This window comes from Neotamlana sargassicola, from assembly GCF_020523965.1.
Classification (GTDB): Bacteria; Bacteroidota; Bacteroidia; order Flavobacteriales; family Flavobacteriaceae; genus Neotamlana; species Neotamlana sargassicola.
On record NZ_JAJAPX010000006.1, the window covers coordinates 115,343 to 173,013 of the forward strand.

Annotated in this window: 55 protein-coding genes and 2 tRNA genes (2 of these 57 running past the window's edge); 35 read left to right on the plus strand and 22 right to left on the minus strand. The window is 33.3% G+C overall.

All coding sequences use genetic code 11. The features are described 5' to 3' along the window. From LG651_RS13960 to LG651_RS14005, 10 genes are all read left to right on the plus strand, one after another. Positions 1 to 226 carry the 3' portion of a BlaI/MecI/CopY family transcriptional regulator gene (locus LG651_RS13960; protein WP_226696731.1) on the plus strand. 134 nt of this gene lie to the left of the window's left edge, so only the last 226 of its 360 coding nucleotides appear in the window; its start codon lies beyond the left edge, outside the window; its stop codon occupies positions 224 to 226. A gap of 1 nt (position 227) precedes the next feature. After that, positions 228 to 1,910: a M56 family metallopeptidase gene (locus LG651_RS13965; protein ID WP_226696732.1), complete on the plus strand. Its 1,683-nt coding sequence runs from the start codon at positions 228 to 230 to the stop codon at positions 1,908 to 1,910. A gap of 230 nt (positions 1,911 to 2,140) precedes the next feature. Then, positions 2,141 to 2,770 (plus strand): Crp/Fnr family transcriptional regulator, encoded by a 630-nt coding sequence (locus LG651_RS13970; protein ID WP_226696733.1) that lies wholly within the window; start codon positions 2,141 to 2,143, stop codon positions 2,768 to 2,770. Positions 2,771 to 2,961: 191 nt separating this feature from the next. Further along, on the plus strand, positions 2,962 to 3,771 hold the full coding sequence (locus LG651_RS13975) for a sulfite exporter TauE/SafE family protein (protein WP_226696734.1): 810 nt from the start codon (positions 2,962 to 2,964) through the stop codon (positions 3,769 to 3,771). A gap of 74 nt (positions 3,772 to 3,845) precedes the next feature. Beyond that, positions 3,846 to 5,258: an MBL fold metallo-hydrolase gene (locus tag LG651_RS13980; protein ID WP_226696735.1), complete on the plus strand. Its 1,413-nt coding sequence runs from the start codon at positions 3,846 to 3,848 to the stop codon at positions 5,256 to 5,258. Between the two features lie 9 nt (positions 5,259 to 5,267). Then, on the plus strand, positions 5,268 to 5,633 hold the full coding sequence (locus LG651_RS13985) for a rhodanese-like domain-containing protein (RefSeq protein ID WP_226696736.1): 366 nt from the start codon (positions 5,268 to 5,270) through the stop codon (positions 5,631 to 5,633). Positions 5,634 to 5,767: 134 nt separating this feature from the next. Continuing rightward, positions 5,768 to 7,069, plus strand: coding sequence for a cytochrome ubiquinol oxidase subunit I (locus tag LG651_RS13990; protein WP_226696737.1), 1,302 nt, complete (start codon positions 5,768 to 5,770; stop codon positions 7,067 to 7,069). A gap of 2 nt (positions 7,070 to 7,071) precedes the next feature. After that, positions 7,072 to 8,091 (plus strand): cytochrome d ubiquinol oxidase subunit II, encoded by a 1,020-nt coding sequence (locus LG651_RS13995; RefSeq protein ID WP_226696738.1) that lies wholly within the window; start codon positions 7,072 to 7,074, stop codon positions 8,089 to 8,091. A gap of 74 nt (positions 8,092 to 8,165) precedes the next feature. Further along, a complete protein-coding gene (locus LG651_RS14000) occupies positions 8,166 to 8,723 on the plus strand; it encodes a YeeE/YedE family protein (protein ID WP_226696739.1) in 558 nt (185 codons plus the stop codon). A gap of 2 nt (positions 8,724 to 8,725) precedes the next feature. Continuing rightward, on the plus strand, positions 8,726 to 9,142 hold the full coding sequence (locus LG651_RS14005; protein WP_226696740.1) for a YeeE/YedE family protein: 417 nt from the start codon (positions 8,726 to 8,728) through the stop codon (positions 9,140 to 9,142). 175 nt (positions 9,143 to 9,317) lie between these two features. Here LG651_RS14005 and LG651_RS14010 read toward each other — a convergent pair. The 3 genes from LG651_RS14010 to LG651_RS14020 form a co-directional block, all read right to left on the minus strand. Continuing rightward, a tRNA-Pro gene (locus LG651_RS14010) sits at positions 9,318 to 9,392 on the minus strand. A gap of 77 nt (positions 9,393 to 9,469) precedes the next feature. After that, a tRNA-Ser gene (locus LG651_RS14015) sits at positions 9,470 to 9,553 on the minus strand. Between the two features lie 92 nt (positions 9,554 to 9,645). Beyond that, entirely contained in the window at positions 9,646 to 11,694 is a 2,049-nt protein-coding gene (locus LG651_RS14020; protein ID WP_226696741.1) for an HD family phosphohydrolase, read from the minus strand. Positions 11,695 to 11,821: 127 nt separating this feature from the next. On the opposite strand from LG651_RS14020, the gene LG651_RS14025 reads away from it, so the two are divergent. Both LG651_RS14025 and LG651_RS14030 read left to right on the plus strand, forming a co-directional pair. Then, the gene (locus LG651_RS14025) at positions 11,822 to 13,000 is read left to right on the plus strand and encodes an acetyl-CoA C-acyltransferase (RefSeq protein WP_226696742.1); all 1,179 of its coding nucleotides are present in this window, start codon (positions 11,822 to 11,824) and stop codon (positions 12,998 to 13,000) included. A 5-nt stretch (positions 13,001 to 13,005) separates the two neighbouring features. After that, complete coding sequence (locus tag LG651_RS14030) at positions 13,006 to 13,755, plus strand: C40 family peptidase (RefSeq protein WP_226696743.1); 750 nt, start codon at positions 13,006 to 13,008, stop codon at positions 13,753 to 13,755. 4 nt (positions 13,756 to 13,759) lie between these two features. Here the strand turns inward: LG651_RS14030 and LG651_RS14035 are convergent, their stop codons facing one another. The 4 genes from LG651_RS14035 to LG651_RS14050 all read right to left on the minus strand — a co-directional run bounded on the left by LG651_RS14035 (position 13,760) and on the right by LG651_RS14050 (position 16,590). After that, a complete protein-coding gene (locus LG651_RS14035; protein ID WP_226696744.1) occupies positions 13,760 to 14,257 on the minus strand; it encodes a hypothetical protein in 498 nt (165 codons plus the stop codon). Between the two features lie 56 nt (positions 14,258 to 14,313). Next, the gene (locus tag LG651_RS14040; RefSeq protein WP_226696745.1) at positions 14,314 to 14,997 is read right to left on the minus strand and encodes a hypothetical protein; all 684 of its coding nucleotides are present in this window, start codon (positions 14,995 to 14,997) and stop codon (positions 14,314 to 14,316) included. Between the two features lie 11 nt (positions 14,998 to 15,008). Next, a complete protein-coding gene (locus LG651_RS14045) occupies positions 15,009 to 15,959 on the minus strand; it encodes a DUF2589 domain-containing protein (RefSeq protein WP_226696746.1) in 951 nt (316 codons plus the stop codon). A gap of 220 nt (positions 15,960 to 16,179) precedes the next feature. Continuing rightward, positions 16,180 to 16,590, minus strand: coding sequence for a DUF4293 domain-containing protein (locus tag LG651_RS14050; RefSeq protein ID WP_226696747.1), 411 nt, complete (start codon positions 16,588 to 16,590; stop codon positions 16,180 to 16,182). A 184-nt stretch (positions 16,591 to 16,774) separates the two neighbouring features. On the opposite strand from LG651_RS14050, the gene rho reads away from it, so the two are divergent. Further along, positions 16,775 to 18,391: a transcription termination factor Rho gene (gene rho / locus LG651_RS14055; protein WP_226696748.1), complete on the plus strand. Its 1,617-nt coding sequence runs from the start codon at positions 16,775 to 16,777 to the stop codon at positions 18,389 to 18,391. 148 nt (positions 18,392 to 18,539) lie between these two features. Here rho and lpdA read toward each other — a convergent pair whose 3' ends face one another. Both lpdA and LG651_RS14065 read right to left on the minus strand, forming a co-directional pair. Then, positions 18,540 to 19,940, minus strand: coding sequence for a dihydrolipoyl dehydrogenase (gene lpdA / locus LG651_RS14060; protein WP_226696749.1), 1,401 nt, complete (start codon positions 19,938 to 19,940; stop codon positions 18,540 to 18,542). Between the two features lie 126 nt (positions 19,941 to 20,066). After that, positions 20,067 to 21,650: a S41 family peptidase gene (locus LG651_RS14065; RefSeq protein WP_226696750.1), complete on the minus strand. Its 1,584-nt coding sequence runs from the start codon at positions 21,648 to 21,650 to the stop codon at positions 20,067 to 20,069. A gap of 84 nt (positions 21,651 to 21,734) precedes the next feature. On the opposite strand from LG651_RS14065, the gene smpB reads away from it, so the two are divergent. From smpB to LG651_RS14090, 5 genes are all read left to right on the plus strand, one after another. Further along, a complete protein-coding gene (gene smpB, locus LG651_RS14070; protein WP_226696751.1) occupies positions 21,735 to 22,193 on the plus strand; it encodes an SsrA-binding protein SmpB in 459 nt (152 codons plus the stop codon). Positions 22,194 to 22,320: 127 nt separating this feature from the next. Then, positions 22,321 to 22,854: a hypothetical protein gene (locus tag LG651_RS14075; protein ID WP_226696752.1), complete on the plus strand. Its 534-nt coding sequence runs from the start codon at positions 22,321 to 22,323 to the stop codon at positions 22,852 to 22,854. A 12-nt stretch (positions 22,855 to 22,866) separates the two neighbouring features. Continuing rightward, the gene (locus LG651_RS14080; protein WP_226696753.1) at positions 22,867 to 24,696 is read left to right on the plus strand and encodes a Xaa-Pro dipeptidyl-peptidase; all 1,830 of its coding nucleotides are present in this window, start codon (positions 22,867 to 22,869) and stop codon (positions 24,694 to 24,696) included. 6 nt (positions 24,697 to 24,702) lie between these two features. Next, complete coding sequence (locus LG651_RS14085; protein ID WP_226696754.1) at positions 24,703 to 25,245, plus strand: pyridoxamine 5'-phosphate oxidase family protein; 543 nt, start codon at positions 24,703 to 24,705, stop codon at positions 25,243 to 25,245. Between the two features lie 82 nt (positions 25,246 to 25,327). Then, positions 25,328 to 26,590, plus strand: coding sequence for a MutS-related protein (locus tag LG651_RS14090; protein WP_226696755.1), 1,263 nt, complete (start codon positions 25,328 to 25,330; stop codon positions 26,588 to 26,590). A gap of 6 nt (positions 26,591 to 26,596) precedes the next feature. Here LG651_RS14090 and LG651_RS14095 read toward each other — a convergent pair whose 3' ends face one another. Beyond that, on the minus strand, positions 26,597 to 27,238 hold the full coding sequence (locus LG651_RS14095) for a protein-L-isoaspartate(D-aspartate) O-methyltransferase (protein ID WP_226544653.1): 642 nt from the start codon (positions 27,236 to 27,238) through the stop codon (positions 26,597 to 26,599). A 160-nt stretch (positions 27,239 to 27,398) separates the two neighbouring features. On the opposite strand from LG651_RS14095, the gene LG651_RS14100 reads away from it, so the two are divergent. From LG651_RS14100 to LG651_RS14135, 8 genes are all read left to right on the plus strand, one after another. After that, the gene (locus tag LG651_RS14100) at positions 27,399 to 28,358 is read left to right on the plus strand and encodes a Gfo/Idh/MocA family protein (RefSeq protein ID WP_226696756.1); all 960 of its coding nucleotides are present in this window, start codon (positions 27,399 to 27,401) and stop codon (positions 28,356 to 28,358) included. Positions 28,359 to 28,361: 3 nt separating this feature from the next. Next, a complete protein-coding gene (locus tag LG651_RS14105) occupies positions 28,362 to 29,249 on the plus strand; it encodes a 3-hydroxyacyl-CoA dehydrogenase family protein (RefSeq protein ID WP_226696757.1) in 888 nt (295 codons plus the stop codon). Next, positions 29,249 to 29,917 carry a YggS family pyridoxal phosphate-dependent enzyme gene (locus LG651_RS14110; protein WP_226696758.1) on the plus strand — a complete coding sequence of 223 codons (669 nt, stop codon included), beginning with the start codon at positions 29,249 to 29,251 and terminating at the stop codon, positions 29,915 to 29,917. The genes LG651_RS14105 and LG651_RS14110 overlap by 1 nt, the downstream gene beginning before the upstream one ends. 121 nt (positions 29,918 to 30,038) lie before the next feature. After that, complete coding sequence (locus LG651_RS14115; protein WP_226696920.1) at positions 30,039 to 31,400, plus strand: exonuclease domain-containing protein; 1,362 nt, start codon at positions 30,039 to 30,041, stop codon at positions 31,398 to 31,400. 9 nt (positions 31,401 to 31,409) lie between these two features. Beyond that, positions 31,410 to 33,371 carry a DUF3858 domain-containing protein gene (locus LG651_RS14120; RefSeq protein ID WP_226696759.1) on the plus strand — a complete coding sequence of 654 codons (1,962 nt, stop codon included), beginning with the start codon at positions 31,410 to 31,412 and terminating at the stop codon, positions 33,369 to 33,371. Positions 33,372 to 33,400: 29 nt separating this feature from the next. Continuing rightward, complete coding sequence (locus tag LG651_RS14125) at positions 33,401 to 34,246, plus strand: ion transporter (RefSeq protein WP_226696760.1); 846 nt, start codon at positions 33,401 to 33,403, stop codon at positions 34,244 to 34,246. Between the two features lie 170 nt (positions 34,247 to 34,416). Further along, entirely contained in the window at positions 34,417 to 35,331 is a 915-nt protein-coding gene (gene miaA / locus LG651_RS14130; RefSeq protein WP_226696921.1) for a tRNA (adenosine(37)-N6)-dimethylallyltransferase MiaA, read from the plus strand. 2 nt (positions 35,332 to 35,333) lie between these two features. Further along, the gene (locus tag LG651_RS14135) at positions 35,334 to 35,612 is read left to right on the plus strand and encodes a pyrimidine/purine nucleoside phosphorylase (RefSeq protein ID WP_226696761.1); all 279 of its coding nucleotides are present in this window, start codon (positions 35,334 to 35,336) and stop codon (positions 35,610 to 35,612) included. Between the two features lie 11 nt (positions 35,613 to 35,623). Here the strand turns inward: LG651_RS14135 and LG651_RS14140 are convergent, their stop codons facing one another. The 3 genes from LG651_RS14140 to LG651_RS14150 are packed head-to-tail and all read right to left on the minus strand — an operon-like array spanning position 35,624 to position 38,291. Then, positions 35,624 to 37,165 (minus strand): hypothetical protein, encoded by a 1,542-nt coding sequence (locus LG651_RS14140; protein ID WP_226696762.1) that lies wholly within the window; start codon positions 37,163 to 37,165, stop codon positions 35,624 to 35,626. Between the two features lie 12 nt (positions 37,166 to 37,177). Then, entirely contained in the window at positions 37,178 to 37,756 is a 579-nt protein-coding gene (locus LG651_RS14145) for a hypothetical protein (RefSeq protein ID WP_226696763.1), read from the minus strand. Further along, positions 37,740 to 38,291, minus strand: a complete 552-nt coding sequence (locus LG651_RS14150; protein WP_226696922.1) for an RNA polymerase sigma factor — start codon at positions 38,289 to 38,291, stop codon at positions 37,740 to 37,742. Before LG651_RS14150 ends, LG651_RS14145 begins: the two co-directional genes overlap by 17 nt. Before the next feature lie 172 nt (positions 38,292 to 38,463). Between LG651_RS14150 and LG651_RS14155 the strand changes: the two genes are divergently transcribed. The 4 genes from LG651_RS14155 to LG651_RS14170 all read left to right on the plus strand — a co-directional run bounded on the left by LG651_RS14155 (position 38,464) and on the right by LG651_RS14170 (position 41,658). Then, positions 38,464 to 39,018, plus strand: a complete 555-nt coding sequence (locus LG651_RS14155; protein WP_226696764.1) for a DUF2911 domain-containing protein — start codon at positions 38,464 to 38,466, stop codon at positions 39,016 to 39,018. Positions 39,019 to 39,085: 67 nt separating this feature from the next. Next, entirely contained in the window at positions 39,086 to 39,730 is a 645-nt protein-coding gene (locus tag LG651_RS14160; protein WP_226696765.1) for a hypothetical protein, read from the plus strand. A gap of 464 nt (positions 39,731 to 40,194) precedes the next feature. Continuing rightward, on the plus strand, positions 40,195 to 41,247 hold the full coding sequence (meaB, locus tag LG651_RS14165; RefSeq protein WP_226696766.1) for a methylmalonyl Co-A mutase-associated GTPase MeaB: 1,053 nt from the start codon (positions 40,195 to 40,197) through the stop codon (positions 41,245 to 41,247). A gap of 3 nt (positions 41,248 to 41,250) precedes the next feature. Next, on the plus strand, positions 41,251 to 41,658 hold the full coding sequence (locus LG651_RS14170) for a hypothetical protein (protein WP_226696767.1): 408 nt from the start codon (positions 41,251 to 41,253) through the stop codon (positions 41,656 to 41,658). Here the strand turns inward: LG651_RS14170 and LG651_RS14175 are convergent. The 6 genes from LG651_RS14175 to mnmA all read right to left on the minus strand — a co-directional run bounded on the left by LG651_RS14175 (position 41,655) and on the right by mnmA (position 47,955). Then, a complete protein-coding gene (locus tag LG651_RS14175) occupies positions 41,655 to 42,236 on the minus strand; it encodes a phosphatase PAP2 family protein (protein WP_226696768.1) in 582 nt (193 codons plus the stop codon). The genes LG651_RS14170 and LG651_RS14175 overlap by 4 nt on opposite strands. 100 nt (positions 42,237 to 42,336) lie before the next feature. Further along, positions 42,337 to 42,564: a hypothetical protein gene (locus LG651_RS14180; protein ID WP_044626407.1), complete on the minus strand. Its 228-nt coding sequence runs from the start codon at positions 42,562 to 42,564 to the stop codon at positions 42,337 to 42,339. Between the two features lie 3 nt (positions 42,565 to 42,567). Continuing rightward, positions 42,568 to 43,950 (minus strand): MATE family efflux transporter, encoded by a 1,383-nt coding sequence (locus LG651_RS14185; RefSeq protein WP_226696769.1) that lies wholly within the window; start codon positions 43,948 to 43,950, stop codon positions 42,568 to 42,570. Positions 43,951 to 44,208: 258 nt separating this feature from the next. Further along, positions 44,209 to 45,150, minus strand: a complete 942-nt coding sequence (locus LG651_RS14190; protein WP_226696770.1) for an NAD(P)H-dependent flavin oxidoreductase — start codon at positions 45,148 to 45,150, stop codon at positions 44,209 to 44,211. Further along, positions 45,150 to 46,742, minus strand: coding sequence for a S8 family serine peptidase (locus LG651_RS14195; RefSeq protein ID WP_226696771.1), 1,593 nt, complete (start codon positions 46,740 to 46,742; stop codon positions 45,150 to 45,152). The genes LG651_RS14190 and LG651_RS14195 overlap by 1 nt, the downstream gene beginning before the upstream one ends. A 25-nt stretch (positions 46,743 to 46,767) precedes the next feature. After that, the gene (gene mnmA / locus LG651_RS14200) at positions 46,768 to 47,955 is read right to left on the minus strand and encodes a tRNA 2-thiouridine(34) synthase MnmA (protein ID WP_226696772.1); all 1,188 of its coding nucleotides are present in this window, start codon (positions 47,953 to 47,955) and stop codon (positions 46,768 to 46,770) included. Positions 47,956 to 48,135: 180 nt separating this feature from the next. On the opposite strand from mnmA, the gene LG651_RS14205 reads away from it, so the two are divergent. Then, on the plus strand, positions 48,136 to 49,104 hold the full coding sequence (locus LG651_RS14205) for a fasciclin domain-containing protein (RefSeq protein ID WP_226696773.1): 969 nt from the start codon (positions 48,136 to 48,138) through the stop codon (positions 49,102 to 49,104). Positions 49,105 to 49,147: 43 nt separating this feature from the next. On the opposite strand, the gene LG651_RS14210 is transcribed toward LG651_RS14205, so the two are convergent. From LG651_RS14210 to LG651_RS14220, 3 genes are all read right to left on the minus strand, one after another. Next, entirely contained in the window at positions 49,148 to 49,855 is a 708-nt protein-coding gene (locus LG651_RS14210; RefSeq protein WP_226696774.1) for a toxin-antitoxin system YwqK family antitoxin, read from the minus strand. A 139-nt stretch (positions 49,856 to 49,994) separates the two neighbouring features. Beyond that, on the minus strand, positions 49,995 to 51,881 hold the full coding sequence (gene yidC / locus LG651_RS14215; protein ID WP_226696775.1) for a membrane protein insertase YidC: 1,887 nt from the start codon (positions 51,879 to 51,881) through the stop codon (positions 49,995 to 49,997). A 79-nt stretch (positions 51,882 to 51,960) separates the two neighbouring features. Further along, positions 51,961 to 53,601: a CTP synthase gene (locus LG651_RS14220; protein WP_226696776.1), complete on the minus strand. Its 1,641-nt coding sequence runs from the start codon at positions 53,599 to 53,601 to the stop codon at positions 51,961 to 51,963. Positions 53,602 to 53,832: 231 nt separating this feature from the next. Between LG651_RS14220 and trmD the strand changes: the two genes are divergently transcribed. From trmD to LG651_RS14240, 4 genes are all read left to right on the plus strand, one after another. Continuing rightward, a complete protein-coding gene (trmD, locus tag LG651_RS14225; RefSeq protein WP_226696777.1) occupies positions 53,833 to 54,510 on the plus strand; it encodes a tRNA (guanosine(37)-N1)-methyltransferase TrmD in 678 nt (225 codons plus the stop codon). Between the two features lie 3 nt (positions 54,511 to 54,513). Continuing rightward, entirely contained in the window at positions 54,514 to 55,002 is a 489-nt protein-coding gene (locus LG651_RS14230; protein ID WP_226696778.1) for a GyrI-like domain-containing protein, read from the plus strand. A gap of 228 nt (positions 55,003 to 55,230) precedes the next feature. Further along, entirely contained in the window at positions 55,231 to 55,581 is a 351-nt protein-coding gene (gene rplS, locus LG651_RS14235; RefSeq protein ID WP_044632442.1) for a 50S ribosomal protein L19, read from the plus strand. 849 nt (positions 55,582 to 56,430) lie between these two features. Continuing rightward, a protein-coding gene (locus tag LG651_RS14240) for an NADP-dependent isocitrate dehydrogenase (protein WP_226696779.1) crosses the window boundary here: on the plus strand, positions 56,431 to 57,671 show its 5' portion. The gene runs 970 nt beyond the window's last position; 1,241 of the gene's 2,211 nt are visible here — the first part of the coding sequence; the start codon lies at positions 56,431 to 56,433; its stop codon lies off the right edge, out of view.

Here is a 57,671-nt window from a genome sequence, read left to right on the forward strand (position 1 = left end):
AAAGCTGGAAGACAAAGGTTTTGTTGCTTATAATGCTTACGGAAAAACGCACCAGTACTACCCTATTGTTACAAAAGAAGCTTACAGACAGAAGTTTATGAATACCGCCATAAATAACTACTTTAATAATTCTTATAAAAATATGGTATCGTTTTTTGCTAAAGAAGAAAAAATAAGTGTTGACGACCTTAAGGAAATTATTGCATTAATAGAAAACGAGAAATAACATGGCGTATTTACTAAAAGTTAGCGCCATTGTTGGCCTGTTTTACCTTATTTATAAACTTTTGTTGCAAAAAGACACCTTTTTTAAACAAAATAGATGGTTTTTACTTTTTGGTTTAGGAGTTTCGTTTTTAATGCCGCTGTATGTTATAACCGAGTATGTTACTTACACGCCTATGGTTTTAAGCGATTTTACTTTTAACACCAAAACTATTGCAACTACAAAAACCTTTAGTTTTATTGATTTTTTGCCTTATTTATATATTACCGGTGCAACCATATTTTTAGTTAGGTTTTTAATTCAATTTACTGCCATATTTAAAATAATTAAGAACCCGAGTAAAAGAAAAGAAGGTCAATATATTTTTATTGAAAGCGACACCGCAGCGTCTCCGTTTTCATTTTTTAACTGGATTGTTTACAACCCAGAACAATTTAGCCAAACCGAATTACAACAAATTATAACTCACGAAAAAATTCATGCGAAACAAAAGCATTCTTTCGATGTTATTTTAGCTAATTTGGCTTGTGTTATTCTTTGGTTTAATCCGTTTATATGGTTATATCAAAAAGACTTAAAACAAAACTTAGAGTTTTTAGCAGATTATTCGGCCTTCAAAGCGGTGGCTTGCAAAAAACAATATCAATACACATTACTTAAACAAAGTTTACCAACTAATCAATTGGCTTTAAGTAATGCTTTTTATAATTCATTAATCAAAAAACGAATCGTTATGTTACACAAATCAAAATCAAACAACATGAATCGCATTAAATGTTTGGCTGTATTGCCGTTAATTGCTCTGTTTTTAATGAGCTTTAATACTAGAACTGTTTATGTTGAAAAAGAAATTTCTATGGAAACTAAACCAGAATTTACAACTAGTTTCACCGAACATTTTGAAGCAATTTTACAAAAAAACAGCACCGAAGCCGATTTAAACAAAATAATAAACACCCTAAAAGAACAAGGTGTTACCATTAAATTTAAAGGCTTAAAAAGAAATGCTAACGGCGAAATAACTGCCATAAAAATTGATGCTAAATCTAAAACCTCTAAGGCTAATTATAATATAAACGCTAACGAAGCCATTATACCTATTAAAATAAGTTACAACCCAGAGAACGAGTCTATTAACATCTCTGAAACAAAGGCTAAAACAGAATCTATTTTTATAAGCTCAACGGGTGATGCTGTAAATGTAAAAAGTAGCGAAAATGCCAAGGTAAAAGTTATTAAAATAAAAGAAGATGGCACTAAAAGCGTTTTTGCAACAAGCCAGCGAGATTCTATAATTTATATAATTGATGGTGTTGAAGGTAAAAAAGAAGATGCAGAAGCTTTAGAGCCTTCTAAAGTAAAATCTATAAATGTTATTAAAGATGAAAACGTTTTAGAAAAACATGGTATCTCTAAAGCCGTAATAGAAATTTTTACAAAAGATGAAACCGATACAAAAACAAGCAACAAAAACATTAAAATCATTAAACGAAATAGTGGGCTTAATGGTTTGCCAAAAGACTTGCTAGTTATTGTAGATGGTAAAGAAATTGACAGCGAAAAACTTATAGATTTGAATTCAGATGAAATTAAATCTGTAAATGTTTTAAAAGATGCAACTGCCGTTAAAGAATACGGCGAAAAAGGTAAAAACGGTGTAATTATTATTGAAACTAAAGAATAAGCGTTTTACGCTCCAATAAGAGGCTGTTTAAAAAGTGAAATCTGTCATTCTGAATTTATTTCAAAATCTCAAACAAGGATTTTCAAAACACATTAGAATCTGAAACGAGTTCAGATTGACAAAAATGTGACTTTTTAAACAGCCCATTTTATTAAAAAAAAAAATAATGTAACCCTTGTTACACAAATTAAAAACTTAAAGGCTTAATTTTATGCTCATAATTTAGCCTTATGATACAAGAACTAAAAGATAATTACGGCCACCTTTTTGAAAACGATCTTTTAAACGAAATAAACCAAGTGGGCACTTTTAAAGAAGTTCCAGAAGGTTTTAAAATGATTTCTATTGGCGACTACGTAAAAGCCATGCCGCTATTAATTTCTGGAGCTATTAAAATTTTACGCGAAGATAACGATGGCGACGAACTCCTACTCTATTTCTTAGAAAAGGGTGACACCTGCGCCATGACACTTACCTGCTGCTTAGGGCAAACAAAAAGTGAAATTAAGGCTATTGCCGAAACCGATGCTAAACTTATAATGATTCCCATTCAAAAAATGGAAGAGTGGTCGGCGAAATATAAAAGTTGGCGTAATTTTGTTTTCGAAAGTTATCATAATCGCCTAAATGAAATGCTTGAAACTATTGATAGCATTGCATTTTTAAAAATGGACGAACGCTTACTTAAATACCTAAATGAAAAAGCCCGCGTTTCAGAAGATGGCACAATTAGAAACACCCACCAAGAAATAGCTTATGAATTACATACATCGAGAGTTGTAATTTCCAGGTTACTTAAAAAACTTGAAAACTTAGGCGAAATTAAACTGCATCGCAATTATATTACACTTTTAAAATAACCTGTTCCTTTAAACAGAATGTCGTTCTATTTTAAAATTAACAATTAACTTCCAACCTCTAACTTCCAACTTCTTACTTCCAACTTCTAACTTCAAACTTCCAACTTCCAACTTCTAACTTTCCATACTTATGTAACCAATGTTACTGCGCAGGCAAATCACCAAGTATACATTTGCTAAAAAAACAAAACATGGATGTTTTAAACCTATTTGGCTACGCAGGCGCATTTATAATTGGCATATCGCTCGGATTAATTGGTGGTGGTGGTTCCATTTTAGCGGTACCAGTTCTTGCTTATCTTTTTTCAATTAACGAAAAAATTGCCACAGCGTACTCATTATTTATTGTGGGTACAAGCGCATTACTTGGCGGTTTAAAACAACATTTTAAAGGCTATGTAGATTGGCGAACCGCTCTTATTTTTGGCATTCCTGCTATAATTGGAGTTTCTGTTGTTAGGCATTATGTAGTTCCTGCGTTACCCGATGTTATATTTACTTTCGGTAATTATAACTTTACTCGTCGCATGGCTATGTTTGGTTTATTTGCTCTTTTAATGATTCCCGCAGCGTTCTCAATGTTAAAAAATACAAAAACTAAAACCGTTACAGGAAAAGTAAAATACAATTACCCCTTAATTTTAATTGAAGGCTTATTGGTTGGTGGTATTACAGGTTTAATAGGTGCTGGAGGTGGTTTTTTAATTATACCAGCCTTAGTAATTTTAGCAAATTTAGAAATGAAGGTGGCCGTAGCAACATCATTAATAATAATTGCATTTAAATCGCTTATGGGCTTTTTCCTTGGCGACGCATTTACAATGGATATTAACTGGAATTTTTTGCTACTTTTTACCTTTTTGTCTTTTATTGGCATATTTTTAGGAAGCTTTTTAAGTAATTTCATTGATGGCAACAAACTAAAAAAAGGCTTTGGCTACTTTATTTTTGTCATGGCTTTCTTTATTTTTTACATGGAATTTTTAACACCTCGCATTTAAAAAACCAATAAGTAACCTTTGTTACCTTAAAAACAAAACACTATTCTTAATTTAGCATCATAAAATTTATTACTATGAAAATAGAACAAATATACACGGGTTGTTTAGCGCAAGGCGCTTATTACATAGAAAGCAATGGCGAAGTTGCTATTATCGATCCGCTGCGTGAAGTACAACCTTATTTAGATAGAGCAAAAGCAAATAACGCAACCATTAAATATATTTTTGAAACCCATTTTCATGCCGATTTTGTTAGCGGTCACGTTACACTATCTAAAGAAACAGGTGCCCCTATTATTTACGGGCCTTTAGCAGAACCAAGTTTCGAGGCTATTATAGCCACAGATAATCAAGCATTTAAATTAGGAAATATTACCATTACAGTACTTCATACACCTGGGCATACTATGGAGAGTTCTGTTTATCTTCTTAAAGATGAAAACGGAAAAGACCACGCCATTTTTAGTGGAGACACACTTTTTTTAGGCGATGTTGGTCGTCCAGATTTAGCTCAAAAAACTGGAGAAATTACAGAAAAAGACTTAGCTGGATATTTATTTGATAGCCTTCGGAATAAAATTATGCCTTTAGGCGACGATGTTATTGTTTATCCTGCACATGGTGCTGGTTCTGCCTGCGGAAAAAACTTAAGTAAAAACACGGTTGACACGCTTGGAAACCAGAAAAAAACAAATTACGCCCTTCGGGAAGATATGTCGAAAGACGAATTTATAAAAGAAGTTACCGATGGTTTGTTACCGCCGCCTCAATATTTCCCATTAAACGTAAAAATGAATAAAGAAGGCTACGACGATTTTAACGATGTACTAAAACGAAGTGCCCAAGCTCTATCTCCAAATGCTTTTGAAGCCGCAGCTAACGAAACCGATGCCGTTGTTTTAGATGTTCGTCATCAAAATGATTTTGTTCTGGGACATATTCCACGTTCCATTTTTATAGGTTTAGACGGCGGATTTGCTCCTTGGGTAGGCGCGTTAATTGCCGATGTAAAACAACATATTTTATTGGTAACTCCCGAAGGACGCGAAGAAGAAACCATTACACGTTTATCGCGTGTTGGGTTCGATCAAGTTATAGGATTTCTTGACGGCGGATTTGAAAATTGGAAAAATGCTTCAAAAGATTACGATACCATTAGTTCTGTTGATGCTTCTATTCTAAAAAAAGCCATAAATAGCGATGAAGACATTTCTATTTTTGATGTTAGAAAAGATGGCGAATACAAATCGGAACATGTTATTGACGCTACACACACACCATTAGATTATTTAAACAATTATCTATCAGCATTTCCAGAAAACAAAACGTTTTACCTGCATTGCGCCGGTGGTTACCGAAGTGTTATCGCTGCTTCTATTTTAAAAAGTAGAGGTATTCATAATTTAATCGATGTAAAAGGAGGCTTTAAAGCCATTAAAGAAGCAGAAATAAAAGTAACCGATTATGTTTGCCCTACAACTTTATAATTAATTAAAATGAAATATATTTTATTCACCATGTCTATTCTATCTTTTTTATTTGGTGCTGCACAACAACCTAAAACAGTTAAGGTTCTAGAAAAAGCAGTTTTTAGTGATTCAATTAGTACCAAAACAGTACAATTAGTTGATGTTAGAACGGCCACCGAGTTTAACGCAGGCCATATAAAAAACGCTAAAAATATTGATGTTTTAAAACCCTCAAGCTTTGTTGAGCGCTTTTCTACACTTAATAAAAATGAACCGGTATACTTGTATTGCCGATCTGGAAAACGAAGCAATAGAGCTGCTAAAAAATTAGACAGCCTCGGGTTTAAAGAAATTTACGATTTAAAAGGCGGTTACTTAAATTGGATAAAATAAACGGGCAATTACCAATAAAAAACCTAAAATAAAACTAACAAAACAGCTAAAAATCATCAATTATTTTGGCTGTTTTTTTATGCCTAAAAATCCACAATCCGTATCTTTGTAAAACACCAAAAAACACATAAAAAATGGACAATTTAGATGCAGCACGATTGCAAATGGCTTTTACATTAATTTTCCATATTATTTTTGCTTGCGTTGGTATGGTAATGCCTTTTTTTATGATTGTTGCTCACAAAAAATGGTTAAACACTAAAAATCCTATTTACTTAACTCTCACCAAGTCGTGGCAACGAGGTGTTGCAATATTTTTTGTTACTGGTGCTGTTTCTGGAACTGCTTTATCGTTTGAATTAGGGTTACTTTGGCCTGAGTTTATGAAACATGCAGGCCCTATAATTGGAATGCCCTTTTCCTTAGAAGGCGCCGCCTTTTTTATTGAAGCTATCGCGCTTGGTTTTTATCTTTACGGCTGGAATAAATTACCCGAAAAATTCCATTGGTTTACTGGCGTAATTATTGGTATTTCTGGAGTTGCTTCTGGTATTTTAGTGGTTGCAGCTAACGGTTGGATGAATGCGCCTTCTGGTTTTGATTACATCGATGGAAAATTTACAAACATCGACCCAGTAAAAGCCTTTTTAAACGACGCTTGGTTTACGCAAGCTTTACACATGGCGCTTGCTGCTTTTACAGCCGTTGGTTTTGCTGTAGCCGGGATTCATGCGTATCAAATTTATAAAAAAAAACAAATCGAGTTACATAAAAAAGCTTTTAAAATTGCCATTACTTTTGCTGCAGTTGCCGCTATTTTACAACCTATAAGTGGCGATTTATCGGCTAAAGATATTGCAGAAAGACAACCTGTAAAACTGGCTGCAATGGAAGCCCATTTCGAAACAGAAAAAGGTGCGCCTTTATTTCTTGGCGGTATTGTAGATGAAGAAAACCAGGAGGTATCTTATAAAATTGAAATTCCTAAAGCTTTATCTTTTTTAGCCTTTGGAGATTTTGATGCCGAAGTAAAAGGATTAAACGAATTCCCCAAAGAAGACCATCCAAATGTTGCCATTGTACACTATGCTTTTCAAGTTATGGTTGGTATTGGTACCTTGCTCATGTTTGCAGGAATCTTGTTTTTTGTAAGTTTAAAAAAGAAAAAATGGTGGGAGTTAAATAAATTTTGGTTGGCATTTACAATATTAGCTCCCTTAGGCTTTATAGCCTTAGAAGCTGGTTGGATAGTTACCGAAGTTGGCAGACAACCTTGGATTATTCACAACATAATGCGAACTAAAGATGCGGTAACACCAATGCCCGGAATGATTTTTAGTTTTTACACTTACGTCGTTCTTTACACAATACTTACCGTTGCCGTGACCTGGTTAATGCGTCGCCAAATTCAATTTTTAAACGCTTCAAAAATATAATTATGCTTTACGTTGTATTGTTTTTTCTGTTATTCTCCTTATTACTTTATGTTATTTTGGCTGGAGCCGATTTTGGAGCAGGTATTGTAGAGCTATTTTCTTCAAAGGAAAGTAGAATTATTACCAAAGGAACCGTGTATCGAGTTATGGGGCCTATTTGGGAAGCAAATCATATCTGGATTATCATTGTAATTGTAATTTTATGGATTGCTTTTCCCGATTTTTACAACGTCCTTACCGTATATTTACACATTCCACTAACTTTAGTTTTAATGGGAATTACACTTCGCGGTGTTGCTTTTGTTTTTAGACATTATGATGCTTACAAAGGCAGACTCCATAAACTATACGATTGGATGTTTAGAATTTCTAGTTTAGTTACACCGGTATTTATAGGTTTAACTTTTGGAGCCATGGTTTCAGGAAAACTAATTATTACAAACAATTATGCTGCTTATAGCTTTTACGAAGTTTTTATTGCACCTTGGTTTAATATCTTTTCATTATTAGTTGGTTTCTTTTTTATGGCTTTATGTGCGTTTTTATCGGCTATTTTATTAATTGGCGAAGCTAAAAAAGAAGATATCAATATTTACTTAAAAAAATCTATCGTTGCCACTGTTTTGGTTATTTTATCTGGATTTTTCACATTAACTTACGGCTATTTAAACGACATTATTTTTGTAACCGATTTTATTGAAAATCGCTATTCTAACTATTTAATCTTATTATCTGCGATTTTAATTTACCCGCTATTGCGAAGCATTAAAAAAGGACATAAAGTTACCAGTCGTGGTTTAGCCGGTGCGCAAGTTATATTAATTTTAACGGCTGCGTTAATTGCCCATTTTCCGCATTTAATACTTACTTCTACTTCAGAAATCGGATTATTAGACAATGTAGCTTCAGAAAAGGTAATTAACAGCCTAGGCATCGCGTTAATTATCGGTGGTTCATTAATTCTACCAGGCTTATTTCATTTATTTAAATCCTTTAAAATTATTAAGGTTTTAGATCTTTAGTTAAATCTCATGTAACAATTGTTACCAACAACTCACGGCAAATTATATTAATTTGCAGCATAATTTTATATCCTATGAATTTTATCCTTCAACCCTGGCCATGGTATGTTTCTGGCCCATTAATAGCCTTGGGCATGTTTTTACTTTTACTTGCCGGAAAAACCTTTGGTATGTCTAGTAATTTAAGAACAATGTGTTCTATTTTAGGCGCAGGTAAAAAAGTGAAATTCTTTGCGTTCGACTGGAAAGCCCAAAAATGGAATTTAACTGTTGTTTTAGGCACTATAATTGGCGGATTTATTGCTGCCAACTTACTTTCAAATAATTTAAGTGTAGCTATTTCAGCAGAAACTATTTCAGATTTAAACGCTTTAGGCTTCAATAGTGCAGGAAAAGCTTATTTACCCACCGAGTTATTCGATGTATCGCAATTAAGCAACTTAAAAACCATAATTATTTTAGCCATTGGTGGTATTTTAATTGGTTTTGGAACACGTTATGCAGGCGGTTGTACTTCTGGTCATGCCATTACCGGATTAAGCAACTTACAATTACCTTCTCTCATTGCTGTAATTGGTTTTTTTGTTGGTGGTTTATTAATGATTCATATTATATTTCCTTTAATTTTTTAAACATGAAAAAGTATTTAACATATTTATCCATTGGTATTTTAATAGGAATCACTCTGTTTAAGTCGGAAGCTGCCTCATGGTTTCGTATTTATGAAATGTTTAAATTTCAATCGTTTCATATGTATGGCATCATTGGTTCTGCATTATTTTTAGGTATTATTTTTATTCAAATTATAAAACGAAAAAATTTAAAATCGTTTTATAAAGAAGCTATCATAATTCCTGCCAAAGAAAAAGGCTTTTATCGGTATTTTATTGGTGGCAGCATTTTTGGCTTAGGTTGGGCGCTTGCTGGGGCTTGCCCGGGCCCAATGTATGTGCTCTTGGGCGCCGGATTTTTTAATATTTTAGTGGTAACGGCATTCGCACTTTTAGGAACTTATTTGTACGGTGTTTTTAAAAACAAATTACCTCATTAGTTTAAATTTACAACTTGTAGTTGTTAGTTGTTTAATAAAAATGAAGTATTTCTTTTAATTTCAATAAACCATTAAAATAAAAGTCAATCAGTCTTTTGTTTACTATTTAAATTCAATAGAAAATAAATAGTTCATAAATAAAAAAAGCCAGAAACAAATGTTTCTGGCTTTTTTGTCGGGGTGGCAGGATTCGAACCTGCGACCTCCGCGTCCCAAACGCGGCGCGATAACCGGGCTACGCTACACCCCGTACTTGAGTATTTAAAAAATATCTAACAGACATTTTTAGCGAAAAACAAGCCGGCGCTTGGCTTTTCTAAACTCTAGCGGAGAGACCGGGACTCGAACCCGGGCAACACTTACGCGTTGACAGATTAGCAATCTGCTCCATTACCACTCTGGCACCTCTCCTATTCTTTTAAGAACTTCGCAATAAATTTGCGGTTGCAAATGTAACTTTTACTTAACAGTTGCGCAACTATTTTTATTTATTTTTTTAAAAATTATTCTGGATATTCAATTCTTAAATGGTAAATGTTTGCTAGCTTGTACTTTAGTACTTTTTTAATTGATTGAATTTCTTTAAAAGTAATATTAGCATTTAAAAATTGTTCCTCCTCTATTTGTTTATTTATAATATTTTCTACGAACGCTTCAATTTTTGTAGTCGTTGGCTCCTTTAAGCTTTTCGAGGCTGCTTCAACACTATCGCACATCATTAAAATAGCAGTTTCTTTACTAAATGGTTTTGGTCCAGGATAACTAAAATCGGTTTTATTTACCTTTTCAAATTCCTTCTTCTCTTTCGCATAAAAATAATACACTAAGCTTGTACCATGATGGGTACGAATAAAATCTATAACGCGATCTGGCAGATTGTATTTTCGAGCAATTTCAATGCCATTTATTACGTGATTTACTATTATCTCAGCGCTTTCTTTATTCGATAATTCTTGATGCGGGTTAATGCCTGTAGATTGATTTTCGGTAAAATACGTCGGGTTTTTCATTTTACCTATGTCGTGATACAAGGCTCCTACACGTGCTAACATCGCATTTGCTCCTATTTCGTTCGCGCTGGCTTCAGCTAAATTAGCAACATTTAAAGAGTGATGAAATGTTCCTGGTGCTTTGTTCGATAGTTCTTTAAGTAACTTCGAATTTGTATCAGACAATTCTAACAAGGACACATCCGATACCAAACCAAATAATTTTTCGTAAGCATAAATTAAGGGCTGAACAAACAATGTTGCTAATCCGCATAAAATAAACCAAATAAAAGTTTCCCATTTTAATTCGGTAACACTACCTTCATGAATCACAAAAAACGCAAAATAGGCTATAATATAAATTAATGTAATTTGCCCTACAGAAATAAATAAATTAGCCCTTTTATAAAGCTCGGAAACCGTTAATATGGTTACAATACCGGCTATAATTTGTAAAAACATATACTCGTAACTGTTTGGCACTATAAAACCAAGTAATAGAACGGTTAGTACATGCGCAAACAAACCTAAGCGCGCATCGAAAAAAGCCTTAAAAACCAATGGTAAAATACAAATAGGAACCACATAAATGTATTTTGAATTGTAATTAACAACCATTGTTGAAATTAAAATAATCAAGGCTATATTAAAAAATATAAAAGTAACTTTCGTGTTATCATCGAAAACTGCAACACGGTATTTTTGTAAAAAAAGTAGCAACATCAATAATGCCAACGCCACTAAAACGGTATATGCAATTAAAACCCATATGTAATTAGATTTATTCCAAACTTGCGACTCGTACTCCTGTTGCAACGATTTAAGTATTTGGTAAGTACCCTCATCAACAACTTCTCCTTTCGAAATGATAAGTGTTTCTTTGGCTATGCTGCCTCGTGTAAACGAAATTTTATTAAGTTCGTTAGCCTTTACTTTATTTGTAAAAGAGCTATCAAACACTAAATTAGGTTCAACCAAATCAAAAAACAAAGCCGTAAACTCATTTCTATAATTTAATAAATTATTTCGTTTTAAAATAGTATTAATCACGGCAGATACATCGTCTTGACGAATTAAGTTTGCTATAAAACCTTCCTTTATCTGCTCTCGATTATTGAGTAAAATAATTTGCCTTTCGGCGGAAAAATTGTGATTTTCCTTTAAAATACCATAATCGTATAAATTATTAATTATTTCATTTCCAACTTTTTTTATTTCAACTAAATCTGAAGCCGTAATAGAATCGTTAAATGCTTCCTTGTACTTTAAATAAAAAGCATTTTCAACTTTAGTTTTAACAGTATAATCTACATCAAAATACAACGGAATTTGAGCCTCAACCTGCTCTTTTTCCGAAGCAATTTCTGCTTCAGTTTTCTTTATTGCAAAATTAAATGGTGCTTGTAAATTTTCCGATTGCCAAGGTTTTCCTTTTTCGAAATCGTATTTAAATTTTCCACTCTTCGGAAATAAATAAACAATAAAAAAAGTCGTTGCAACAAACAATAGTGCTTTATAAATTAAGGCATGGTTTCTGTAAAGTTTGTTTATAAAATCTTTCATTTATTACTAAGTGTAAATCAAATGTAATAAAATTATAACCTTATACCGCGTTTTATATTCAACTTATAGCTTATTTATCTCTTAAAAAAACCTTACTTTCGCGAGTACTAAACTATACATTTAGCTCATGAATAACGAAGTCGTAATAGTATCTGCAGCAAGAACACCAATTGGTAGTTTTTTGGGAGCACTATCTACAATACCGGCGCCAAAATTAGGTGCCGTTGCGATAAGAGGAGCGCTCGATAAAATAAATTTAAACCCCAATTTGGTAAACGAGGTTTTAATGGGACATGTGGTTCAAGCCGGATCTGGACAAGCGCCTGCGCGGCAAGCCGCTATTTTCGCTGGAATTCCAGATACAGTACCTTGTACAACAATAAATAAAGTTTGCGCTTCTGGAATGAAAGCGGTTATGCAAGCGGCACAAAGTATTGCCTTAGGTGATGCCGAAATTATTGTTGCAGGTGGTATGGAAAATATGAGCTTAATACCCCATTATTTTAATGCACGAACAGGAAAAAAGTTTGGACCTGTAACCCTTGAAGATGGCATGCAAAAAGATGGTTTAGTAGATGTGTATAACCAAAACGCTATGGGCGTTTGTGCCGACGATTGCGCCATAAAATATAATTTTACTAGAGAAGAGCAAGATGCTTTTGCCATACAATCGTACAAACGTTCGGCCGAAGCTTGGGCTAATGGAAAATTTAACAACGAAGTTGTACCTGTTGAAGTACCACAACGTCGTGGAGAACCTATTGTAGTAAGCCAAGACGAAGAATTTACCAACGTAAAACTCGATAAAATACCAACGTTACGTCCTGCATTTTCTAAAGACGGAACGGTAACAGCAGCAAACGCTTCAACCATAAACGACGGTGCTGGGGCTGTTGTGCTAATGAGCAAACAAAAAGCAAACGAGTTAGGAATAAAACCTTTAGCTACCATAAAAAGTTATGCCGATGCAGCGCACGAACCAGAATGGTTTACTACGGCGCCTGCCAAAGCATTACCAAAGGCTTTAGAAAAAGCAAATTTAAATATTGAAGATGTGGATTACTTTGAATTTAACGAAGCATTTTCTGTAGTTGGTTTGGCTAATATGAAAATTTTAGGATTAACAGACACCAATGTAAACGTAAATGGTGGTGCAGTTTCTCTTGGGCATCCATTAGGCTGTTCGGGTGTTAGAATTTTAATAACTTTACTTAACGTATTAAATCAAAATAATGCCAAAATTGGTGCAGCAGCTATTTGTAATGGTGGTGGTGGCGCTTCGGCAGTTATTATAGAACGAAATTAATTTAAATGCAGTACGGAATTTGTAATTTAAGTATTGTACCGCTTAGAAGTGAAGCTTCAGATAAAAGTGAACTTATCTCCCAAGTGTTGTACGGTGATATTTTTAAAATTATTGAACCTAGAAAAAAGTGGAGTAAAATCCGTTTAGCTTTCGATAAATATGAAGGTTGGATAGACAATAAACAGTATTTCGAACTTACTGAAGAACAATACAAAACGTTTAACGCAGAAAGCCCTGTACTTACCTTAGACTTGGTTGAATTTATTGAAGATCAAAACAATCAACTTCACCCCATAGTTATGGGATCTACACTAAATGGTTTGAGCTTATTAGGGCATCAATACGACGGAAATAGTACTAACTTAAAATCACCTAAAGAAAATTTATTAAATACCGCGTTTTTATATTTAAACGCGCCCTATTTATGGGGTGGCAAAACACCTTTTGGTATAGACTGTTCGGGCTTTACACAAATGGTTTATAAGTTAAATGGCTATAAATTGCTGCGCGATGCATCGCAACAAGCTACCCAAGGTGAAGCTTTAAGTTTTATAGAGGAAAGCGAACCCGGAGATTTAGCGTTTTTTGATAATGATGAAGGCATAATTACTCACGTTGGTATTATAATGCCCGATAATTATATTATTCATGCTCATGGCAAAATACGCATCGATAGAATTGACCATTCTGGAATATACAATGTGGATACTAAAACGCATTCGCATAAATTGAGGGTTATTAAAAAAATAATTTAGCAAATTACATTTCAATTTCTTCGGCTAGTATTTGAATGCCGTCTGCCATCCCAATTAATGCCTTAACATTATTCATACCATTGCGTAACTGTTCGTGAGCCACTAAAATACTCCATACGTTATACACGTAGCTATTAAAATCTTGTGGCGTTGCTTCCGGTAAAATGCCTAAGCTTATAGCCACATTTAATATTTGTTTTAGTAAACCTTTAGCCTGTTCAATTTTTTCTTCTAAGGGCAAAATAATTTGAGAAACCACCTCTTGTGCCGGATGAATTATTTCCAAGGCCTTACTAATCTGTCGTTTTTTGCGCTCGTTGGGTTTCCCATTCAATACAAACTTTTGTTGTGCTAGTTGTGCGCGTAAACCAGACACTTCGGCACATTGCGTATAATTTAAAGTTTTTAAAGTATCCTCGGTTGTTTCAAGCCATGTAAACAAAGTATCAATAGAGCTAAATTTTTTTTGATGAATATCGGTTACCAACCTAGGAAGCTCCATTAATTTAGGTTTTAATTGATTTATAATATATAAAGACGACTTTTTCACAAGATAATTTATTCTGGTAATAACTTAGTTTCAACCTCACCATTATCGCGCTCAATGGTTTGCCATTCCATACCCTCTTCAACTAAAGTCATTTTAATGCGTACAATATTTTCTGGTGGAATTTCTTTTAATTGATGCGATTGTACTAAAACCTTAGTATTATCCATATCAATTGTTTTTTTAGGCTCTTGAATTTTGGAAATTAACGATTCTTGTAATTGAGTTGTTAATTTGCCCTGAATCTCTTTATCATCATTTTTAGTTGCTGTTATAAAAAAACGAGAAACACTAGTAGCAAATTTATTTAACGATTTTCGAATATCTTCTTTAGCTTTTAAGTCTTTTTCTAATACATCGGTATCTGCAGCAATGCGTTTTCTTAATAAATCGGATTGTTTTCTATCAAAGCTATCAACCCTCAAAACATCTTTAAACACATTATACGCATACGAGTTGAAGCTTTTATTATCGATTGGCTGATAATTTTTTTCTTCAACTTCATTCAATTCATCAATAGCAATAGGAATATCCAATTCTATATTAGAAGCCTTAAATCGGGGCACCGAAAAGTTTTTTAATATAGAATTGGCAGCATAAGCCTCGGCTATTTTGGCCGATTCTACATCGGCCATAGCACGGGCTTGATTTATTCCAGACACTAAAGACCCTAAATAATCTTTTAAAAGTGGCATAATGTATAGGATTATTGATTTGCTGGTAAGCCAACAATAGACTCTTCAAGAATATTTAAAATCTTCTCCATACCTCCAGGCATTTCGTCTTGACTTGCTTTAACATTTACACCTAACTGATAGGTTTTTTCTACTTTACTACCAGCACGCGATGTTCTTTTATAAGAAGCATTCACCTTAAAACTAACTGAGTTAGTAAAACTAGTTGACGCACTACCTTTAGCTAATAATGAACTTAAACCGCTTGTACCCGCAGAAACACTACCTTTTACGGTATTTTTCATAGCAAAGCTACTGGATGCGTTAAACTCTGAAGCAACATTGCGATACTCCATAGAGTTAATTTTTGCATTAAAATCGATAGTAGCCTCGTCTATTCGAATAAAAGGAATTGGCACCATAGTTAATAAAGGTACTTCCAGTTTCATTTCGTCGTAAACCGCTGGTACAGCTACTTCATCTCTTGTTGTTAAAGAAGCTTCAGCAGTTTCAACTGCCGACGGGTCTGCTGTACTGTTGTACGTTATGGTAATAGTATCGTCATCTGAATAACCTTCTCCTCCACTTTGCAATGCTAAATCGATACCATTAGAACCGTTTACAGAAGCGACTACATTGCCACCTGTACCCGTCGATGTTGTAATTATTACGCTAACAATAGAATCGGCATCGCTTACACTTCCGCTTAGCGAAACACCATCAATAATTCCATTTTTAGCGGGTATATAAGGCGCGACTTGTTTAGGGTATTTAAACTGAACATACACTGGTCCTCCCGGAGTAATTTCACCAGTTGTTGGATCTTCAGAATCTTGTTCGAAACCAACACTTTTAATAAAACCTACAGTTGAAAGTGCTGCTTGAGCTTGGGCTTCTACAACTGCTGTTAATGGACCACCAATCATGGAACGAAAATCGATGGATGATAGCTCTTGCCCTGGATTATAGTTTGAAACTGCCATAATAAATTTAATTTAGTACCTACTCGTTTAAATACAGGCTTTTCGGTTAACGCCTTATTATGAAAAAATCTCGGGAAGAAGTATATACAAATGTCCTTTAAAAGTATTTACATTTCAAGAGGGAAAACACCCATTTGTTAAAAGAAAATACCCAAAAAACAAAAAACCCGAAGTAAAAACTTCGGGCTTTTTTCGCACTAATACTACTAAGATGTTAGGTTTATCGCAATCTATCTACAGATTTTACAAGATCTTCATCCTTTTTAATGGCCTTATTGGCTAAGGCTAAAAACACGATAGAAATAACAGGAAGAAGCATCCCAATACCTTTCTCAGAAACCGCCGTCTCTCCAGATACGTTTAGTGATTGATACACGAAAAATCCTAGTAAAATAAAGTTTAATATGATGTTAAGTCGCCCCAACATAAATTGAGACTTCCTATTTTTAAACATAAATATTGAAATAATTGATAATAAGGCAGAACCTAAAAACAAGCCCAAATACACTATTTCATCTTTGGCAAATATAGTAATATCATTTTCTGTAACCCATAAATTGAATACAAATATTAAGCCTGCCGAAACTAAAGCGGCACATAACAGATAAATTGTTTGAATGCGTTGTAACATGTATTTTTTTAAAACTTGACCGCAAAAATAACAGAAATTATATTAAAAATTAAAATAATGTTGTATAATTGCAGTAATAATTCACAACAACCGTAAAAACAAACGGTTAATTCTTCAGAAGAAATAAATAATTCATTCTACAGAATAGCAAATTCTTATAATATACATATTCACTTATATATCAATGTTTGAAATTTCACAATTAAAAGAAAAAAAACTTACTGAGTTACAAGAAATAGCAAAGAAACTAAGTATCCCAAAGTATCGTTCGTTAAAAAAATTAGATTTAGTATATCAAATTCTAGATCAACAAGCGGCCGACCCAAAAGCTGTTAAAGAAGCCGTAACACCGGCAGCAGATACAACAGAAACCAAGGAGAAACCTACTCCAGAAGCAAAAAAACCAAGACAGCGCATACAAAAACAGCCTAAAAATACGCCTCAAAAGAATAGCGAGGATAAAAGCCCAGCGCCACAAAAAAATAATGCTGAAAAAACTTCTGATAAAAAACAAAATAATCAGAACGATAAAAATCAAAATCAGCAAAAATCAAATCAAAGAAATAACAACAACAATAATCACCAAAATAAAAATCAACATAAAAACCAAAAAAATAATGGTAATAACCATGTTGATAAAGGCAATAAAGATAACCGAAACCGTTATCGCGAGCCAGATTTTGAATTTGATGCTATTATTGAAAGTGAAGGTGTTTTAGATATTATGCAAGATGGATATGGTTTTTTACGTTCTTCGGATTATAACTACCTATCTTCTCCAGACGATATTTATGTATCGCAATCGCAAATTCGTTTATTCGGACTTAAAAAAGGGGATACTGTTTTAGGGAATGTACGTCCGCCAAAAGAAGGTGAAAAATATTTCCCTCTTATTAAAGTGAATCTTATAAACGGACAAAAACCAGAAGTGGTTCGTGATCGTGTATCGTTCGAGCATTTAACGCCTCTTTTTCCAAAAGAAAAATTTAATATAGCCGAAAAACAAAGTACCATTTCTACTCGAATTATGGATTTGTTTTCTCCAATTGGTAAAGGGCAACGTGGTATGATTGTTTCGCAACCTAAAACGGGTAAAACCATGTTACTTAAAGATGTTGCGAATGCCATTGCTGCCAATCATCCTGAAGTTTACCAAATGATTTTACTTATTGATGAACGTCCTGAAGAAGTTACAGACATGCAACGTAATGTTCGTGGTGAAGTAATTGCTTCAACCTTTGATAAAGAAGCTCATGAACACGTAAAAATAGCCGATATTGTTTTAGAAAAAGCAAAACGTTTAGTAGAATGTGGACACGATGTTGTTATTTTATTAGATTCTATAACACGTTTAGCAAGAGCTTATAACACGGTACAACCTGCTTCGGGTAAAATTTTAAGTGGTGGTGTTGATGCCAATGCTTTACACAGGCCAAAACGCTTTTTTGGAGCTGCCAGAAATATTGAAAATGGTGGTTCTTTAACCATAATTGCTACTGCGCTTACAGAAACTGGCTCTAAAATGGATGAAGTTATTTTTGAAGAATTTAAAGGAACAGGTAACATGGAACTGCAATTGGATAGAAAAATATCTAACCGTAGAATTTTCCCTGCTATCGACCTTACATCTTCAAGTACGCGTAGAGATGATATTTTACTTGACGATACCACTGTGCAACGTATGTGGGTAATGCGTAAATACCTAGCAGATATGAATCCTGTTGAAGCTATGGAGTTTATTAATGAGCGCTTCAAACAAACAAAAAACAACGAAGAGTTTTTAATATCTATGAACGGATAATTTAAATTCTTTTCTTAAAAATAACTAAAAAGCAAACTCTTGGAGTTTGCTTTTTTTATTCACGAAATACATTTTATAATAGTTTAAAGCATAAAAAAAAGCGAACCTAAAATGGTTCGCTTTTTAAACTTATATAATTTACCGTTGTTTAAGCGTGTAATGCTCTGTCATCTGTTGCAGCAAGAGCGGCTTCTTTTATAGCTTCAGTAAATGTTGGGTGTGCATGCGACATACGCGAAACGTCTTCTGCACTTGCGCGGTATTCCATAGCTACAACCGCTTCTGCAATCATATCGGCAGCGCGAGCGCCAACCATGTGTACACCTAAAATTTCATCTGTTGTTTTATCGGCTAACACTTTTACAAATCCGTCAATATCCATACTTGCTCTACTTCTACCTAAAGCACGCATTGGGAACTGCCCTGTTTTATATGCAATACCAGCTTCTTTAAGTTGCTCTTCTGTTTTACCAACAGCTGCCACTTCTGGCCATGTGTAAACTACACCTGGAATTAGGTTATAATCGATATGTGGTTTTTGTCCTGCTAAAGTTTCAGCTACAAAAACACCTTCTTCTTCGGCTTTGTGAGCTAACATGGCGCCTTTTACAACATCGCCAATAGCATAAATATTAGACGCGCTAGTTTGTAAATGGTCGTTAACTTCAACACGACCTCTTTCGTCTATTTTAACTCCGGCAGCTTCAGCATTTAAACCATCGGTGTAAGGACGACGCCCAACAGACACTAAACAATAGTCTCCTTTAAACTCAACCTCCTCACCTTTTTTATTATCTGCTTTTACAATAACCTCATCGCCTACGCGCTCTACAGATTTTACTTTATGCGAAGCATTTATTTTAAACTTCTGTTTCTTTAAAACTTTATTTAATTCTTTAGAAACACCAGCATCCATAGTTGGTACAATTCTGTCGGCATATTCTATAACCGAAACTTCAGCGCCTAAACGTTTGTATACTTGACCAAGCTCTAAACCAATAACTCCACCACCAATAACTATTAAGTGTTTTGGTATTTCTTTAAGTTTTAAAGCTTCTGTTGAAGTAATAACGCGTTCTTTATCTAAATCAATAAATGGCAAGCTAGCAGGTTTGCTACCTGTTGCTATAATCGTGTTTTTGGCTTCAATTTCTGTGGTTTCTTCTCCAGAAATAGTAATATGTGTTGCATCTTTAAAGCTTCCTAAACCTTGGTAAACATCAATATTATTCTTTTTCATTAAATAATCGACTCCTCCGATAGTTTGATCGACAACCGATTGCTTGCGCGCAATCATTTTCTCAAGATTTACCTTTATCTCACCTGGAATGTCAATACCATGTGCTTCAAAATGCTTAATAGCATCTTCGTAATGGTGCGACGAATCTAATAATGCTTTACTTGGTATACACCCAACATTTAAACAAGTTCCGCCAAGTGTTGCGTATTTCTCTATAATGGCTGTTTTCATGCCTAATTGTGCGCAACGAATAGCTGCTACATATCCTCCAGGTCCAGAGCCTATTACGGCTACATCGTATGAATTCATAAACTAATGTTTGTATTAAAATAAAATTGGTTAACCAAAAATACAAATGTTTTGTCGTAGCACAATGGGAAAATTGCTTTTAAAACAGATTTATATTTTTTGTGAAGTATTTAAAATAATTGATTTCTAGGATGCTATTTTATTTAACACCCATTCTAACTCTGGGTCTTTATTTAATTTTCGGTCGTTTTCAGTAGGAATAATATGTACATCGGGTTTAATTCCGAAGCCATCCGGTTGCTGTTTTTGTGGTGCTTCAATTTGCATCATACCAATTCTTATTTTTAGTTTGCTAGTTGGTAATTGATACACTTTATAAATACCAGCAACACAACCGTTATAAGCGCCTCCTGTTTCTTCTCCTACAAATATGGCTCGATTATTAGCTTTTAAATGTGTGGAAATTAATGAAGACGCCGAAAACGAGTTTCCGTTTATTAAAACATAAATATTACCTTTAAAATGTAAAGGTTTGGGTGATTTAATTTTGGTATATTTCTTAAACTTATAATATATTTTTCCGTCGTTTTTATATGTATTTAAAAAATTATGGGTGACTATAAATGGCGACAAAATACCAGATACTACTTTGGCCGTATTTGGCATAGTATTAGTCATTAAAACTTTAAAAAAAGGCACACGGCTATTGACTTGGCTGGGGTTTAAAAATTGATAATCGGTTAATGTTAAGTAACTGTACAAATAATCTATTTCTGAAATTCGACCACCACCGTTATCGCGAAGATCTATAACCAAATTTTGTGTTTTTAAAGAATCTAAGGTTTTAAAAACTTCTTTGTAAAACTTTTTATAATTACCGTTTGTAAAGCTTCTTATTTTAACATAAGCCACCGTGCTATCAACTCCTTTAAATTCAAAATTCCTGGTATAAGTTTTACTTTTAGTTATAAACCCATGTTTTTTATTGTACTTTTTTCTTTTTCTTTTAGCTATTCGGTTATTCTGTTTCTCGGTCTTGGTTAATTTTAATGGTTTTTCTTTTTTAGTTGAAATGCTATCGTTTAATTCTTTATTTTCTTCTTGAGTTATGCGTTTAAATTTCTTTACAAAGAGCGAATCATTTTGCTTTAAAGTCACGCTTAAACTATCTAAAAAACCTTTATCTCTGGTGTAAAACACCGAAAAGGCTTTGGCAACATATCGATTATGCAGTGTGGTGTTAAAACCATCGGAAGCAAATCGGGTTTTATAAGTTTTAATTAGGTTAGAAACCGAATCGTCTTCAATTTTAATTATTTCGCTTCCTATAATAGTTGAATCTTTTCCATAATTATTTTTAACCCAGAGTTTATCGTCTATAAATTCAAACTCTAAATTGTAAAAATCTAGTTTTTGTTTTTTTAATTTTTTCCGCTCTTTTTTCGTGAAACGTTTTACAGTATAACCAGTAGAAACATGTCCTTGTTTTACATAGCTAACCACTGGAGCTATTTTTTTATAGAATGCTCTTGTACTTAAAGGCTTATTTATTGTTTGTTTTAAACTATCGAACTTATTATTTAAATCGCTTTCTGTTGAATATTGATATAATTTTGGATGATGTTTTTTTAACTGATTATAAAGCTTATCTACATCTTCTTTTAAATGTTCTACACTGTGTAATGTATTAACTTGTTCGTTATATTTTTTTACGCTGTTACACGAAGAAAAACAGAATGCTATCAGAATTAAAATAAAAAAATACTTCATATAATATTAAAATAACAGGAATATGCGTTTAATTTGAAAATACAACGTTTTACACCAATTTAAATTTATGTAGTTTTGTGCTTTATGCAAAAGAAAATTAACATACTAAACCGAAAAGCTCGTTTTAATTACGAGATTTTAGATAAATATACTGCAGGAATTGTACTTTCTGGAACCGAAATAAAGTCTATTCGAAGCGGTAAAGCATCTATTGCCGAAAGTTTTTGTGAATTTAATGAACAAAGCGAACTTTTTGTAATAAATATGACTATTGAAGAATATTTATACGGCACCTATTACAACCATAAACCTAAAGCACAGCGCAAGCTTCTTTTAAATAAACGCGAATTAAAAAAGCTTTTAAAAGAAGTACAAAACACCGGATTAACAATTATTCCGTTACGCCTGTTTATTAACGATAAAGGCTTAGCTAAACTAGACATAGCTCTAGCTAAGGGTAAAAAGTTATACGACAAACGCGAATCTATAAAGGACCGCGATAATAAGCGCAATTTAGATCGTGTAAAAAAAATATATAAATAATTTCAACTAAATTTTGGCTCTAAATTTACTTCAAAAGGGGTTCATTTTATATTTTTATGAAAACCTTAACGCTTCTTTTTAGGCCAAAACGGTACTTTGTAAACTTAATTATCCTTTATTTTTTATTATGAAAAAGCTATCTCTTATTCTTTTCTTAGTTTTTTTTAGTACGGTTACTTTTGGACAGGAAAAACCAGAAGACAAATCGTTAAACTACCCAGAAAAAGTAAATACATTAGAATCTACTATACAAACTTTGTACGGTGTAATTTCTGGTGAAAAAGGTAAAGAACGCGATTGGAAATTATTTAAGTTTCTATTTAAGTCTGACGCTAAATTAGTTACCATTCTAAAAGAAAAAGACGATAAATTATCTGTGCGTTATATGTCGCCAGCAGATTATATTAAATCTTCCAGTGATTGGATGTTTAGAAATGGATTTATAGAGCGCGAAATACATCGTGAAGTTCATGTTTTTGGGCATATAGCTCAAGTTTTTAGTACTTATGAATGTTACGAAAGTTTAAACGACGAAAAACCTTTTATGCGAGGTATAAACAGCATACAATTGTTTAATGATAATGAACGCTGGTGGATTACCAATATACAATGGAGTCAAGAAAATGCCAAGTATCAAATACCAAAAAAATATTTAAGATAAAAACATAGTGTCATGAAAATTAATAAAAATAGTTTTTGCAAAACCTTATTTATTACTGCTTTTAGTTTTACAATATTAAACGCACAAGAAACAAAAACAGCAAAACCTATTTTTATTGATGGTGAAGCACAAATTGTTGAAGCTTTTAACCATCCTAAAAAATGGATTAGACATGATTTATTTGTTGAAACCACCTTTGATTCTGATAAAGATGGAAATCTAGACCGCGTACATGTAGATGTTACAAGACCTTACCAAACAGAAACCCAAAATTTAAAACTACCTATAATTTACGAATCAAGTCCTTATTATGCTGGTGTTGCGCCAGATGTTGATGGTGTTTTTTGGAATGTAAACCATGAATTAGGTGAAATGGCCGAAGAGCGTGTTCATCCACCCGTAACTCGCCGCGGTAAGCGTCCAATTATCTCTAATTCTCAAGTTAAAACTTGGGTACCTCGAGGTTACATTGTAGTGCATTCTTCTTCTCCAGGAACTGGTTTCTCGCAAGGTTCGCCAACCGTTGGCGGTAAAAACGAATCTTTAGCGCCAAAAGCAGTAATAGACTGGTTAAATGGAAGAGCTAAAGGTTTTACAGAACCTGAAGGAGGTGAAGAAGTTAAAGCTTTTTGGAGTACCGGAAAAGTTGGCATGACGGGTACATCATACAACGGTACTATTCCTTTGGCCGCTGCAACCACTGGTGTAGACGGTTTAAAAGTTATTATTCCTGTAGCGCCTAACACATCATATTATCATTATTACAGATCTAACGGATTAGTTCGATCTCCAGGTGGTTATTTAGGTGAAGATATAGATGTTTTATACGATTACATTCATAGTGGAGACGAAAGTAAACGAGCTAGCAACAATGCCAGAGTTAGAGATATTGAAATGAAAAACGGAATGGATAGAGTTACTGGCGATTATAACGATTTTTGGGCTGGTAGAGATTATTTAAACCAAATGGATAATATGAAAGCCGCTTTACTCATGTCTCATGGTTTTAACGATTGGAATGTTATGCCAGAACACAGTTACAGAATATATAAAAAAGCCAAAGATATGGGCTTAGAAACTGCTATTTATTATCACCAATTTGGTCATGGTGGTCCGCCACCTGTTGCTATGATGAATAAATGGTTTACACATTATTTACACGGTATAGATAACGACATAGAAAAAGATTCTAATAAAGCCTATATAGTTCGCGAAGGTGAACTGCGAAGTAACCCCACAGCGTACAAAGATTATCCAAACCCAGAAGCCAAACCTGTTACATTTTACTTAACAAAAGGAGCACCTGAATTTGGCGGACTAACACTTGAGCCTCAAAAAAAACAAGCCAAAGAAACCTTAACAGACAATTACACCATTAACGGGGAAACTTTAGCTCAAGCTACAACATCAAACAATCGTTTATTATATGTTACACCAACCCTAACTAAAGATGTACATATTTCTGGACTTGCTCAAGTAACGGTAACTTTAGCAAGCAGTAAACCTGCGACAAATTTATCAGTTTGGTTAGTTTCACTTCCGTGGAATGATAACGAAGGCGCTATTATAACAGATAACATTATAACACGCGGTTGGGCAGATCCTCAAAACTACAAATCTATTACAGAAAGTGAACCTTTAAAACCAGCTAAATTTTATAAAGTTACTTTTAATCTTCAACCAGACGATCAAGTTATAAAAGCCGGACAACAAATTGGTTTAATGATTTTTTCAAGTGATAAAGATTTTACATTACACCCAAAACCGGGCACTGAATTAACTGTAGATTTAAATAAAACTTCAATAACTTTACCTATAGTTAACGGATTAAGCAAATTTTAATATACCATGGGAAAGCAATTACCAGAAATTACAACGGAGATTCAAAAATTTATTGAAGCTCAAAAAATATTTTTTGTAGGTACAGCAGCTGCCGAAGGCCGTGTAAATGTTTCACCTAAAGGGCACGATACACTTCGTGTTATATCTCCAAACAAGGTTATTTGGTTAAACCTTACAGGAAGTGGTAATGAAACCGCAGCACATCTTTTAAAAAACGATCGCATGACAATTATGTTTTGTGCATTTGAAGGTAAACCACTTATTTTACGCCTTTACGGGCATGCAAAAATATATCATGAACGCGATGAAACATTTCAAAAACACATTGGTTTATTTGATGAAAATGTAGGTTCAAGACAGATTATAGAGTTAGACGTAGAAATGGTGCAAACCTCCTGTGGCTACTCAATACCATTTATGGATTTTAAGGAAGAACGCGGACAACTCAACTCGTGGTCTGAAAAACAAGGAAAAGAACGTATTGAAGCATACTGGGAAGAAAAAAACTCAAAAAGTATTGATGGATTTGAAACAGGCATTTTAGAGTAATTCCTTTTTTTAATTACATAATAATCTTTAGGAGTTTACGTTTTAACAACTTAGACCCTATTTTAATAAAGGTTTAGTTAAAATGAATAACATTAAAGATTTAAACATTGAACATGAAATTCTCCCCATCTTTAACTACTCCTTAAATAGCTTTTCAAAAAATAAAATTCTTGAAATACTAAAAAATCCGCTTCACTCTGTAAACGACATAGTTAATCGCCAAAATATATTAAAAGGATTTTCGAAAAACGAAGCGATATTAAAGGACTACTCGTATTCCGTATTATATGTAAACGAGGTATACTTTTTCTTGAATAGCGAAAAATTTGAGGATTTACCACAGAATAAAATAAAGTTTAAGTTAATTGGCTCTAAACAAGATAAAATAGCTTACAGAACTAAATTAAACCAACTAGTTTTATTTTTTCATCGTATAAATTCTAGATATTTTAAGCGATTAAAACTAGAAGCTTTTCCAGAAGACTATGCATCAAACATAAAAGAAATTTTAGCCTTCTTATCTCATTTTGAACTTGAAAAATACGAATACATAATTCGAGAAAAAAGATTATCAAGTAACCATATTCTTCAATTAATTTCAAAAATTAATAATTTAAAACAACAAGAGTTAATACAGCCTTTTTGGAATGCATTTTTTCTTTTTGAAGCTTACTTAGCTATTAATTGCGGAATAGAAAAAAACAACTTTACATACCCGATTTTTAGTGATAACCAAATTCGTTTAAACGAGTTTTATCATCCTTTAATTAAAAACCCTGTAAAAAACAGCCTTAGTACCACTAGCAATGTTATTGTACTAAATGGGCCAAACATGTCTGGAAAATCTACTTGTCTTAAAGCACTTAGCTTATGTATATATTTCGGGCATTTAGGCTTTGGCATACCCGCTATAGAAAGCACCATTCCTTTTTTCAACTATTTCTCGATAGAAATTAATAAAAAAGATGATATTTTAAACGGCTACAGCCACTTTATGACGGAAGTTAAACATCTTAAAAATGTAGTGTTAAAAGCGAATAATGAGAAAAAATGTTTTGCAGTTTTCGATGAGCTTTTTAGTGGTACAAATGTAGAAGATGGTTTCGAAATTTGTAAAGCAACCATTAATGGGTTAAGTAAATTTAAAAATTCATTTTTCTTTATTTCTACTCATATTCAAGAGTTAAAACAAGTGTCTAGCAACGACATAGAAAACTATTTTATAGACTGTGAACTTATTGAAAACATACCAACCTTTACTTATAAACTAAAAAAAGGGTGGTCTGACGTTAAAATTGGTAAAGTTTTATTCGAAAAAGAAGGTTTAAATAAACTCCTGAAATAAAGGCCCTTAGTTTTTATCCTCCAATAAAGGCACAAAACGAAATTCGCCAAACTCGTGTTGCTCAAATTCTTTGGGGCCTTTTCTAATAAACATTGTCATAATTTGCACATCATCTCCCACAGGAATTACTAACCTACCTCCTATTTTTAGTTGTCCTAAAAGCGGTTTAGGCACAAAAGGGGCTCCGGCAGTTACAATAATACTATCAAAAGGGGCTTCTTCTGGTAAACCTTTGTAGCCATCGCCAAAAATCAACTTTTTAGCACGATAGCCTAGTTTAGGTAAAAATCTACTGGTTTTTTTAAACAACTCCTGTTGGCGTTCAATACTAAAAACACGAGCACCAAGTAAACATAATACCGCAGTTTGGTAACCACTACCTGTACCAATTTCTAAAACTTTATGTCCTGGTTCTATTTGCAACAATTCACTTTGAAAAGCTACGGTATAAGGTTGCGAAATAGTTTGGTCTGCAGCAATAGGAAACGCTTTATCTTGGTAAGCATGGTCTAAAAAACTAGAGTCCATAAACAAGTGGCGTGGTATTTTACCAATAGCCTGCAAAACTTTTTCGTTAGTAATGCCTTTGTTTTTTAACACATTAACAAGTTGTTGGCGTAAGCCTTGGTGTTTAAAAGTATCTTTCAATTTTTGGGTGGGTTTAGTTTGCTAAAATTAATTAAACATTTTAAAGCTAAAAACTATTTACAAAGATTTTATTTTTAGCATTTATAATCCATAAAAAATCAATTTAAATCCCTAAATTCAACCTTTAATTATGTTATTTTTGTTTAAAACGTAAAATATTATGCTAAACGCCGGAGTACTTGGTGCTGGTCACCTTGGAAAAATTCATTTAAGACTATTAAATCAATCTAATAAATATAATCTTGTTGGTTTTTACGATGCCGACGAAGAAAACGGGAAAAAAGTAGAAGCCGAATTTGGATATAAATTCTTCCCAACTATCGATGCTTTAATCGAGGCTGTTGATGTTGTAGATATTGTTACACCAACCTTATCACATTACGATTGCGCTAAACAAGCCATAGCTAAAGGCAAACACATTTTTATTGAAAAACCAATTACAAACACTGTTGAAGAAGCAGAACATATTCGCGAGTTACTTGCCGAAAACAAATTACGTGGGCAAGTAGGACACGTTGAGCGTTTTAACCCTGCATTTTTAGCTGTAAAAGACGATATAAACTCACCAATGTTTATTGAAACGCACAGACTTGCAGAGTTTAACCCAAGAGGTACAGATGTTCCTGTGGTTTTAGATTTAATGATTCATGATATAGATATTGTTTTAAGCATTGTAAAATCTAAAGTTAAACATGTTTCGGCTAGTGGTGTTTCTGTTATTAGCGACACACCAGATATTGCAAATGCTCGTTTAGAGTTTGAAAACGGTTGTGTAGCCAACTTAACAGCTAGCAGGATTTCACTTAAAAAAATGCGTAAAGCGCGATTTTTTCAAAAAGATGCTTACATTTCAGTCGATTTTTTAACCAAAAAATGTGAAGTTGTAAAAATGAAAGACGCTCCAGAATCCCCTGGTGATTTTGATATGATTTTGCAAAACGCAGAAGGTGTAAAAAAACAAATTTATTTTGATAACCCTGAAGTGTCTGACAACAATGCCATTTTAGATGAGCTTGAAACCTTTGCCGATGCTATAAACAACAACACAACACCTGTAGTTACACTTCACGATGGTACAGAAGCGTTACGTGTTGCTAACCAAATTATAAACTGTTTTTAAAACATGAAAAACATTGCTGTAATTGGAGCGGGCACCATGGGAAATGGTATTGCGCATACTTTTGCGCAATTTGGTTTTAAAGTAAATTTAATTGATATTAATGATGATGCTTTAAAATCGGGCTTAAACACCATTTTAAAAAACCTAGATAGGCAATTAGCCAAGGATAAAATATCTGAAGCCGATAAAACTAAAACTTTATCTAATATTTCGAGTTTTACAAATATTGAAGAAGGTGTAAAGCAAACCGATTTGGTTATAGAAGCGGCCACCGAAAATCTCGATTTAAAACTTGAAATTTTTAAACAACTTGATACTTTTTGTTCATCTGAAACTATTTTAGCAACAAACACCTCTTCTATTTCCATTACGCAAATAGCAGCGATAACCAATAGAGCCGATAAAGTTATTGGCATGCATTTTATGAATCCGGTACCTATAATGCCATTGGTTGAAGTAATTCGCGGTTACAATACCAGCAATTCGGTTTGCCAAACCATAATGGAATTATCGAAAACTTTAGGTAAAACACCTGTTGAAGTTAACGATTACCCGGGTTTTGTTGCCAATCGTATTTTAATGCCCATGCTTAATGAAGCCATTGAAACACTTTACAACGGTGTTGCTGGCGTTACAGAAATAGATACTGTTATGAAACTAGGAATGGCGCACCCAATGGGACCATTACAGTTAGCCGATTTTATTGGTTTAGATGTTTGTTTATCTATTTTAAACGTTATGTACACTGGCTTTAAAAATCCTAAATATGCACCTTGTCCATTATTAGTTAATATGGTTAACGCAGGAAAACTGGGTGTAAAATCTGGCGAAGGCTTTTATGATTATTCCGAAGGAAAAAAAGCCGAAAAAATCTCAAAACAATTTAGTTAATGTATATTACCCAGAATTTAAATACCATAAAAAACACTTTACCCGAACATGTAACTTTAGTTGCTGTATCTAAAACAAAACCTGTAAGCGATATTATGGAAGCCTACAATGCCGGACAACGCATATTTGGTGAAAATAAAATACAAGAAATGGCAGAAAAGTATGAACAAATGCCAAAAGATATCGAGTGGCACATGATTGGGCACGTACAACGAAATAAAGTGAAATACATGGCCAGTTTTGTAAGTTTAATACACGGTGTAGATAATTTTAAGTTACTTAACGAAATTAACAAACAAGCACTTAAACACGACCGAGTTATCAACTGTTTGCTTCAAATAAAAATTGCTGAAGAAGACAGCAAATTTGGAATGACAGCCAACGAAGCTTCAGAGATACTACAATCAGAAACATTTTCAGAATTAAAATACATAAATATTGTTGGTGTTATGGGAATGGCAACATTTACTGATAATGAACAACAAATTGAAAACGAATTTAAATATCTTAAAACAACTTTTAACGAGTTACAAAAACTAAATACTGAAAACTGCAAACTAAATACAATCTCCATGGGCATGAGTGGAGACTACGAATTAGCTATAAAATGCGGCAGTAATATGGTTCGCGTTGGAAGTAGTATATTTGGTAGTAGAAATTATATTTAAGTCAACGAACACTGTTAAGACACCTACAGTCAACAAAAAACCATAAACTAAAAACAAACAACAAAATCACTTTTAACTTTTAACTTTTAACTTTTAACTTTTAACTTTTAACTTTTAACAAATCTACGCAATACTCGACATAGAAACCACTGGCGGTAAGTACAACGAAGAAGGCATTACAGAAATAGCCATTTACAAATATGATGGGCATGAAGTGGTCGATCAATTTATAAGTTTAATAAACCCCGAACGCGAAATTCAGCCCTTTGTGGTTAATTTAACAGGAATAAATAGCAACATGCTGCGCAATGCTCCTAAGTTTTACGAGGTTGCAAAACGTATTGTAGAAATTACTGATGATTGCATTATTGTTGCGCACAATGCGAAATTCGATTACAGAATTTTACAAACCGAATTCCGTCGATTAGGTTTTGAATACGAGCGTAAATCGTTATGTACCGTAGAGCTTTCAAAATATTTAATTCCAGATTTACCGTCATACAGTTTAGGGAAATTAGTGCGTTCGTTGGGTATTCCTGTAACCGATAGGCACAGAGCTTCTGGTGATGCTTTGGCTACGGTTAAGCTATTTAAATTATTGTTAAGCAAGGATTCAGAAAAAAAAATAATTCAAGAATCGGTAAGACAAAACCCCAAACACCAATTAGAGCCAAGGCATTTAGATATTTTAAGTCAACTACCATCAATCACCGGAGTTTATTACATACATAATACCGATGGCGAAATTATATACATTGGTAAAAGCAACAACATAAAAAAACGAATTAATCAGCATTTCACAGGAACAAATCCAAAATCTAAAAAAATACAATCTAAAGTTTACACAGTAACCTATGAAGCTACAGGTAGCGAACTCGTTGCTTTACTAAAAGAAAGTGAAGAAATAAAACGAGTTAAACCTATTTTAAACAGGCAATTAAGACGCTCAATTTTTACACACGCATTGTATAGCTTTAAAGATGAAAACGGTTATATTAATTTAAAGATTGATATAGCCGATGGGCGTAAAAAACCAATAACAACTTTTACCAACAGACAAAGCGGAAAAAGTTTTTTAACCAAAGCGGTTGAAGATTATTCACTTTGCCAAAAGTTAGCGGGTTTATATAACACAAAATCTAGTTGTTTTAATTACGAAATTAAAGCCTGTGAAGGTGCTTGTATTCAAAAAGAATCTCCAGAAAGTTACAATAAACGTGTCATGGCTTTAATTGATAAAAATAGCTACACCAATAAAAACATGGTAATTATAGATAGAGGTCGAGATGTAGATGAGCGCAGTGCTATTTTAATTGAAAACGGTGTTTTTAAAGGCTTAGGGTTCTTCAACTTAAATTATCAAATTAACAATATTGAAGTGTTAGAATCTATTATAACACCAATGCAAAATAATAGAGATACACAGCATATAATTCAAAGTTATATCCGTAAAAATAAACGCTTAAAAATTATTACCCTTTAACGTAAAAACATGAACAAAACTTTACTACTACTAGCTTTCTTAAGCTATTTTGCTTTGTCTGCCCAAACATTTAATTCTACAGACCTACGTGTTACCAAAGACGATTTAACTTTAAACACTTACGAGAAAGACTCTACTGCCAATGCCTTAGTACTTTACGAGCAAGGTAATAGCTATTTTCATAAACATGATCATGTTTTAATTACAGAAGAAAAACATAAAGTTAAAATTTTAAAAAATGAAGGGTTCGAAAAAGCAATCATCGAAATTTATTTATACAAAAATAATTCTGGCACATCAAAAGAAGAAATTAAAGATATTATTGCCACAACTTACAATTTAGAAAACAACGAATTAATCACCTCTAAATTAGATAAAAACAACATTTTCACAGAAAAGTATAACGACAATTACAGCATTATAAAATTTACACTGCCCAATGTAAAACCCGGTTCGGTAATTACTTATAGTTATACATTAATGTCTCCGTTTATGTGGAATTATAAAGATTGGGAATTTCAAAGCGATATACCAAAACTTTACAGCGAATATAGAGCCAGCATACCAGGTAATTGGTTGTACCATAAAAAGCTTATTGGTACAGAAAAATTTGTAATCAATAATTCCGAAATTAAAAAAAACTGCTTAACTAGTTTTAATGGTGGTAAGGCAGATTGCGAAGAAAGTATCTATGCCATGAAAGATATACCCGCTTTTATTGAAGAAGATTACATGACCTCGGAGCGCAACTACTTAGCCCGAATAGATTATACCTTAAAAACCTTTAAATCCATGGATGGCATAGTAAAAAACTATACCAAAACGTGGAAAGATGTTGATAAAGAATTTAAAACAGAAAACGGCATTGGCCGTCAACTTCGAAAAAAAATCGATTTTGAAACACTTTTAAGCCCAGAAATTATAAACAACAAAGATGCCTTAGAAAAAGCGAAAGCCATTTATAATTATGTACAAAATAATTATACCTGGAATGGCGACTACAAACTTTTTTCAGACTTTACAATTAAAGAGCTTACCAAAACAAAAACCGGTAATGTTTCTGCTATAAATATTTTGCTTCATAATTTGTTAAATCAAACCGGAGTAAGTGTAAAACCCGTTTTACTTTCTACAAGACCAAACGGCTATCCTACAAAAATTTTTCCTGTAATAGACGATTTTAACTACCTTATAGTAAAAGCAACAATTAATGGTAAAGATTATTTATTAGATGCCACAAATAAGTTTTTAGCATTCGGCGAATTACCATACAAATGCTTAAATTATTTTGGTAGACAATTAGACTTTAAAGAAGGTAGCCAATGGATAGATATTGAACCACAGTCGCTATCTAGAATAATTTACATGGCAAACGCAACTATAAACGAAAATGATGAAATTACGGGTACAGTAACAGACAAACTTACTGGATATGATGCCTATTTTAAAAGAAAATCATATTTTGAAAATCCAGAAGAATACGTAGACGAGCTTATAAACAACACACCATTTATAGATATTTACAACCACGAATCGAGCACAACTAAAAAAACAGAAAACTCATTTTCTGAAACTTACAATTTCGAATATACCATAGACGATAACATCAATTTAATTTACCTAAACCCTTTTATTGTTAAGTTTTTTAAAGAAAACCCTTTTAAACTTCAAGAACGCACCTACCCCGTAGAGCTTGGCTACAAAAGAAACTATTTATACAATTATGTTATCGATTTAAACAATAAATATAAGGTGCAAGAATTACCAAAACCTACGGGAATTGTTTTACCTAACAATGCTGGCGACTTTTCATTTTCAACACAGCAGTTAGGTACAAAAGTTATCGTAAATTTTAAACTCAGCTTAAAATCAGTTATTTACCCAACTGAATATTACCCGTACTTGAAAGAATTTATGAGTAAAGTAGTCGATATTCAAAAAAATTCCATAATTGTACTAAGTAAAAATTAAATTTCTTTTTTTTAAGTACTTTTGATGGTATGAGTAAAACCAAAAAAAACTGGAAGAAACAACTTCATGAAATTATTTATGAAGCCGATACACCTGCCGGAAAACTATTCGATGTTGTACTTTTAATAGTTATTTTGGCAAGTATTCTATTGGTTATGCTCGAAAGTGTAAAAAGTATTGATAATAAATATCACGACTTTTTAAACATATCAGAATGGGTAATCACCATTTTATTTACCATCGAATATATTGCCAGAATAATTACCGTAAACAAGCCAACTAAATACATTATTAGTTTTTACGGCATTATCGATTTTCTATCAACCATCCCAAAATACATTTCACTCTTTTTTGGTGGTATTCATGCGTTAGCAGCACTACGCGCATTACGATTACTTCGCGTATTTCGCATATTAAAATTAGCACGCTATTTAGGCGCATCAAATAACTTAGTACGTGCCATAAAAGCCAGTAGAGCCAAAATCGCTGTATTTTTATTTGCCGTGTTAATCGTAGCCATAATTTTAGGCACCATTATGTACTTGGTCGAAGGCGAAGAAAACGGCTTTACAAACATACCTCGAAGCGTATATTGGTGCATTGTAACCCTAACAACCGTAGGTTTTGGCGATATTGCACCACAAACACCCTTAGGCCAGTTTTTAGCTTCATTAGTCATGATTTTGGGCTATGGCATAATAGCAGTGCCAACAGGTATAGTTTCAGCCGAATATTCAAATCAAAATAAAACCCCAAGTACAAACAATCCCACCCCGCAAGTACATTTAAACTCGCAATCGTGCGCCAACTGTTTAGCCAGTAAACACCAAGATGGCGCAAAATTTTGCCATAATTGCGGCCACCCATTACATTAAAAAAACTAGGGCGTTACCACAAGGGTCGGGCTTTCGCTACTCGCTGCCTTCTGCGGCGGCGAGCTCAAACATGCCGCTCAATCCCTAACGCAGTAAAACCACTTAGTTAATCATTACAAATAACTTGTAAAATCGTTAATTCAAACTAAATTTGTAAAAAAATTAAAACTATTAATACAAACCCTAAATATTTAATATCAATAGTTGGCCCAACGGCAATAGGTAAAACTGCATTAAGCATAAAATTGGCCAATTATTTTAACACCGAAATTATTTCGGCAGACTCTAGGCAGTTCTTTAAAGAAATGCATATAGGCACTGCTGCACCAACACCAGAAGAATTAGCAGCGGCTAAACATCACTTTATACATCATAAATCTATTCAAGATAATTACAGTGTAGGTGCTTTCGAGAAAGAAGCCATAAGTCGTTTAGAAAAATTGTTTACCAAACACAATGTTGTAATAATGGTTGGTGGTTCTGGTTTGTACGTGGATGCCGTAACAAAAGGTTTAGACTATTTCCCCGATGTAGATAAAAGCATCCGCGAAAAATTAAATAGCGACTTAGAAACCTTTGATCTAGAACACCTTCAAAATCAATTAAAACAACTTGACGAAGCGTCATACAACACCATCGCTATCGATAATCCGCACCGTGTAATTCGCGCTTTAGAAGTTTGCATTGGTACAGGTAAACCCTATTCATCCTTTTTAAATAAAGAAAAAAACAGCCGAAACTTTAAAACCATAACCGTAGGTTTAACAGCCGACAGAGAAATAATTTACAACCGCATCAATAAACGCGTCGATATTATGGTTAACGAAGGCTTACTCGATGAAGTTAAAAATCTCATCTCGTTTAAACACCTAAACGGACTAAATACGGTTGGTTATAAAGAACTCTTTAATTATTTCGATGGTACTTGGGAACTCGACTTTGCAGTTTCCGAAATAAAGAAAAATACACGTAGGTTTGCAAAACGACAACTTACATGGTTTAAACGAAACGAAAACACCCTTTGGTTCGACTACAAAACCGAATTAGATCATATAATAAAAACTATAAAAACAAATCTAAATTAACAATGATACAGGTAAACGAATATTTTGATGGAAAAGTAAAATCGTTAGGCTTAAAAAACACACAAGGCAATTTTACAATTGGCGTTTTAACAAAAGGCACTTACGAGTTTAATACCTCTACAAAAGAGTGGATGACTTTAACCGCTGGAACATGGGAAATAGAGTTACCAAATAGCGAGAAGAAAATATTTGCTATTAACGAAACTTGCGAAATACCGTCGGGTATTACGTTTAAGGTTTATGCACTAGAAGATTCGGCCTACTTATGTAAATACGAGTAGTAAACGTAATTTTATTCCATAATAACATTACAATATTTGGCATTTATCATAATGTTTTTGCCACTGGCTAAGCTTCCATTCGAAAAACTAGCGCTGTTATCATTGGTTACTTTTTCAGGATGTGAAAATTTGGAGCGCGTACCCTTATACTGAAAATTACAAGCCGCTTTGGGTAATGCAATTATAGCATCGGTATTTTGAATAATAATATTTAGGTTGCTAAATGTATCGGCAATATTTAAAATATTTAAGTTACCAATATTACCATCAACCATAGCCGCACCAGTTAAATTTTCAATATTCACATTCGACGATATCGCGTTTAAAACCAAATTGTTTACATTTTTTAAATGCACATCTTCGGTATAATTTAAATTTAGTTCACCTAAATTCCAATTATTTACAATTACTGGCGAATATGAAGCATTAATGGAAGTATGAGTTCCATTAATGCTATTCGCTGTAAATTTTGTATATGCTAAATTAGCTTCCAGATTATCTACGCTTGAAGCAAATTGTATTTCGCCATGTTTTACATTTACCTTTAATTTAGCGTCTTTAGGCATTTTAATAATAATTGTTTTTTTAATCTTGGAGTTTGATTTATGTTCAACCGTTTCTTCAATTAATAAACGACGCTTTTCTGCCAATTTTGCACGCTCTTTAGCGCGAAGTTTTTGAGCTTCTATACGCGCTTTATTAGCTTCTTCCCTAGCTTTACTAGCTTCTAACCTTGATGCATTTGCTTCCAAGCTTGCCGCAAAACGTTCGCCCCAAGCCTCCATTTGTTTACCAAATTGTTCTCCAAATTTCTCGCCCCAAGCTTCCATTTTTTCTTCAAAATCTGAGCTTTCAAATTTTTCTTCAAGAGCTTTACCCCATTCTTCCATTTCTTTGCCATACTTCTCGCCCCATTCTTTACCAAATTTTTCGCCCCAGGCTTCCATTTTTTTGGCATAATCGTCGCCATACACTTTTTCGAAGCGTTTGCTATATTTTTCTAAGTATTTATCGCCCTCCTTTTTATAAGTATCATAATCGAACACAAAAGCATCACTATTTTCTGGTAACTCAGGTAACTCCGGCATTACAGGCATTGGTGGCACAGGAGGTATTTCTGGAACTACAGGCATACTTAAAATCATTTCTGGTAAATCGGCCAATTCAAATTGTAATTCATGTAATAAGGCATTTACCATATCGTCTTCATCATTGTTCTTGGAAATATAAATAACCTTCGACGCTTTTCCGCCACGTGCATTAATGTTAACTTTTTTACTAGAAGCATCTACATCTACACCCCAAGCGTCTAAAACAGATTCTAACTCGTTTTTACTTACTTTTTCGCCTTCAATAAAGGCTTCTATTTCTACTGTTCGTTTGTTCCAAGTGTCTATAACAATATTGGTGTTACTGGTATTTAAGTCTACTACAACATCGTTATCTACTTTTATTGATTGTGAAACTTTAGTCAACTTTTGCTGTGCCACAACACTTCCCGTAATTGTAAAGCATAGCGTAAAAAGTAACGTTTTTATAATGGATTTGTTCATTTTTTGATTGATTTAAATTGATTGTTTAACGTCTGTTGATGCAGACGGATGTAATTCTTGTAATTGTGTTCTTAAACGATACAAAAGGTTTAAGCGCAATTTTAAATTATCGATTAAAGCGTTAACCGTAAGCTCGTTTAAACCTGTTTCGGTTAAATCGGTAGAAAGTCTTTTATATTCCTTATCAAGCGCATCGAGTTGCACCAAATAATCGTCGAACATTTCTTTGGTTTCTGGCGTGTATTTAATTTTACTCAACTCCAAATTTATACTCGCCAAATAGTAATCTTCTACCTTTTTTAGCCCTGGCGAAAAGTCACCTAAAGTTTTAATTGTTTCTGGTTTTGTTTCAGCGACCTCAATTTTAGGTGTATCACTAGCACTATTGGATTGGAAAAACTTAAAAGCACCAAAACTTAAACCCAAAATAACTACAACACTAGCTGCAATTTGCATCCAATTAAAACTACGTTTTTTCTGTTGCGGTAAGGTTGCATCTAACTTTTCCAGAAAACGTTCTTGATGGTTATTAGGCATTTTTTCAAGGCTTACCTTATCGTTTTTAAACAGTTCTCTAATATCTTGTGCCATTATTCTTAAGTGTTAAAATTTCTTGTAATTTCGCTTTTCCTCGCGATAGTTGTGTACGCGAAGCTACTTCGCTAATGCTTAAAATTTTAGATATTTCTTGATGGTCATATCCTTCAATTAAATACAACATCACAACGTATTGATATTTGCTTGGTAATGCGTTTATAGCTTTTTTTACATCGTTTATAGTGATAGTATCGGCTACCAACCATTTGTCGTCTTTTGGCGTATCAATAACTTTAAGGTGCACCTCATCTAACTCAACAAGTTCTTGTTTTTTAGATTTTAAAAAATCGATACTTTTATTAACGACAATACGTTTTAACCAAGCTCCAAAAGTAACCTCCGCTTTATATTGATGCAGTTTTGTAAAGGCCTTAATAAAGGCTTCTTGAACCACATCTTCGGCGTCGGCAGCATCTTTTAAAAATCGTTTTGCAACAATATACATACCATCGCAGTACTGGTTGTATAACTGCATTTGTGCTTTGCGATTGTTTTGTTTACATTGTTCAATAATGTCAACTTGAAACATGCTTTTTTCTTTTGGTTGGTTATAGTTCATCTTAAAGACGAATTAAAAAACGGAGTGTTGCAAAAAATTTAAATATTTTTAAAAAAATTATAACAAAGCTAGATAAATAGACGTTTGTATTTCAATAATTATTACTTTTTAAAGTATATTTACAGCTAAAAAATTGCTCTGCATGAACACCGCTTTAAAACGAATTTTAGTTTTTTTATCTATTGTTGCCTTAGGTTTATTATTATATTCTGTATTTGTTGAAAATATTTTTGCGCCACGATTAAGCCCAAAAGACACTGTAAAATTCGAGTTAAACGATTTAAAATTAAAAGTGTTTTACAACCGTCCGTCTAAAAAAAACAGAGCCATTTTTGGAGCTTTAGTCCCATTCGATCAGGTTTGGCGAACAGGAGCAAACGAAGCTACTACTTTCGAAACTAACAAAAATCTTGAAGTAAACGGAATGCCTTTAGCTGAAGGTAAATATACGTTATGGACAGTTCCAAGAGATTCTGTTTGGACCGTTATTTTTAATTCGAAACAATACGCTTGGGGTGTAAATGCCCAAATGCAACCCATGTGGGATCCTAATTACGACGTTTTAAATATTGATGTTCCTGTACAAAAATTAAACACTACGGTTGAACAATTTACGATTGCTTTCGATAACTCCACAGACAACTTGTTTTTAACCATGGCCTGGGATGATGTTAAAATTTCGGTGCCTTTGAAGTAGATTTGGTTTGCAGTTCTTAGTATCCAGTAGCTAGCAGCAATACCTTAAATACAGTCCGCCGACCTTCATGAATTATAATAAATTTTTGTCAGTCAAATTAACCCGTTTAATTATTTCGCTCTGTATTCTTATAAGTCTGAATTCATGTGATAAAAAAGATAAGAAAACTTATAATGACGAGATTAACTACAGTGATTTCAACTACTACAAAATTATAAACACTAAAAATAGAGAGAGTAGTACTGATCAATTAATTGAACTTGAAATTTACGGAACTACCAAAGAAAATATGTTCGTAAATCAAGTAAAATCGTTTTTAAAAACAGATGTTGATATAGACTCTTTGAATAGTCATTTTTATACACTTAAGTTTAATGAATATAAACCATTAAATTATAAGGGCTACATAGATATTGTTTATGGAAAAGAGAAAGTAATTGATATTGAATTTAAGGTAATTACATCTACAAATAATGAAAAAGAAGAGATTTTATCATTTAAATCAATTGACTCAAATAGGGTAAATTTTAATTTCATTAATGTTGATTCAAAAAATCCAATTAAAGGAGTTTTATGCATTAAGATTGAGTCAGAACTTATAGTTGAAGAAGGTGAAGAAAAGATAGTCGGGTATTATTTTGAATACATGTTTGTTGATACCAAAAAATTCACAAACAATTCTTTTATAGAGGAATATAAAAACAAAAAATAATACTACTGCTAACACCGCATATAATTTATTACTAGTTCTAGACTGTTTATAAAAATACTTACAATTTTTCTATTTCCTTTAAAAATAAAAAAATAAATCTGTAACAACAGAAATTAATTTGAGACTTATACCACAACAAATTATTATATCAAATAGATTATTTTTATATTTTATTATTAGTTATTGCTAGTATTCTAACCATTAAAGGAGAAAGAAACTCTAAAAGAAAAAAACTTTTTATTCTAATTTACATTGTTTTAATTGGCGTCGCCCTTCTGTATAATTTTGGATATTTTTTTGGACAAATGGTCTATGAATTGATAAATAATTAAAGGAGTCCAAACTGGATACTTAAGAAAAGTAAATTTAGATTTGTAGCTAGTGCGAAATTTTAACTCTGCAATTTATTTTCTTGTTTTTTGGCTCTATAAAAATTTGTAACTTTCTACAAACAATCTGTAGTTGTGGCTTCAAAAGAAAATAAAGAAGGAATTTCAAAATTTACCAACAAAGTTTCAATTAAATCTTTTCAACAAAAAAGAAAGACAACAATTAATGCCGACGACTTAGTAAAATCGGTATTAAATAAAAGCATTTCGGCATTAAGCAGAGCCATAACTCTAATTGAAAGTAACAACCCCGCGCATCAAGAAAAAGCCAATAAAATTATTAAAAACTGTTTGCCACATGCAAACAAATCGATTAGAATTGGTATTACTGGTGTTCCTGGAGTTGGTAAAAGCACATTTATAGAAACCCTTGGAAATCACCTAATTTTACAAGGCAAAAAAGTAGCAGTTTTGGCTGTAGACCCGAGTAGCACGGTAACCAAAGGCAGTATTTTGGGCGATAAAACCCGAATGGAGAATTTAGCAAAAAATCCGAAAGCATTTATTCGGCCTTCAGCTTCTGGAAATACGCTTGGTGGCGTTGCAAAAAAAACACGCGAAACTATTATTTTATGCGAAGCCGCAGGTTTCGATGTAATAATTATTGAAACAGTTGGTGTTGGCCAAAGCGAAACTACCGTTGCTAGTATGGTAGATTTCTTTTTACTTTTAAAATTAGCAGGTGCAGGCGATGAATTACAGGGTATTAAACGTGGTATTATTGAAATGGCCGATACCATTGCCATAAATAAAGCCGACGGAAACAATATTAAACAAGCAAAACTAGCAAAGGTAGAATTTAACCGTGCACTGCACTACCTACCTCGAAAAGCATCGCAATGGCAACCACAAGTACTAACCTGTAGCGCCTTACAAAACGAAGGAATCGTAGAAATTTGGGAAGCCATTTTAAACTACTTTGAAATCACAAAAGCGAATCAATATTTCTCGCACAAACGACAAGAGCAAGATAAATATTGGCTTATGCAAACTATTGAAAATCAACTAAAAGCTAACTTTTTTAATTCACCAAAAATACAAACTGCCTTAAAAGAACAACTCACTTTAATGGCTCAAAATCGTACAACGGCTTTCGCCGCAGCAAACTATATTTTAAATCTTGACTAAACCATGGCAAAAAAAACTTGGATAGAAAAACGCGATGCAAAAAAAGAATTTGTAGTTAAAACCATAGATAAAAAATTCGCCGATATTCCTGAGGGCAGTCGCATGCTTATTGCAACGCCTCAAATAATAAATACCTACGTAAACAACATTCCGTTTGGTAAAACCCGGGAATTAACCACCATGCGAACCGACTTAGCAGCAACCTATAACACCGATAAAACTTGCCCAGTAACAGCAGGAATATTTTTAAGAATTGTAGCCGAAGCGGCCTATGAAGAACTCGAAAACAACGGATCTATCGAACAAATAACACCCTTTTGGCGTATAGTAAGCCCTAATTCAAAATTGGCAAAAAAACTAAGTTGTGGCGAAGCATTTATTATAAATCAACGTATTAAAGAAGGCTGTTAGGCATCAGCGTTTACAGCCCCATATTTTCCCACTAAAAACAGAGCTATTTTGTAAAATAAAAATCCGGACAAAGCTCCAAACGCCATTCCACAAACAATATCCAAAGGAAAATGTACCCCAACATAAATTCGGCTATAAGCCACTGTTCCGGCCCAAAATAACAAATAAAAAATTAAATTTTTATAGTAAGGTTTTAGCAACAGCCCAATAAAAACAGCCGCCGCCATAGAGTTCGACGAATGTCCAGAGAAAAACCCATACTTACCGCAATAGCCAGCAATCATGCGCATATATTCCATAACACCTTCTGTTCTGCAAGGTCGTAAACGTTCAAATCCTCGTTTAAAAACGTTAGTAATTTGGTCGGTAAATGTCACCATTAACACAATGGTTAAAATAAAAATCAATAACCCTTTTAACCCAAATTTTTTATACAGCAAAAATAAAAGTACTGCATACAACGGTATAAAACTAAGCTTATTGGTAATTACCAACCACAGCGTGTCCCATGTAGTCGAACCTAAATTATTCAAAAATAAAAAAAGCGCTTCATCCTGATTAATAAGTTGATCTATCATTATTTACAATTTGGGCGTTACCCCGAAATTTGGGGTCGGGCTTTCCGCTAAATCCCCGAAAAAAAAAATCGGGGGATACCGCTGCAATCCCTAACGCAATTTAATCTTCGTATTTAGCTATTTCGGCATCATAAAAAGCGGTAGCTTCTTTAATGGCATTTTGGGTTTCGGTTTCTAATTCCTTTTGGTCTTCGGCATCAAAATCTTCAAACCATTCCACTTCATCATCTTCTAAATTAATGATAAATCGAGGAAACTCGGTGTGTATAATATATATAGCATTTGGAAATTCGCTATTGTCGCCTAAAATAAATTTTGGAAGTGTCATTTTTTAAGTTTTACTGTGAAACAAAATTAAGCGTTTAGTTAAATAATTAAACCTAAAAAACAATAAAATTGCGGCTGTACTTAAACCTGCCAATAAACCTAACCAAATTCCAAAACTTCCTAAGTTATCTGCTTTACCAAAATACCAACAAATAGGAAAACCAACTACCCAATACGAAAAAAAGGTTATTAATGTTGGTATTTTTACATCTTGCATACCTCGTAATGCTCCTAAAGCTAAAATTTGCAAGCTATCGCTCACCTGAAAAATGGCAGCAGCAATTAATAATTTAGAAGCAATACTAACAACCTCCGTATTATCGACAAAGTTTTTTGCATCATTAATATCTACATATAATTTAGGTAAATGCTCGTGCAAAGCAAAAAACAGTAGCGCAAAACAACAGGCAAAAAGTGCTCCTAGAAAAAATATTGAAAAAGCAATACGACGCAAATCTTTGTAATTCTTTAAACCTTTTTGGTTTCCAACACGTATCATGGCTGCAACATTAAGTCCCATAGCCACCATAAATGTCATCGATGCCAAATTCAGTGCGATTTGGTTTGCAGCCTGCGGGTTTTTACCTAATAAACCACTTAACCAAATAGCTGCTGTAAAAATAGCAACTTCAAAAAACATTTGCATCGCACTTGGTGTGGCGAGGTTTAATATTTTTTTTATCATTAACTTATCAATTACAAAAAATTTAATTTTTGTAACAAAAGGCTTCGATTTATCTTGTTTAAACAATAAATACCATAAATAAAACACCATTATAAAACGCGATGCCAATGTACCATAGGCAGCACCAACAATACCCATTTCTGGGCAACCAAAGTTTCCAAAAATTAATAAATAATTTAAAACCACATTAACCACATTAGCTACAAGGGTGGCATACATGGGGTATCGTGTTAAAGACAAACCATCGCTAAATTGCTTAAATGCCTGAAAAACAATTAAGGGAATAAGTGAAAATGACACTAAATTTAAATACGGAATAGCCAATTCTACCACCTCAATGGGTTGTTTCATTAAGTACATAAATGGTTTCGCAAAAAAGACTAATAAAAACAATAGAATTCCTAAAAACGTACATAAAAATAAACCATTTTTAAAGTAGGCTTTTCCATTTATAAAATCTTTTGCAGCATCGGCCTCGGCAATTAATGGCGTTATTGCAGTTGAAAAACCAATACCCAACGACATGGCAATAAACATAAAACTATTACCTAAAGAAACGGCTGCTAATTCGGCAGTACCTATTTGACCCACCATTATATTATCGATAAAACCAACAAAGGTGTGCCCCAACATGCCCAACATTACTGGTGAGGCAAGCATCCAGTTATACTTAAATTCTCTGGTGTAGTCGCTAAAATTCATGGCGTAAAAGTACACTTAAGCCCATATAAAACCAATTGAACAAAGTATTAAATTCTTAACATATGTTAAAATAATTCTGAAAATCTGATTTAATTACGATTTTTTTTGCTAATTTTGCTATAACGTTTTGACAATCAATAAATTTACCAACGTAAACATAAAGTAAGAAAACTAAAAAGCAAGTATTTTAAAGGGATTAAAAATTTAAGCTAGAAAGTTTTCATAAAAAAGGAGAAAATGTAAATTTTCTCCTTTTTTTTAAATGTTTTTAACCTGTTGTTTTGCTTTTTCAAAGTCGTCAATAATCTCATTTACAATTTCGGAAACTGGTTTTATACTATGAATTAGTCCAGATATCTGACCAATTTCTAGTTCTCCTTCATTTAAATCGCCTTCAAACATCCCCTTTTTAGCTCTTCCTCGGCCCAGTAAAGTTTTTAAATCGTTTACTGTTGGAGCTGTTTTGTATAAGTCTTGAACTTGTAAATAAAAATCGTTTTTTATTAATCGAACTGGTGCTAACTCTTTTAAGGTTAATTGCGTATCGCCTTCTTTGGCGTTAACAACCACCTCTTTAAATTTTTGATGGGCCGAACTTTCTTCGCTAGCCACAAAACGGCTCCCTATTTGTACGCCATCGGCACCTAAAATCATAGCGGCTAACATACCGCTTCCTGTTGCAATACCGCCAGCTGCAATTATTGGAATGTTAATTTGCTCCTTAACCATAGGAATTAAAGTAAAGGTAGTTGTTTCGTCTCTACCATTATGGCCGCCAGCCTCAAAACCTTCGGCAACAATAGCATCAACACCCGCATCTTGAGCTTTTAAAGCAAACTTTAAGCTGCTTACAACATGTACTACGGTAATACCTTTGTCTTGCAACCACTTAGTCCATGTTTTTGGGTTTCCTGCCGATGTAAAAACAATTTTTATACCTTCTTGAACAATAACATCCATTAATTTATCTATCTCTGGATACAACATAGGTACATTAACACCAAAAGGTTTATTTGTTGCTTTTTTACATTTAATAATATGTTCTCGCAAAACCTCTGGATACATACTGCCTGCACCTAAAATACCCAAAATACCTGAGTTACTTGCGGCTGAAGCTAAACGCCATCCACTATTCCACACCATTCCTGCTTGAACAATAGGATATTTAATATTGAATAGTTTTGTAACTCTATTTTCCATTATTGTTTTAGGAATTTAAAGGTTTTTACAGTTTCATTTTGACTCACTTTTACAAGATATAATCCTGATTGTAAAGTTGATAAATCAATCTCCGGAGCTTCAGCGGACACCGTATATTCTCCAACAAATTTTCCTAAAACACTAAAAACCGTTATTTGTAAATCGCCATTTGGTACTTTAAAGAAAACCTTTCCGCTTGACGGGTTTGGATACAATTCTATTTGTAAATTATTTTGAGACTCAACTAATAACCCCGCATTAAAAGCTGCGAATAAATTAGGAATGCCATAACCTAAATAATTGTCTGGAGAAGCATATTGAGATGCCGACTCGCGCACCAATTGCATAATTTCTGCATTAGAAAAATTAGGTAAAGCTTGCCATAAACAAGCTATTCCTCCGGCCAAAATTGGAGAACTAAAAGATGTTCCATTAGCTGTTGCAATCACGTTATTTTCTGTTATTAAAGCACTTGATTGCCCTTGAGCCACAACATCTGGTTTTTGTGTAGGTTGAAAATTACTACCAACAGAACTAAACCATGCAGAATTACCGCTGGCATCGACTGCTCCAACGGTTAAGGTATTTGGTGAATCTCCCGGCGCGGTAATACCATCTTCTCCTTCGTTACCTGCCGAAGTAACCAATAAAAGCCCTTTTTCGAATGCCGTATTTGCACCACGGGAAATAAATGCAGTAGATCCATTCATTTCCGCATCGCTGTAGGTGTAGTTCGCATTATCAAACGCTTTATATCCTAAAGATGTGTTTATAATATCAACACCTAAACTATCGGCACGTTCGGCAGCTTCAACCCAATAACTTTCCTCTACAGGCGTTTCGCTACTTACATCTTCTGTAATAAACAAATAATACGAGGCGTCTGGTGCGGTGCCAACAAACTCGTTTTCAATATATCCAGCCATTGTGCTTAAAACCAAAGTGCCATGATTATGCTGTGAAGTGTTATACACATCTAAATCGCGATTTACAAAGTCGTAAACTCCTTTAATATTACCTGCATTTCGTAAACGTTCGAAACCATCAATCGTGTTAACATTTGGAAATCCGGCATCGAGTACTGCAATAGTAATACCTACTCCTGTATAATCGTTTAAATGCAGATTATTAACATTAATCATTTCTGTTTGATTGGTTGCATTACCATAATTAAACGTAACCAATTCCTCTTGAAATTTATTGGTATTCTTGACTAGTTTTGCTTTCGTAGTATTTAAACTATTGTTGGCAAAATCTACACGTTCCACAAAACTTAAAGCAGATAAAGCATTAATATCTGTTTCGCTCCCTCGAACATGAACAGCATTAAACCATTTAGACTTGGCTAAAACAGTAATACCTGATTGCGATTTAAGTTGACTTATATAATACTCATTTACAGGAACATCACGTACATCAATCGGGATATTAAAATTTTGTTTTCTATCGATTGCCTTTTGAGTTAAAATAGAAATAGGATTAGCTATTGATGCTTCTACGTCTTCTTTGTCTGTTAAATACACCCAAGCATCTTCATTTTGAGAGAAAAGAAAACTAGGGCAAACAAATAAAATTAAAACTAAAAATTTCATGGGGCAGTATGTTATTTACTGCAATTTAAGAAATTACGCCCGAACCGACTAACTCATCGTTTAAATACCAAGCTACAAATTGTCCTTCTGTAATTGCCGATTGATGGTTTTTAAACACAACATACAATCCTTTTTCTACTTTATGCAGAGTAGCTTCCTCTAAAGTTTGTCTGTAGCGAATTCGTGCTTTAACAGGCATGGTTTCATTAGTATTTAATGCCAGGTCTTCTCTTACCCAATGCAACTCCTCATTTGCAACAAAAAGGGCCTTTTTAAATAATCCTGGATGTAATTTTCCTTGGCCGGTGTATATTATATTTTCTTCAACATTCGTATCTATAACAAACAATGGCTCTACTGTACCGCCAACGGCTAAACCTTTTCGCTGACCTTTTGTAAAGTAGTGCGCTCCTTGATGCTTACCAACCACTTTACCTTGATTTTTTGAATATTTTATTTTCCGTGATAAATAACTTAATTCCTCTTCTTTTGAATTAAAGCTTGTTTCAGTTTGGCTATAAACCTCTAAATTGTTTGGGATTTCAACAATTTCGCCTTCTTTTGGTTTAAGCTGTTGCTGAAGAAACTCAGGCAACTTCACTTTACCTATAAAGCACAGTCCTTGAGAATCTTTTTTATCTGCAGTAATTAAATCTAATTCCGAAGCTATTTCACGAACCTCTGGTTTTGTTAATTCTCCTATTGGAAAAAGCGATTTTGCGAGTTGTTCCTGAGATAATTGACATAAAAAGTACGATTGATCTTTATTACCATCGACACCAGCCAATAATTGGTAAACTTCCTTTCCGTCTTTCTCTATTGTGCCTTTACGGCAATAATGACCTGTAGCAACATAATCTGCTCCTAAATCGAGTGCAATCTTCATGAATACATCAAACTTTATCTCACGATTGCATAGTACATCTGGGTTTGGTGTTCTACCTTTTTCGTATTCATTAAACATATAATCTACAATGCGCTCTTTGTACTGAGCACTTAAATCTACTGTTTGAAATGGAATACCTAACTTTTCAGCTACTAGCATAGCATCATTACTATCGTCTAGCCAAGGGCATTCATTGGATATGGTAACCGAATCGTCGTGCCAATTTTTCATAAACAATCCAATAACCTCATAACCTTGTTGTTGTAACAAATAAGCTGCAACACTTGAATCTACACCTCCGGAAAGCCCTATTATTACCCGTTTCATATATACCAATTTTTAGGCTGCAAATATACGCATAAATATCATTTTTTAACCTTCCCAACTTAATGACCTAAAGGTGCGGAAAAACAACTTTTGTTTAAATTTTAACAAATTTTAATAAACAAAAAATTAATTCTGTTTAATTTTTAACTATTTTTGTTAAACAAAATAAAATCTAACAACATGAAAAAGTTAAATTTCTTAAAACCATTAGTAATTGTATTTGCTCTAATCTTATCATCTTGTAATAGTGATGACGAAGGCACTACCCCACAAGAATTAAACATTGTAGAAACCGCCCAGAGCGTTTCAGATTTAAGTATTCTAGTTGAAGCTGTTATACAAGCAGACTTGGTAGATGCTTTATCTGCTGCCGGTGATCGAACAGTTCTAGCACCAACTAACGCTGCATTTACATCATTTTTAAGCGACAACGGTTTCAGTTCGCTATCGGAAGTTCCAGATGATGTACTAACTCAAATTTTATTAAATCACGTTATTCCAAGTGTTAACATTGAATCGTCTGCATTAATTGGTAACACAGGTTATACCACAACAATGGCAGATGGACCTAGCTCAACCAATTTGAGTATTTTTTATGACGGCACATCTGGAGTAACTTTTAACGGAATGGCAACAGTTACAACTGCAGATGTAAGTACATCAAATGGTGTCGTGCACATTATTGATGAAGTTATTACGCTACCAACAATTGCTACTTTTGCTACAACTAATTCGGCATTATCTACTTTAGTTAGTGTTTTAGCTTACGCCGATACTGGTAGCCCAACTGTACCTTATATTGAAACAGTTTCGGACAGTGAAGCGGGGCCTTTTACTGTTTTTTCGCCAACTAATGATGCGTTTACTAATTTACTAGAAGAACTTGGTGTTGATGAGTTAACAGATATTGATAAAGATACCGTTGATGCTGTTTTATTAAATCATATAGTTAATGCAAATGTACAATCTAGCCAACTTACGTCTGGAACTGTTACTACTCTTGGAGGCGATGTAACTGTTGATGCTACAGCTTTTACAATTACAGATATGAATGATAGAGTAAGTAATATTATTACAAGTTTAGTTGATATACAAGCTACTAATGGTGTTGTTCATTTTATAGATAAAGTAATTTTACCTGCGCAATAAAAGGGAGAAAAATTGATTATGAAAAAGAAATAACGCCTTAAAATTAAGGCGTTTTTTTTATTCTTTTTGGTTTAGCACTCATATCTTTTTCTTCAACTAAATTACCATTTTTATAAAATTTCCAAATCCCTACTTTTTTGTCATTTTTATAAAAGCCTTCAGAAATTAATCCTCCTGAATTATTATAATATTTTGCCTCTCCATTAAACATATCATTTTCGTAATTAATTGATTTTAATAATATTTTACTATCGGTAAACCAATTAGCGAGACCATGCAATTTACCATTTACATACTGTTTTTTCTCAGCTATAATTTCGTTTGGATAATACACTAAGCGTTCACCATGTAACTCTCCGTTTTTGTTGTAATTCTCTAATGTTAAAAGAGCATCACTATTTTTTTGATAATATTTCCAAGTTCCAATATATTTTTTACCATCCATTTGGCCTTCGCTAATAACTTTACCCGAAGATGCTAAAAACTTTACTTCGGCTATGTTATTGTCATGATTAAATTGTTTAGTCGCCGATAAAACAGCTTTTCCGTCTATCTTTTTATAAAATTTAAAAAGTCCCGATTCTTTACCATGAAAAAACGCCCCTTCGTAACGTAAAACTTTTGTATCGCCGTAATACTTTTTGTAAACACCATGACGTTTTCCGTTAGGATCTAATTGATTAATGCTTTGCGAAAACCCTAAAAAATTAATAAAGAAAACTAATATTAAAACAAATTTAAAAACGTTCATAAATATTCCTTTTAAATAGATTAATACTTACTTTTTAATTGTTGAAAATTAAACGACAAATTTAATACCAAATTGCATAAATAGAAAAAGCTGCTATTAAAATTTTAATAGCAGCTTCTTAAAATACGTATAAACAAAATTACTTGCGCTTGTTTTGTTGTGCTTTTTGTTGTTGTTCGGCTTGCTCCATCATTTCAGCCATTTTTCGTTGAAAACGATTTTGCTTACGCGGCTGTTTCTTTTTCTCTTGAATTTGGGCGTGTATTTTATCTTCGTCCAAAATAAAGTTTTTTATTACAAGGATAATTCCAATACTAATTAAGTTCGAAATAAAATAATATAAACTCAACCCTGATGCATAATTATTAAAGAAAAACAGCATCATTATTGGTGAGAAATACATCATATATTTCATCATTTTTGCCATATCGGGCATACCTTCTTGTTGTGGTGCGGTCTGTACATTTTGCCCTGTAGTTAATCGCATGTAAAAGAATATAGCTACAGATGCTAAAATTGGAAACAAACTTACGTGGTTACCATAAAAAGGAATATGGAATGGTAAATCTGCAATAACATCGTAAGACGATAAATCGTCTGCCCAAAGGAAACTTTTTTGTCTTAAATCGAAGGCTGAAGGAAAAAATTGAAATAACGCATAAAATACAGGCAATTGTATTAAAGCTGGTAAACAACCCGCCATTGGGCTAGCACCTGCTTTGGTTTGTAAAGCCATTGTTTCTTGTTGCGCTTTCATCTTATTATTCTTGTACTTTTCGCGTATAGCATCTAACTCTGGCTTTAAAATTTTCATTTTTGCCTGAGACAAGAATTGCTTGTATTGTACAAACGATAAACATATTTTAACTAAAATTGTCATTACAATAATAGCTATACCGTAAGGCAACCAATTACCTAACATACCAAATAAAGGCATGAAAATGTAACGGTTTATCCAACCAAAAATACCCCAACCAAATGGTACAATTTCATCTAAATTACGGTCGTAAGCGTTTAAAGTTTTAAATTCACTAGGACCAAAATAGAAATCCATTGGTTGATTAATTTCGCCACCTTGCAGCTCTAAAGGCATTTTTGCAGCGAAGTATTTAGTATAAACTGTATCTATTTCTTCGTCTTCAACTAAATTTTCAGCTTTAATGTTTGCTGTTTTAAAAGCTTTATCGGTAAGTAAAACCGATGTAAAGAAATGTTGCTTATAGCCAATCCAGGTAACATCTTCTAACTCGTCATCTGCATCTCTTGCACCTGTATAATCGGCTTTTCCACCTTCGTATTCGTAATGAATGTCTGTATAACGATTTTCGTAAGAAATACTTTTAGCATGACGATATCCTTTTAAATCCCAATTTAAATTGATGTTTTGAGAACTGTTAATTACATCGCTTAAGCCTTGAGAACGGATGGTAAAATCCATCATGTAATCGTTATCTTTAATTTCGTAACGGTATTCTAAAAATTTACTTTCTGAAACTTTTAGCTTCATAGACACAACAGTAATATCTTCATTTTTAGTTACTGTTGGTACAAAAGGTAAATCTTTAGTATTTAAAACACGGCTATCTGTAGTTCCAAAATTAATATTGAAACCAGAGTTGTTATCTTTTATTAAATAGATAGGAACCGAATCGAAATCAACAAACTTTTTTAAGCGTACTTCACTTAAATAACCGCCTTTATTACTAAATTTTAAAGCTAATAAATCGCTCTCAACAGTAGTTTCGTTGTTAGATGATTGTGTTGCAGAATATGCAAATGCTCCTAATTTGTTTTTAAGCTGCACTAATTGAAGTGAATCTATTCCGCTGCCTACATTATAGGTTTCGGCATCGACAACTTTAGTTTCATTAGCTTTCTTCTGGGCTTCAACTTTTTCTTGTTTTGCTTTTTCTTCAGCTTCAAGTTCTTCTTGTGTTGGCTGGTTTTGCCACAACATGTACATTAAAATACCAAAAATTAGTATAAAACCAATTATCGAATTAATGTCTAACTTCTTTTCTTCCATCTAAATTATATTCGTAAATATTAAAAAATTCCTGCCATTACACAGGAATATACTTAGCTTATCAAAAAACTAACCAGTTTTATTTTTGTGCCAAAGTGGCATTTTTATGTTTCTTTTTATAATTACAAGCTGCCTTAATAAATGCCACAAATAATGGGTGCGGATTTGCTACTGTACTCTTATATTCTGGGTGATATTGCACACCTATAAACCATGGATGTTCTGGTAATTCTACAATTTCTACCAATCCTGTATCTGGGTTTAAACCAGATGCTACTAGGCCAGCTTCTTCCATTTGAGTGCGATACGCACTGTTAAACTCGTAACGGTGACGGTGACGTTCCTTTATGCTTTCGGCTTTATAAATATCTCTTGCCATACTTCCCATTTTAAGGTCGCAATCCCAAGCACCTAAACGCATAGTACCTCCCATTTCGGTAATATTCTTTTGGTCTTCCATTAAATTAATTACTGGATTGTCACAATCTGGAGCCATTTCGGTAGAATTTGCATCTTTTATTTTTAATACATTTCTAGCAAATTCTATAACTGCCATTTGCATACCTAAACAAATCCCTAAAAATGGAATTTTATTTTCACGCACAAATTTCACAGCATCAATTTTACCTTCAATACCACGTTCTCCAAATCCTGGAGCAACTAAAACACCATCTAAATGCGATAGTTTCAGTTTAATATTATCGCTACTTAAATATTCACTATGAATAGATTCGATATTTACTTTAACCTCGTTTTCAGCTCCAGCATGAATAAAAGCTTCTAAAATAGATTTATATGAATCTTGTAACTCTACGTATTTACCAACCAAACCAATAGTAACTTCTGATGTTGGATTTTTATGACGTTTTAAAAACTGATTCCAACGCTCTATATTGGGCTCTGTACTTTTTAGATTTAATTTTTTTAAGACAACCTTATCTAAACCTTGATCTAGCATTAAATTAGGCACATCGTAAATGGTTGAAGCATCGATAGATTGGATTACCGCTTCTTCCTTTACATTACAGAAAAGGGCTAATTTTCGGCGCAAATCGTGAGGTAAATCGTGCTCGGTTCTACAAACCAAAATATCGGCTTGTACACCACTTTCCATCAAAGTTTTTACACTATGCTGTGTTGGTTTTGTTTTTAGCTCCCCAGCTGCCGATAAAAATGGCACTAAAGTTAAATGAATAACAATACCGTTGTTTTCTCCTAAATCCCAACGTAATTGCCTAACGGCTTCTATATATGGTAAAGACTCAATATCACCAACTGTACCACCTATTTCGGTAATAATAATATCGTAATCGCCAGAATTACCAAGGCTTTGTACGCGTGCTTTAATTTCATCAGTAATATGCGGAATAACTTGTACCGTTTTACCTAAAAACTCGCCACGACGTTCTTTTTCAATAACGCTTTGGTAAATGCGCCCTGTTGTTACATTGTTTGCCTGACTTGTTGGCACGTTTAAAAAACGCTCGTAGTGGCCTAAATCTAAATCGGTTTCGGCGCCATCATCAGTTACATAACATTCGCCATGTTCGTATGGATTTAAGGTTCCAGGATCTACGTTTATATAAGGATCTAGTTTTTGAATGGTTACGCGGTAGCCTTGAGCCTGTAAAAGTTTGGCTAACGATGCCGCAATTATACCTTTACCTAAAGATGATGTAACCCCGCCAGTTACGAAAATGTATTTTGTTGTAGTTGTCATGTTGCGCTTTTAAACGCAGGCAAATTTACAAAATTAAACCAGTTAATAAAGCAATTAAGTTTAGTTATTTACTTAGGAGTTGTTAACAAGTCTTACTGTTTGATTTTCAAAGAATTAAAAATCAAGAGTTTTTATAATTTTTAATTTTAGTTTAAATAGTTAATTGCACTCAATTGAGTCTATAATTATCCCAAACAATTAAATTATCTTTGCAATCTATATTAGAATTTTATGCGCATTGATATTATAACGGTTTTACCGGAATTACTTAAAAGTCCTTTTGAAGCTTCAATTTTAAAGCGAGCTATTGAGGCTGATTTGGTTGAAGTTCATTTTCATAACCTACGCGATTATAGTAATAACAACTATAAAAGTGTAGACGACTACCAATTTGGCGGCGGCGCAGGCATGGTTATGATGATTGAACCTATTGATAAATGTATAAGTAAACTAAAGGAAGAACGCCATTACGACGAAATTATTTATATGACACCCGATGGCGAAACCTTAAACCAAGGTATTGCCAACCAATTATCGTTAAAAGAAAACATAATTATTTTATGCGGACATTATAAAGGTGTAGACCAACGTGTGCGCGATCATTTTATAACCAAAGAAATATCTATTGGCGATTATGTACTTTCTGGTGGCGAATTAGGTGCTGCTGTACTGTGCGATGCTGTTATACGGTTAATACCTGGCGTTTTAGGAAATGAAACCTCTGCCCTAACCGATTCGTTTCAAGATAATTTATTGGCACCTCCAATTTATACCAAACCTCGCGAATATAAAGGCATGAAAGTTCCTGAGCTATTATTTAGCGGTAACTTACCGGAGATTGAAAAATGGCGCGAAGAACAAGCCTACCAGCGTACCAAAGAGCGTCGTCCAGATTTATTAGAAGATTAAATCATGGAAAATCCTGAAATTGTAACCATTCCAGAAACGTTACTTGTTGGTATGCAAACTAACATGTCGCTTACAGAAAATAAAACCTTTAATTTATTTTCTGCTTTTATGCCTAAACGAAAAACAATTAAAAATGCTATTAATACAGATGTTTTTGAAATATGCATATATAAGGATGGTTATTTTAAAAACTTTAACCCGAACAACACATTTACAAAATGGGCGACTTTAGCAGTTAAAAATTTTGAAAATATTCCAGAGAATATGGAAACTTTTAATATTGAATCTGGTTTGTACGCTAAATTTAATTACAAAGGTTTACCACAAGAAATAGGTGGTTTTATGGGATATATTTTAGGAACTTGGTTGCCAAACTCTGCGTATATTCTAGACCATCGACCACATTTTAATGTTCTTGGAGATTCTTATAAAAGTAATGCCCCAGCATCGGAAGAAGCTATTTTTATTCCTATAAAGCCAAAAACATCCTAAAAAGCTGTGTTAAGGATAGTAACGGCATCCTTTTTTGAAGTATGAAAAAAAGATATAGTGGATAGCCTGACCCCGAGATAACGGGGTAACACCAAAAGCATTAAAATTTTAAAACTTTTACTTTTTAGTTATAACTTTTTAATTATCTTTGCAGCCAATTTCGGGTTAACCTCTGGCGAGAATCGTGAATGTTGTTTCGAATTAACTCATAATTAATATTTTAAAGATATGGAATCTTTAGTAAAATTTGTACAAGACGAATTTGTAACAAGAAAAGAATTTCCAGAGTTTAGCGCTGGAGACACAATAACAGTTTACTACGAAATTAGAGAAGGAGAAAAAGTACGTACTCAGTTCTTTAGAGGTGTAGTAATACAACGTAGAGGTTCGGGAACTTCTGAAACTTTTACAATTAGAAAAATGTCTGGAACTATTGGTGTAGAACGTATTTTCCCAGTGAATTTACCAGCATTACAAAAAATTGAAGTAAATAAGCGTGGTAAAGTTCGTAGAGCTAGAATTTACTACTTTAGAGGCTTAACTGGTAAGAAAGCTAGAATTAAAGAAGTAAGACGCTAATATTATACTGCTTTTGCAGATTTAAAAGCCTTGGTTTATAGCCAAGGCTTTTTGTGTTATTAACAATTGTTGATAAGTATGGTTTATAACCAGTTGATATTTAAACTAATAAAACAACAGATGCTTTGAAAGATTTTTTGTAATTTAGTATCAGAGATAATAACCAAATACGTTTGGTTTTCATTTACCGACGATGAATTTATATTATGCTCTAAATAAGGTAACGTTCTTATACAAATTAATTGTTTTTTTTTGAGATTTTAAATGGATAACGTTTAGGCGTTGAATTTAAAAATCTATAACGTCTTAAAACCTAGTTAGTGTTAACCTATTAAAGTATTTTAAGGCGTAATGTTTGAAAATTGTATTTACAATAGTAAAAACAACCAGTAAAATAATGCTTAAACCTAGTAAACGCGAAAGCGCAATTTGGAGTTAAAAGCAAGAAAAAAGCAATTAACTGAAATAAGTTTAGTAATAAGTCAATACATTTTGAAAATTACAAGCTTATTTCGTTTGAGATAACTGAAGGCTGAAATAATTTAAATGAATATTTTAAATTAAATTTAGTAAAATGCTAAGAAGTCAGGTGTTATTTCAAAAAAGCCATATCAAAGAAGATTAAGTTCTTAAGTGATATGGCTTTTGTTTTATAATCAATTACACTGTTTTTATCAATTTCATTTAACATTTGTTAGAAATTTGTTCAAAATAACAAGTTTCTATACTTTTTCCTACCAATTTGCACATAAATTAGCTCTCAATTTTTGTATATTCGCATCGCTAAAAACTAATCACTTAATTACTGTTTTTTTTAAACAAAATAAACTATACAAAAACTATAAATTGATGTCGAAAATAATTTACACAAAAACAGATGAAGCTCCAGCTTTAGCTACACAATCTTTTTTACCTATTGTACAAGCCTTTGTAAAATCTTCTGGTATTGAAATTGAAACCAAAGATATTTCATTAGCTGCAAGAATTTTAGCTGTTTTTCCTGATTATTTAAATGAAGACCAACAAGTTCCTGATGATTTAGCCATTTTAGGAGAATTAGCAAAAAAGCCTGAAGCTAATATTATAAAATTACCAAATATTAGTGCATCTATACCACAACTTAAAGGAGCTATTAGCGAATTACAATCTCAAGGATTCGCAATTCCTAGCTATCCAGATGAACCTACAAACGATACAGAAAAAGAAATAAAATCGCGTTACGATAAAATTAAAGGTAGTGCTGTAAACCCAGTATTACGTGAAGGTAATAGTGACAGACGCGCTCCAAAATCCGTTAAAAACTTTGCTAAAAAGAATCCGCATTCTATGGGTGAATGGAAAAGCGATTCTAAAACACACGTTGCTACAATGAGCGATAATGATTTTGCTCACAACGAAGTTTCGGTAACTATTCCAGAAGCAACAAGCGTAACTATAGAACATACCGATGAAAAAGGTAATACTACGGTTTTAAAAGATAGCTTCGCATTATTAAAAGGTGAAATTATAGATAGTACTGTAATGCGCAAAAAGGCTTTAATTAGCTTTTTTGAAGAGCAAGTAGCAGACGCTAAAGAACAAGGTGTATTGTTTTCATTACACATGAAAGCTACCATGATGAAAGTAAGTGACCCAATTATTTTTGGACACGCAGTTAAAATTTTCTTCAAAGATATTTTTGAAAAACATGGTGAAGCATTAGAAAGTGTTGGTGTAAACGTAAATTCTGGTTTTGGAAACCTAATTGAAAAAATTAACGATCTTCCTGAAGCTAAAAAAGCTGAAATTGAAGCAGATATTGAAGCTGTTTATAAAAATGGACCAGGATTGGCCATGGTAAATTCTGATAAAGGTATTACCAATTTACACGTGCCAAGTGATGTAATTATCGATGCATCTATGCCTGCAATGATTCGTACATCGGGACAAATGTGGAATGCTGAAGGAAAATTACAAGATACCAAAGCCGTAATTCCAGATAGCAGTTATGCTGGTGTTTACGCCGCAACTATAGATTTCTGTAAAAAGAATGGTGCTTTCGACCCTACAACAATGGGAACTGTTCCTAATGTTGGATTAATGGCTCAAAA

Bases quoted from the DNA above. Each gene is read 5' to 3' on its own strand.
- LG651_RS13965 (WP_226696732.1), top strand. From the start codon at position 228: ATGGCGTATTTACTAAAAGTTAGCGCCATTGTTGGCCTGTTTTACCTT.
- LG651_RS13970 (WP_226696733.1), top strand. From the start codon at position 2,141: ATGATACAAGAACTAAAAGATAATTACGGCCACCTTTTTGAAAACGAT.
- LG651_RS13975 (WP_226696734.1), top strand. From the start codon at position 2,962: ATGGATGTTTTAAACCTATTTGGCTACGCAGGCGCATTTATAATTGGC.
- LG651_RS13980 (WP_226696735.1), top strand. From the start codon at position 3,846: ATGAAAATAGAACAAATATACACGGGTTGTTTAGCGCAAGGCGCTTAT.
- LG651_RS13985 (WP_226696736.1), top strand. From the start codon at position 5,268: ATGAAATATATTTTATTCACCATGTCTATTCTATCTTTTTTATTTGGT.
- LG651_RS13990 (WP_226696737.1), top strand. From the start codon at position 5,768: ATGGACAATTTAGATGCAGCACGATTGCAAATGGCTTTTACATTAATT.
- LG651_RS13995 (WP_226696738.1), top strand. From the start codon at position 7,072: ATGCTTTACGTTGTATTGTTTTTTCTGTTATTCTCCTTATTACTTTAT.
- LG651_RS14000 (WP_226696739.1), top strand. From the start codon at position 8,166: ATGAATTTTATCCTTCAACCCTGGCCATGGTATGTTTCTGGCCCATTA.
- LG651_RS14005 (WP_226696740.1), top strand. From the start codon at position 8,726: ATGAAAAAGTATTTAACATATTTATCCATTGGTATTTTAATAGGAATC.
- LG651_RS14020 (WP_226696741.1), bottom strand. From the start codon at position 11,694: ATGAAAGATTTTATAAACAAACTTTACAGAAACCATGCCTTAATTTAT.
- LG651_RS14025 (WP_226696742.1), top strand. From the start codon at position 11,822: ATGAATAACGAAGTCGTAATAGTATCTGCAGCAAGAACACCAATTGGT.
- LG651_RS14030 (WP_226696743.1), top strand. From the start codon at position 13,006: ATGCAGTACGGAATTTGTAATTTAAGTATTGTACCGCTTAGAAGTGAA.
- LG651_RS14035 (WP_226696744.1), bottom strand. From the start codon at position 14,257: ATGGAGCTTCCTAGGTTGGTAACCGATATTCATCAAAAAAAATTTAGC.
- LG651_RS14040 (WP_226696745.1), bottom strand. From the start codon at position 14,997: ATGCCACTTTTAAAAGATTATTTAGGGTCTTTAGTGTCTGGAATAAAT.
- LG651_RS14045 (WP_226696746.1), bottom strand. From the start codon at position 15,959: ATGGCAGTTTCAAACTATAATCCAGGGCAAGAGCTATCATCCATCGAT.
- LG651_RS14050 (WP_226696747.1), bottom strand. From the start codon at position 16,590: ATGTTACAACGCATTCAAACAATTTATCTGTTATGTGCCGCTTTAGTT.
- rho (WP_226696748.1), top strand. From the start codon at position 16,775: ATGTTTGAAATTTCACAATTAAAAGAAAAAAAACTTACTGAGTTACAA.
- lpdA (WP_226696749.1), bottom strand. From the start codon at position 19,940: ATGAATTCATACGATGTAGCCGTAATAGGCTCTGGACCTGGAGGATAT.
- LG651_RS14065 (WP_226696750.1), bottom strand. From the start codon at position 21,650: ATGAAGTATTTTTTTATTTTAATTCTGATAGCATTCTGTTTTTCTTCG.
- smpB (WP_226696751.1), top strand. From the start codon at position 21,735: ATGCAAAAGAAAATTAACATACTAAACCGAAAAGCTCGTTTTAATTAC.
- LG651_RS14075 (WP_226696752.1), top strand. From the start codon at position 22,321: ATGAAAAAGCTATCTCTTATTCTTTTCTTAGTTTTTTTTAGTACGGTT.
- LG651_RS14080 (WP_226696753.1), top strand. From the start codon at position 22,867: ATGAAAATTAATAAAAATAGTTTTTGCAAAACCTTATTTATTACTGCT.
- LG651_RS14085 (WP_226696754.1), top strand. From the start codon at position 24,703: ATGGGAAAGCAATTACCAGAAATTACAACGGAGATTCAAAAATTTATT.
- LG651_RS14090 (WP_226696755.1), top strand. From the start codon at position 25,328: ATGAATAACATTAAAGATTTAAACATTGAACATGAAATTCTCCCCATC.
- LG651_RS14100 (WP_226696756.1), top strand. From the start codon at position 27,399: ATGCTAAACGCCGGAGTACTTGGTGCTGGTCACCTTGGAAAAATTCAT.
- LG651_RS14105 (WP_226696757.1), top strand. From the start codon at position 28,362: ATGAAAAACATTGCTGTAATTGGAGCGGGCACCATGGGAAATGGTATT.
- LG651_RS14110 (WP_226696758.1), top strand. From the start codon at position 29,249: ATGTATATTACCCAGAATTTAAATACCATAAAAAACACTTTACCCGAA.
- LG651_RS14120 (WP_226696759.1), top strand. From the start codon at position 31,410: ATGAACAAAACTTTACTACTACTAGCTTTCTTAAGCTATTTTGCTTTG.
- LG651_RS14125 (WP_226696760.1), top strand. From the start codon at position 33,401: ATGAGTAAAACCAAAAAAAACTGGAAGAAACAACTTCATGAAATTATT.
- LG651_RS14135 (WP_226696761.1), top strand. From the start codon at position 35,334: ATGATACAGGTAAACGAATATTTTGATGGAAAAGTAAAATCGTTAGGC.
- LG651_RS14140 (WP_226696762.1), bottom strand. From the start codon at position 37,165: ATGAACAAATCCATTATAAAAACGTTACTTTTTACGCTATGCTTTACA.
- LG651_RS14145 (WP_226696763.1), bottom strand. From the start codon at position 37,756: ATGGCACAAGATATTAGAGAACTGTTTAAAAACGATAAGGTAAGCCTT.
- LG651_RS14150 (WP_226696922.1), bottom strand. From the start codon at position 38,291: ATGTTTCAAGTTGACATTATTGAACAATGTAAACAAAACAATCGCAAA.
- LG651_RS14155 (WP_226696764.1), top strand. From the start codon at position 38,464: ATGAACACCGCTTTAAAACGAATTTTAGTTTTTTTATCTATTGTTGCC.
- LG651_RS14160 (WP_226696765.1), top strand. From the start codon at position 39,086: ATGAATTATAATAAATTTTTGTCAGTCAAATTAACCCGTTTAATTATT.
- LG651_RS14170 (WP_226696767.1), top strand. From the start codon at position 41,251: ATGGCAAAAAAAACTTGGATAGAAAAACGCGATGCAAAAAAAGAATTT.
- LG651_RS14175 (WP_226696768.1), bottom strand. From the start codon at position 42,236: ATGATAGATCAACTTATTAATCAGGATGAAGCGCTTTTTTTATTTTTG.
- LG651_RS14180 (WP_044626407.1), bottom strand. From the start codon at position 42,564: ATGACACTTCCAAAATTTATTTTAGGCGACAATAGCGAATTTCCAAAT.
- LG651_RS14185 (WP_226696769.1), bottom strand. From the start codon at position 43,950: ATGAATTTTAGCGACTACACCAGAGAATTTAAGTATAACTGGATGCTT.
- LG651_RS14190 (WP_226696770.1), bottom strand. From the start codon at position 45,150: ATGGAAAATAGAGTTACAAAACTATTCAATATTAAATATCCTATTGTT.
- LG651_RS14195 (WP_226696771.1), bottom strand. From the start codon at position 46,742: ATGAAATTTTTAGTTTTAATTTTATTTGTTTGCCCTAGTTTTCTTTTC.
- mnmA (WP_226696772.1), bottom strand. From the start codon at position 47,955: ATGAAACGGGTAATAATAGGGCTTTCCGGAGGTGTAGATTCAAGTGTT.
- LG651_RS14205 (WP_226696773.1), top strand. From the start codon at position 48,136: ATGAAAAAGTTAAATTTCTTAAAACCATTAGTAATTGTATTTGCTCTA.
- LG651_RS14210 (WP_226696774.1), bottom strand. From the start codon at position 49,855: ATGAACGTTTTTAAATTTGTTTTAATATTAGTTTTCTTTATTAATTTT.
- yidC (WP_226696775.1), bottom strand. From the start codon at position 51,881: ATGGAAGAAAAGAAGTTAGACATTAATTCGATAATTGGTTTTATACTA.
- LG651_RS14220 (WP_226696776.1), bottom strand. From the start codon at position 53,601: ATGACAACTACAACAAAATACATTTTCGTAACTGGCGGGGTTACATCA.
- trmD (WP_226696777.1), top strand. From the start codon at position 53,833: ATGCGCATTGATATTATAACGGTTTTACCGGAATTACTTAAAAGTCCT.
- LG651_RS14230 (WP_226696778.1), top strand. From the start codon at position 54,514: ATGGAAAATCCTGAAATTGTAACCATTCCAGAAACGTTACTTGTTGGT.
- rplS (WP_044632442.1), top strand. From the start codon at position 55,231: ATGGAATCTTTAGTAAAATTTGTACAAGACGAATTTGTAACAAGAAAA.